At 33.7% G+C, this 57,671-nt stretch carries 53 protein-coding genes, 2 tRNA genes and 1 riboswitch (1 of these 56 only partly in view); of the genes, 38 read left to right on the forward strand and 17 right to left on the reverse strand.

Annotated features, from left to right (window positions below; all coding sequences use genetic code 11):
• The first annotated feature begins 642 nt into the window (after positions 1-642).
• Complete coding sequence (locus JOOMADRAFT_RS08105; protein WP_008612495.1) at positions 643-2,262, forward strand: amidohydrolase; 1,620 nt, start codon at positions 643-645, stop codon at positions 2,260-2,262.
• Positions 2,263-2,296: 34 nt separating this feature from the next.
• Positions 2,297-2,905 (forward strand): hypothetical protein, encoded by a 609-nt coding sequence (locus tag JOOMADRAFT_RS08110; RefSeq protein ID WP_008612496.1) that lies wholly within the window; start codon positions 2,297-2,299, stop codon positions 2,903-2,905.
• 278 nt (positions 2,906-3,183) lie between these two features.
• Here the strand turns inward: JOOMADRAFT_RS08110 and JOOMADRAFT_RS08115 are convergent, their stop codons facing one another.
• Complete coding sequence (locus JOOMADRAFT_RS08115; protein ID WP_008612497.1) at positions 3,184-3,729, reverse strand: DUF2911 domain-containing protein; 546 nt, start codon at positions 3,727-3,729, stop codon at positions 3,184-3,186.
• A gap of 253 nt (positions 3,730-3,982) precedes the next feature.
• On the opposite strand from JOOMADRAFT_RS08115, the gene asnB reads away from it, so the two are divergent.
• From asnB to metE, 6 genes are all read left to right on the forward strand, one after another.
• The gene (gene asnB / locus JOOMADRAFT_RS08120; RefSeq protein ID WP_008612498.1) at positions 3,983-5,653 is read left to right on the forward strand and encodes an asparagine synthase B; all 1,671 of its coding nucleotides are present in this window, start codon (positions 3,983-3,985) and stop codon (positions 5,651-5,653) included.
• 367 nt (positions 5,654-6,020) lie between these two features.
• Positions 6,021-7,961, forward strand: a complete 1,941-nt coding sequence (gyrB, locus tag JOOMADRAFT_RS08125; RefSeq protein ID WP_008612499.1) for a DNA topoisomerase (ATP-hydrolyzing) subunit B — start codon at positions 6,021-6,023, stop codon at positions 7,959-7,961.
• A gap of 213 nt (positions 7,962-8,174) precedes the next feature.
• Entirely contained in the window at positions 8,175-9,197 is a 1,023-nt protein-coding gene (locus JOOMADRAFT_RS08130) for a DUF6588 family protein (protein WP_008612500.1), read from the forward strand.
• Positions 9,198-9,297: 100 nt separating this feature from the next.
• Positions 9,298-10,224 carry a malate dehydrogenase gene (gene mdh, locus JOOMADRAFT_RS08135; protein WP_008612501.1) on the forward strand — a complete coding sequence of 309 codons (927 nt, stop codon included), beginning with the start codon at positions 9,298-9,300 and terminating at the stop codon, positions 10,222-10,224.
• Between the two features lie 152 nt (positions 10,225-10,376).
• Entirely contained in the window at positions 10,377-13,355 is a 2,979-nt protein-coding gene (secDF, locus tag JOOMADRAFT_RS08140) for a protein translocase subunit SecDF (protein ID WP_008612502.1), read from the forward strand.
• 262 nt (positions 13,356-13,617) lie between these two features.
• Positions 13,618-13,806: riboswitch (cobalamin riboswitch) on the forward strand.
• 140 nt (positions 13,807-13,946) lie between these two features.
• The gene (gene metE, locus JOOMADRAFT_RS08145) at positions 13,947-16,262 is read left to right on the forward strand and encodes a 5-methyltetrahydropteroyltriglutamate--homocysteine S-methyltransferase (RefSeq protein WP_008612503.1); all 2,316 of its coding nucleotides are present in this window, start codon (positions 13,947-13,949) and stop codon (positions 16,260-16,262) included.
• A 106-nt stretch (positions 16,263-16,368) separates the two neighbouring features.
• Here the strand turns inward: metE and JOOMADRAFT_RS08150 are convergent, their stop codons facing one another.
• From JOOMADRAFT_RS08150 to folE, 6 genes are all read right to left on the reverse strand, one after another.
• A complete protein-coding gene (locus tag JOOMADRAFT_RS08150) occupies positions 16,369-16,863 on the reverse strand; it encodes a DUF192 domain-containing protein (RefSeq protein WP_008612504.1) in 495 nt (164 codons plus the stop codon).
• A complete protein-coding gene (gene lgt / locus JOOMADRAFT_RS08155) occupies positions 16,860-17,690 on the reverse strand; it encodes a prolipoprotein diacylglyceryl transferase (protein WP_008612506.1) in 831 nt (276 codons plus the stop codon). The genes JOOMADRAFT_RS08150 and lgt overlap by 4 nt, the downstream gene beginning before the upstream one ends.
• Positions 17,691-17,786: 96 nt before the next feature.
• Positions 17,787-18,011, reverse strand: a complete 225-nt coding sequence (gene yidD, locus JOOMADRAFT_RS19850; RefSeq protein ID WP_083833455.1) for a membrane protein insertion efficiency factor YidD — start codon at positions 18,009-18,011, stop codon at positions 17,787-17,789.
• A 70-nt stretch (positions 18,012-18,081) separates the two neighbouring features.
• Positions 18,082-19,566, reverse strand: a complete 1,485-nt coding sequence (cysS, locus tag JOOMADRAFT_RS08160; protein ID WP_008612508.1) for a cysteine--tRNA ligase — start codon at positions 19,564-19,566, stop codon at positions 18,082-18,084.
• Between the two features lie 194 nt (positions 19,567-19,760).
• On the reverse strand, positions 19,761-19,967 hold the full coding sequence (locus JOOMADRAFT_RS20505; protein ID WP_050989672.1) for a four helix bundle protein: 207 nt from the start codon (positions 19,965-19,967) through the stop codon (positions 19,761-19,763).
• Positions 19,968-20,114: 147 nt separating this feature from the next.
• Positions 20,115-20,795, reverse strand: coding sequence for a GTP cyclohydrolase I FolE (gene folE / locus JOOMADRAFT_RS08170; protein WP_008612510.1), 681 nt, complete (start codon positions 20,793-20,795; stop codon positions 20,115-20,117).
• 622 nt (positions 20,796-21,417) lie between these two features.
• On the opposite strand from folE, the gene JOOMADRAFT_RS08175 reads away from it, so the two are divergent.
• The 3 genes from JOOMADRAFT_RS08175 to JOOMADRAFT_RS08185 are packed head-to-tail and all read left to right on the forward strand — an operon-like array spanning position 21,418 to position 23,496.
• Positions 21,418-21,849, forward strand: a complete 432-nt coding sequence (locus JOOMADRAFT_RS08175; RefSeq protein WP_008612511.1) for an SRPBCC family protein — start codon at positions 21,418-21,420, stop codon at positions 21,847-21,849.
• A 50-nt stretch (positions 21,850-21,899) separates the two neighbouring features.
• Positions 21,900-22,823 carry a bestrophin family protein gene (locus JOOMADRAFT_RS08180; RefSeq protein WP_008612512.1) on the forward strand — a complete coding sequence of 308 codons (924 nt, stop codon included), beginning with the start codon at positions 21,900-21,902 and terminating at the stop codon, positions 22,821-22,823.
• A gap of 7 nt (positions 22,824-22,830) precedes the next feature.
• Positions 22,831-23,496: a class I SAM-dependent methyltransferase gene (locus tag JOOMADRAFT_RS08185; RefSeq protein WP_008612513.1), complete on the forward strand. Its 666-nt coding sequence runs from the start codon at positions 22,831-22,833 to the stop codon at positions 23,494-23,496.
• Between the two features lie 325 nt (positions 23,497-23,821).
• Here the strand turns inward: JOOMADRAFT_RS08185 and JOOMADRAFT_RS08190 are convergent, their stop codons facing one another.
• Both JOOMADRAFT_RS08190 and JOOMADRAFT_RS08195 read right to left on the reverse strand, forming a co-directional pair.
• The gene (locus JOOMADRAFT_RS08190; protein WP_008612515.1) at positions 23,822-25,354 is read right to left on the reverse strand and encodes an OmpP1/FadL family transporter; all 1,533 of its coding nucleotides are present in this window, start codon (positions 25,352-25,354) and stop codon (positions 23,822-23,824) included.
• A 93-nt stretch (positions 25,355-25,447) separates the two neighbouring features.
• The gene (locus tag JOOMADRAFT_RS08195) at positions 25,448-26,662 is read right to left on the reverse strand and encodes a hypothetical protein (protein ID WP_157136667.1); all 1,215 of its coding nucleotides are present in this window, start codon (positions 26,660-26,662) and stop codon (positions 25,448-25,450) included.
• A gap of 98 nt (positions 26,663-26,760) precedes the next feature.
• Here JOOMADRAFT_RS08195 and proS point away from each other — a divergent pair, with 98 nt between their 5' ends.
• From proS to JOOMADRAFT_RS08225, 6 genes are all read left to right on the forward strand, one after another.
• Complete coding sequence (proS, locus tag JOOMADRAFT_RS08200) at positions 26,761-28,236, forward strand: proline--tRNA ligase (protein ID WP_008612517.1); 1,476 nt, start codon at positions 26,761-26,763, stop codon at positions 28,234-28,236.
• An 85-nt stretch (positions 28,237-28,321) separates the two neighbouring features.
• Positions 28,322-28,393: transfer RNA gene (locus JOOMADRAFT_RS08205), tRNA-Glu, on the forward strand.
• A gap of 57 nt (positions 28,394-28,450) precedes the next feature.
• Positions 28,451-28,522 (forward strand) — tRNA-Glu (locus JOOMADRAFT_RS08210).
• Between the two features lie 59 nt (positions 28,523-28,581).
• The gene (rpsT, locus tag JOOMADRAFT_RS08215; protein WP_008612518.1) at positions 28,582-28,833 is read left to right on the forward strand and encodes a 30S ribosomal protein S20; all 252 of its coding nucleotides are present in this window, start codon (positions 28,582-28,584) and stop codon (positions 28,831-28,833) included.
• Positions 28,834-28,993: 160 nt separating this feature from the next.
• Entirely contained in the window at positions 28,994-29,926 is a 933-nt protein-coding gene (locus JOOMADRAFT_RS08220) for a peptidylprolyl isomerase (protein ID WP_008612519.1), read from the forward strand.
• A gap of 156 nt (positions 29,927-30,082) precedes the next feature.
• Complete coding sequence (locus JOOMADRAFT_RS08225; protein WP_008612521.1) at positions 30,083-30,628, forward strand: YfiT family bacillithiol transferase; 546 nt, start codon at positions 30,083-30,085, stop codon at positions 30,626-30,628.
• Between the two features lie 425 nt (positions 30,629-31,053).
• On the opposite strand, the gene JOOMADRAFT_RS08230 is transcribed toward JOOMADRAFT_RS08225, so the two are convergent.
• From JOOMADRAFT_RS08230 to JOOMADRAFT_RS08240, 3 genes are all read right to left on the reverse strand, one after another.
• Positions 31,054-31,410 (reverse strand): hypothetical protein, encoded by a 357-nt coding sequence (locus tag JOOMADRAFT_RS08230; protein ID WP_008612522.1) that lies wholly within the window; start codon positions 31,408-31,410, stop codon positions 31,054-31,056.
• An 84-nt stretch (positions 31,411-31,494) separates the two neighbouring features.
• A complete protein-coding gene (locus JOOMADRAFT_RS08235) occupies positions 31,495-32,136 on the reverse strand; it encodes a peroxiredoxin (protein ID WP_008612523.1) in 642 nt (213 codons plus the stop codon).
• Between the two features lie 168 nt (positions 32,137-32,304).
• A complete protein-coding gene (locus JOOMADRAFT_RS08240; protein ID WP_008612524.1) occupies positions 32,305-32,859 on the reverse strand; it encodes a thioredoxin family protein in 555 nt (184 codons plus the stop codon).
• A 162-nt stretch (positions 32,860-33,021) separates the two neighbouring features.
• On the opposite strand from JOOMADRAFT_RS08240, the gene JOOMADRAFT_RS08250 reads away from it, so the two are divergent.
• Positions 33,022-33,327, forward strand: a complete 306-nt coding sequence (locus JOOMADRAFT_RS08250) for a hypothetical protein (protein WP_008612525.1) — start codon at positions 33,022-33,024, stop codon at positions 33,325-33,327.
• Positions 33,328-33,343: 16 nt separating this feature from the next.
• Complete coding sequence (locus tag JOOMADRAFT_RS08255; protein ID WP_008612526.1) at positions 33,344-33,682, forward strand: tRNA-binding protein; 339 nt, start codon at positions 33,344-33,346, stop codon at positions 33,680-33,682.
• A 108-nt stretch (positions 33,683-33,790) separates the two neighbouring features.
• On the opposite strand, the gene JOOMADRAFT_RS08260 is transcribed toward JOOMADRAFT_RS08255, so the two are convergent.
• Positions 33,791-34,177: a PUR family DNA/RNA-binding protein gene (locus tag JOOMADRAFT_RS08260; RefSeq protein ID WP_008612527.1), complete on the reverse strand. Its 387-nt coding sequence runs from the start codon at positions 34,175-34,177 to the stop codon at positions 33,791-33,793.
• A 76-nt stretch (positions 34,178-34,253) separates the two neighbouring features.
• The gene (locus JOOMADRAFT_RS08265) at positions 34,254-36,011 is read right to left on the reverse strand and encodes an ABC transporter ATP-binding protein (protein WP_008612528.1); all 1,758 of its coding nucleotides are present in this window, start codon (positions 36,009-36,011) and stop codon (positions 34,254-34,256) included.
• 139 nt (positions 36,012-36,150) lie between these two features.
• On the opposite strand from JOOMADRAFT_RS08265, the gene JOOMADRAFT_RS08270 reads away from it, so the two are divergent.
• The 4 genes from JOOMADRAFT_RS08270 to yajC all read left to right on the forward strand — a co-directional run bounded on the left by JOOMADRAFT_RS08270 (position 36,151) and on the right by yajC (position 39,256).
• Positions 36,151-37,254 carry a Glu/Leu/Phe/Val family dehydrogenase gene (locus JOOMADRAFT_RS08270; protein WP_008612529.1) on the forward strand — a complete coding sequence of 368 codons (1,104 nt, stop codon included), beginning with the start codon at positions 36,151-36,153 and terminating at the stop codon, positions 37,252-37,254.
• Positions 37,255-37,433: 179 nt separating this feature from the next.
• A complete protein-coding gene (nusB, locus tag JOOMADRAFT_RS08275) occupies positions 37,434-38,375 on the forward strand; it encodes a transcription antitermination factor NusB (RefSeq protein ID WP_040879620.1) in 942 nt (313 codons plus the stop codon).
• A 93-nt stretch (positions 38,376-38,468) separates the two neighbouring features.
• On the forward strand, positions 38,469-38,936 hold the full coding sequence (locus JOOMADRAFT_RS08280) for a DUF1573 domain-containing protein (RefSeq protein WP_008612531.1): 468 nt from the start codon (positions 38,469-38,471) through the stop codon (positions 38,934-38,936).
• Positions 38,937-38,956: 20 nt separating this feature from the next.
• Positions 38,957-39,256, forward strand: a complete 300-nt coding sequence (gene yajC, locus JOOMADRAFT_RS08285) for a preprotein translocase subunit YajC (RefSeq protein ID WP_008612532.1) — start codon at positions 38,957-38,959, stop codon at positions 39,254-39,256.
• Positions 39,257-39,338: 82 nt separating this feature from the next.
• Here the strand turns inward: yajC and JOOMADRAFT_RS08290 are convergent, their stop codons facing one another.
• Positions 39,339-39,932, reverse strand: a complete 594-nt coding sequence (locus tag JOOMADRAFT_RS08290; protein WP_008612534.1) for a YdeI/OmpD-associated family protein — start codon at positions 39,930-39,932, stop codon at positions 39,339-39,341.
• Positions 39,919-41,157 (reverse strand): peptidase T, encoded by a 1,239-nt coding sequence (gene pepT / locus JOOMADRAFT_RS08295; protein ID WP_008612536.1) that lies wholly within the window; start codon positions 41,155-41,157, stop codon positions 39,919-39,921. Before pepT ends, JOOMADRAFT_RS08290 begins: the two co-directional genes overlap by 14 nt.
• Before the next feature lie 361 nt (positions 41,158-41,518).
• Here pepT and JOOMADRAFT_RS08300 point away from each other — a divergent pair, with 361 nt between their 5' ends.
• From JOOMADRAFT_RS08300 to guaB, 11 genes are all read left to right on the forward strand, one after another.
• The gene (locus tag JOOMADRAFT_RS08300) at positions 41,519-42,535 is read left to right on the forward strand and encodes a quinone-dependent dihydroorotate dehydrogenase (protein WP_008612537.1); all 1,017 of its coding nucleotides are present in this window, start codon (positions 41,519-41,521) and stop codon (positions 42,533-42,535) included.
• Between the two features lie 5 nt (positions 42,536-42,540).
• Complete coding sequence (locus JOOMADRAFT_RS08305) at positions 42,541-43,158, forward strand: LysE family translocator (RefSeq protein WP_008612538.1); 618 nt, start codon at positions 42,541-42,543, stop codon at positions 43,156-43,158.
• 344 nt (positions 43,159-43,502) lie between these two features.
• Positions 43,503-44,141 carry a hypothetical protein gene (locus JOOMADRAFT_RS08310; protein ID WP_169313485.1) on the forward strand — a complete coding sequence of 213 codons (639 nt, stop codon included), beginning with the start codon at positions 43,503-43,505 and terminating at the stop codon, positions 44,139-44,141.
• A gap of 74 nt (positions 44,142-44,215) precedes the next feature.
• Entirely contained in the window at positions 44,216-44,719 is a 504-nt protein-coding gene (locus JOOMADRAFT_RS08315; RefSeq protein WP_008612540.1) for a hypothetical protein, read from the forward strand.
• Between the two features lie 10 nt (positions 44,720-44,729).
• Positions 44,730-45,467, forward strand: coding sequence for a curli assembly protein CsgE (locus tag JOOMADRAFT_RS08320; protein WP_008612541.1), 738 nt, complete (start codon positions 44,730-44,732; stop codon positions 45,465-45,467).
• Between the two features lie 9 nt (positions 45,468-45,476).
• Entirely contained in the window at positions 45,477-45,881 is a 405-nt protein-coding gene (locus tag JOOMADRAFT_RS08325) for a curli production assembly/transport component CsgF (protein WP_008612542.1), read from the forward strand.
• Positions 45,882-45,890: 9 nt separating this feature from the next.
• On the forward strand, positions 45,891-47,279 hold the full coding sequence (locus JOOMADRAFT_RS08330; protein WP_008612543.1) for a CsgG/HfaB family protein: 1,389 nt from the start codon (positions 45,891-45,893) through the stop codon (positions 47,277-47,279).
• A gap of 11 nt (positions 47,280-47,290) precedes the next feature.
• Positions 47,291-48,781 carry a carboxypeptidase regulatory-like domain-containing protein gene (locus JOOMADRAFT_RS08335; protein ID WP_008612544.1) on the forward strand — a complete coding sequence of 497 codons (1,491 nt, stop codon included), beginning with the start codon at positions 47,291-47,293 and terminating at the stop codon, positions 48,779-48,781.
• Positions 48,782-48,879: 98 nt separating this feature from the next.
• Complete coding sequence (locus JOOMADRAFT_RS08340; RefSeq protein WP_008612545.1) at positions 48,880-49,539, forward strand: HAD family hydrolase; 660 nt, start codon at positions 48,880-48,882, stop codon at positions 49,537-49,539.
• On the forward strand, positions 49,539-50,402 hold the full coding sequence (locus JOOMADRAFT_RS08345) for a hydroxymethylglutaryl-CoA lyase (protein ID WP_008612546.1): 864 nt from the start codon (positions 49,539-49,541) through the stop codon (positions 50,400-50,402). Before JOOMADRAFT_RS08340 ends, JOOMADRAFT_RS08345 begins: the two co-directional genes overlap by 1 nt.
• A gap of 168 nt (positions 50,403-50,570) precedes the next feature.
• Positions 50,571-52,043 (forward strand): IMP dehydrogenase, encoded by a 1,473-nt coding sequence (gene guaB, locus JOOMADRAFT_RS08350; protein WP_008612548.1) that lies wholly within the window; start codon positions 50,571-50,573, stop codon positions 52,041-52,043.
• Between the two features lie 326 nt (positions 52,044-52,369).
• Here the strand turns inward: guaB and JOOMADRAFT_RS08355 are convergent, their stop codons facing one another.
• On the reverse strand, positions 52,370-52,615 hold the full coding sequence (locus tag JOOMADRAFT_RS08355) for a hypothetical protein (RefSeq protein ID WP_008612549.1): 246 nt from the start codon (positions 52,613-52,615) through the stop codon (positions 52,370-52,372).
• A 309-nt stretch (positions 52,616-52,924) separates the two neighbouring features.
• On the opposite strand from JOOMADRAFT_RS08355, the gene JOOMADRAFT_RS08360 reads away from it, so the two are divergent.
• The 4 genes from JOOMADRAFT_RS08360 to JOOMADRAFT_RS08375 all read left to right on the forward strand — a co-directional run.
• Complete coding sequence (locus JOOMADRAFT_RS08360; protein WP_008612550.1) at positions 52,925-53,800, forward strand: hypothetical protein; 876 nt, start codon at positions 52,925-52,927, stop codon at positions 53,798-53,800.
• A 6-nt stretch (positions 53,801-53,806) separates the two neighbouring features.
• Complete coding sequence (locus JOOMADRAFT_RS08365; RefSeq protein ID WP_008612551.1) at positions 53,807-55,267, forward strand: peptidylprolyl isomerase; 1,461 nt, start codon at positions 53,807-53,809, stop codon at positions 55,265-55,267.
• A gap of 6 nt (positions 55,268-55,273) precedes the next feature.
• Positions 55,274-56,227, forward strand: coding sequence for an AAA family ATPase (locus JOOMADRAFT_RS08370; RefSeq protein ID WP_008612552.1), 954 nt, complete (start codon positions 55,274-55,276; stop codon positions 56,225-56,227).
• A 507-nt stretch (positions 56,228-56,734) separates the two neighbouring features.
• On the forward strand, positions 56,735-57,671 hold the 5' portion of the coding sequence (locus tag JOOMADRAFT_RS08375) for an aconitate hydratase (RefSeq protein ID WP_008612553.1). The gene runs 1,328 nt beyond the window's last position; only the first 937 of its 2,265 coding nucleotides appear in the window; its start codon is at positions 56,735-56,737; its stop codon lies off the right edge, out of view.

The raw sequence follows: 57,671 nt of genomic DNA on the forward strand, positions 1-57,671 counted from the left end.
TCTTGATTGAAAATGTACGCCTACTGAGCACTTTTCTTTTTATTGAAGGATTGAAGGATTGAAAAAGTCGGGAGTCGGGAGTCCGAAGTAGGAAGTAAAAAAGTTAATGAGTTAAAGAGAAGAATATAGAATATAGAGAAAAGAATATAGATTTTTTGACTCTTGATTCTTGATTCCTGACTCTTGATTCCTGACTCTTTATTGAAAATGTACGCCTACTGAGCACTTTTCTTTTTATTGAAGGATTGAAGGATTGAAAAAGTCGGGAGTCGGAAGTCCGAAGTAGGAAGTAAAAAAGTAGGAAGTAAAAACGTTAATGAGTTAAAGAGAAGAATATAGAGAAAAGAATATAGATTTTTTCTTGACTCTTGATTGAAAATGTACGCCTACTGAGCACTTTTCTTTTTATTGAAGGATTGAAAAAGCCCGAAGTCCGAAGTAGGAAGTAAAAAAGTAGGAAGTAAAAAAGTTAATGAGTTAAAAGAGAAGAATATAGAATATAGAGAAAAGAATATAGATTTTTCTTGACTCTTGATTCTTGACTCTTGATTCCTGACTTCTGTCTTCCGACTTCAAACTTTAAATACTATGTTTATGAAATCGGTGTATATTTGAAATTCAATAAACTTAATCAATCTAAATATGAGAAATATCTTCTTTGTAGGAATTATTTTAATGCTTGTTTCCTGCGGTCAAAAGGAAAAAGTAGCTTTAGTAGTTATCAATGCAAATGTATATACTGTAGATAGTTTAATGTCGAATGTAGAAGCTTTTGCAGTAAAAGACGAAAAGTTTGTTGCGGTAGGAACATCCGATGAGATAACAAAAAAATATACTTCAGAAAAAATAATAGACTTAAAAGGAAAACCTGTTTATCCAGGATTTATAGATGCACATTGCCATTTTTATGGATTAGGACTTCAAGAGCAAAATGTAGATTTAGTAGGAACCCAAAGTTATGAAGAGGTTATTCAGCGGGTGGTCGATTTTCAGAAAAAAAGAAATACCGATTTTATAGTAGGTAGAGGTTGGGATCAGAATGATTGGGAGGAAAAGGAGTTTCCTACAAAAGAAGCTTTAGATTCTTTGTATCCTAACACGCCTGTGGTTTTATCTAGAATTGATGGACATGCTTATTTAGTGAATCAAAAAGCCTTGGATTTGGCAGGAATTACTCCAGAAACAAAAGTTGACGGTGGAGAAATAGTTCTTCAAGATGGAGAGCTTACAGGAGTTCTAGTTGATAATCCAATGGGATTAATAGATGCGGTTTTTCCTGAAACAACACCTGAAGTTGCAACAAAAGCTTTAGAAGATGCTCAGAAAATTTGCTTTGATTACGGACTCACAACTGTAAATGATGCTGGTTTAAGTAAAGAAACTATTTTATTGATAGATAGTTTGCAAAAAGCAGGAGTACTAGATATGCGCATTTATGCAATGGTTAGTAATACTCCAGAAAACTTAGATTACTTCCTTGATCGTGGGGTTTTAAAAACGGATAAATTGGATGTGCGTTCGGTAAAAGCGTATGCAGATGGAGCTTTAGGATCGCGCGGTGCAGCTTTAAAGGCGCCATATTCCGATAAACATAATCATTTTGGAGCGATGGTAACGCCTGTAGATCAGATTTATAGTTTGGCAGAAAGGTTGGCAGAAACCGATTATCAATTAAATACACATGCTATTGGAGATTCTGCAAATGTGGTGGTGCTTCGTGCTTATGAAAAAGCGTTACAAGGTAAAAAAGATAAACGTTGGAAGGTTGAACATGCTCAAATTGTAGCTGTTAACGATTTTGATTATTTCTCCAATAACATTATTCCTTCTGTTCAGCCAACACATGCAACTAGCGATATGTATTGGGCAGAAGATAGAGTAGGGGCGCAACGTATTAAAGGTGCTTATGCTTATAAAACCTTATTGGAAAAGGCTGGAGTTATAGCCTTGGGTACAGATTTTCCTGTAGAGCATGTAAGTCCTTTTTTAACTTTTTATGCAGCGGTAGCTAGAAAAGATATTAAAGGTTATCCAGAAAATGGTTTTCAAACAAAAGATGCTTTAAGTAGAGAAGAAACTTTAAGGGGAATGACTATTTGGGCAGCCTATTCTAATTTTGAGGAAAATGAAAAGGGAAGTATTGAAGCTGGAAAGTGGGCAGATTTTATAGTATTGGATAAAGATATAATGAGGGTGCCAGAGAGTGAAATTCCAAACTTAAAAGTGGAGGCTACTTATGTTGGTGGGAAGCAAGTAAAATAAAATAGTATATTTACTGCACTTATAGAATGTGCGCATGTGTAGAAAACTAATTGTTTTAGTTGTTATTGCTTCTTTTTTATCCTGTCATCATGCTAGATATACAACTAGCACTGGGGCAAATGGGGCTCTTGATTTTACGGAGGGAAGATGGGTTTTGAATGACGCTACTTGCGTGAATTGTGATGGGGTTAGATTAGAAAATAAATTAATGGAATTTTTAAAAGAATGTATTAAAGATTCTATTGTTAATCTGCATCAAGAGCGGCAACACAAGCTTATAATGTCTAAAATTTCTTTTGAGCCTTCCAAAACTGAATTAAGGGAAATAAGTAAAGGAACAGATGCGTCTTATCTAATAACGCTAGAAGGGAAAATTGTGAAAAACGAATTTGGAGGGATGGGGTACCAACGAGATGAACCCTATGTTGATGTTGAAAATATTGCTGAGGTTTCTATTGCTTTTTACGATTTAAAAACTCAAACACAAATACATTATATAAATACTAGAGGAGCTGTTTCTGTATCAAAAGATGAAGATGACGATGATGGAGATTTTGTTTTTGCGCCTTCTGCTTATAATATATTGTCAAAAGCAATAAGAAAGGATGTAAAAAAGATTAAGAAAAATTGTAAGTGCAAATAACGCTCAATTTAGAGATGAGGGAGTTAAAATAATAAAGGGGATTATCTTAAAAATAACGAAACCTAAAATACAATTTCTTTTAGTTGTTGGATTGTAGTCCTGAGTCCGTTGAAGGATTGTTAAGTTTTCGCCACGAATTCACAAATATATAATTCCATTTTCCTTTCAATGGCATGCCAGTAGGACAAGACAGGAATAATAAATGTATTTGTGAATTCGTGGTAAAAAAACTTTTCAGTAGTATGCTAGAAATATTAGCATTTATATATGAAGTGGGTTTATTTCTGAACAGTAATAGGTACTTCTACCCGAACTTTATCCCATCCCATAATCATTTTTGCGCCGTTTTCCATTGGAGCAAACATGATAGAGAATACTTCAAGAGATTCTTTTTCACTTGATGCTGGAACATTAATACGAGCAACATCATTAGCTTCATTATAGGAATAAGCTCCCCAAACATCGGTGTCTGTACTTAAAATAATTGTCCATTGATCCTTTCCAGGAATAGAAAACAAACTGTAAGTTCCAGCTTTGATAGGTTTTCCTCCCAAAGTAACATCGTTAAAAAACTTAATTTCTGTAGCTTCGTTTGCTCCAGTTCTCCAAACATCTCCATAAGCAGCAAGATCAATACCTACAACACGACCTTTTAATTGAGGCCTTCCGTAAATAACTTTAATTAATGGAGCAGCATTTTTCTCTGGTCTAAAGTAGGCTATATCAGCAGGACTCTTATCTAGACCGCTAAATTTTTGAGCCTCTACTTGTGTTGTGAATGATAATAAAGCTATGAAAATCATAGCAACAATAGTTCTTTTCATTAAGGATTATTTAATTGTTATTAGCTACAAAGTTATTTATAAACTTCTTTAGTTGTAGTAGTAATAAAACTTTAGAACTTACAAATCTTTAAAAAAAAGCAGTTATTTTTTTAATAAGAGTTTATTTCTATTATATTATTTCTATTTTTAGTTTATATATGTAAGCTATAATACACTTTTTGTTTTTAATATAAAACTAAGATTGCATATTTGCCTTATAAATAATCAGAAATAAAAAATTAAATATATAGTTATGTGTGGAATTGTTTGTGCATTTGATTTAAAAGAAAAGGCAGAAGATTTAAGGCCTCAGTTGTTAGAGATGTCTAAAAGAGTACGACATAGAGGTCCAGATTGGAGTGGTATTTATAGTGATGATAAGGCCATTTTAACACATGAGCGTTTAGCTATTGTTGATCCAGCTTCTGGGAAACAACCTTTATTAAGTGAGGATGGCAAATTAGTTCTAGCTGCCAATGGAGAAATCTATAACCACAGAGAGCTCCGTAAGCAATTTGAAGGAAAGTATAGCTTTAAAACGGAATCCGACTGTGAAGTTATCTTAGCATTATATAAAGAAAAAGGAGTTGACTTTATAGATGAAATGAACGGGATTTTTGGTTTTGCTATTTATGATACTGAAAAGGATGAGTATTTTGTAGCACGAGATCATATGGGAATTATTCCGCTTTACATTGGATGGGATATTAACGGAACCTTTTATGTAGCTTCAGAATTAAAAGCTTTAGAAGGGGTGTGTAGTAAAATTCAGTTATTTCCTCCAGGACACTATATGCACAGTTCGGATGGAGAGTTTAAAAAATGGTATGTTAGAGACTGGACAGAATATGATGCTGTAAAAGATAACGAAACCAGTATTCAGAAAGTAAAAGATGCTTTAGAAGCTGCTGTACATCGTCAGTTAATGTCGGATGTGCCTTATGGAGTATTGCTTTCAGGAGGTTTAGACTCTTCAGTAACTTCAGCAATAGCTAAAAAATATGCAGAAAAAAGAATTGAATCTGATGATACTTCAGAAGCATGGTGGCCACGTTTACACTCTTTTTCAGTAGGACTAGAAGGATCGCCAGATTTAGCAGCAGCACAAAAGGTAGCCGATCATATTGGAACTGTACACCACGAAATTAAATTTACAATTCAAGAAGGATTAGATGCTATAAAAGATGTAATCTATAACTTAGAAACTTATGATATTACCACCATTAGAGCTTCCACGCCTATGTACTTAATGGCTAGAGTAATTAAATCTATGGGGATAAAAATGGTTTTATCTGGAGAGGGAGCCGATGAGTTGTTTGGAGGGTATTTATATTTCCACAAAGCGCCAAATGCAAAAGAATTCCATGAAGAAACAGTTCGAAAATTAAGTAAACTTCATATGTACGATTGTTTAAGAGCAAACAAGTCGTTAGCAGCATGGGGAATTGAAGGGCGTGTTCCATTTTTGGATAAAGAATTTATGGATGTAGCCATGAGTATCAACCCTCAGGATAAAATGATTAACGGGGAGCGTATGGAGAAATGGGTGGTTCGTAAGGCTTTTGAAGATTATTTACCAGAAAGTGTTGCATGGAGACAAAAAGAGCAATTTTCTGACGGAGTAGGGTATAGTTGGATTGATACTTTAAAAGAAATGGTAAACGCAGAAGTAAGCGATGAGCAATTGGCAAATGCTAAATTCCGTTTCCCAATACAAACGCCAACTTCTAAAGAAGAATTTTATTACCGTTCTATTTTTGCAGAACACTTCCCATCGGATGCAGCAGCGCTTTGCGTGCCACAAGAAGCTTCGGTAGCATGTAGTACACAAATAGCTTTAGAATGGGATGAGGCGTTTAAAAACATGAACGATCCTTCTGGTAGGGCAGTTGCAAAAGTACATACAGATGCTTATCAAAAGTAATTTTTAAGCAGAAAATCTAGTTATTTTGATTTATAAAAGCTACAAAATCTCGCATTTGCGGGATTTTGTAGCTTTTGCTGATTTTTACAAATGTTAAAATTGTTTAGAATTAATTTTAAGGCTGTTTTAAGGCTATTTAAGAGCGTTTTAAAGTAATCAACAATTGTTGATAATTTTAGGTGGTTTGACTTCAAAAGCTTTAAAATAAGGCGATATTTTCGTATATTTGTAAGTATTCAAAAGGATGCACTCAGTGCATTTTTTTATGTTTAATTGGTTCAAAAATAGATAATCATAAAGACTCATTTGAAACAAGCTTCTTTGTTTGTTTTTTAGAGTTTTCAATTAATTTAGAAAGGATAAATTTATGAGCGAAGAAGTTAAAAAGCATGATTATTCGGCGGATAGTATTCAGGCGCTGGAAGGAATGGAGCACGTGCGTATGCGTCCATCCATGTATATTGGAGATGTAGGTGTACGTGGGTTGCATCACTTGGTTTATGAGGTGGTAGATAACTCTATTGATGAGGCTTTAGCTGGTCATTGTGATACAATTCGTGTTGTAATAAACGAAGATAATTCGGTTACTGTTGAAGATAATGGTCGTGGTATTCCTGTAGACCTTCATAAAAAAGAAGGGGTTTCTGCATTAGAGGTTGTAATGACTAAAATTGGTGCCGGAGGTAAATTTGATAAAGATTCTTATAAAGTTTCTGGGGGACTTCACGGAGTTGGGGTTTCATGTGTAAATGCACTTTCAGAAAGCTTAAAAGCAACAGTGTATCGTAATGGTACTATTTGGGAGCAAGAATATGAGCGTGGTAAATCTTTGTATCCTGTAAAATCTGTTGGAGAAACAGATCTAAGAGGTACGCTGGTTACTTTTAAGCCAGACCCAACTATTTTTCAGCAAACGCTAGAATATAGTTATGATACGTTGGCGAGTCGTATGCGTGAATTGGCTTTTTTGAATAAAGGAATTACCATAACACTTACAGATAAGCGTCATAAAGATGAAAAAGGAGAGTTTGTTTTTGAAAAATTTCATTCAGAAGAAGGACTTAAAGAATTTATAAAATTCTTAGATGGAAATCGTGAGTCTTTAATTAAGGACGTTATTTCTATGGAAGGGGAGAAAAATGATATCCCTGTTGAGGTGGCAATGGTCTATAATACTTCTTTTACTGAAAATTTACACTCTTATGTAAATAATATTAATACACATGAAGGAGGGACGCATTTATCTGGTTTTAGACGTGGTTTAACAACAACGCTTAAAAAATATGCAGATGCTTCTGGATTATTAGATAAATTAAAGTTTGAAATTGCTGGGGATGATTTCCGTGAAGGATTAACAGCAATTGTTTCTGTAAAAGTGGCAGAACCACAGTTTGAAGGACAAACTAAAACAAAATTAGGGAATAGAGAGGTTACTTCTGCAGTATCTCAAGCTGTTTCTGAAATGCTAGAAAATTACTTGGAGGAAAATCCAGACGATGCTAAAACCATAGTTCAAAAAGTAATTTTAGCAGCGCAGGCTAGACATGCAGCTCGTAAGGCTCGTGAGATGGTGCAGCGTAAAACAGTAATGAGCGGAGGTGGACTTCCAGGGAAACTATCCGATTGTTCTGAGCAAGACCCAGAAAAATGTGAAGTATTTCTTGTCGAGGGAGATTCGGCAGGTGGAACGGCTAAGCAAGGACGTGATCGTAATTTCCAAGCAATCCTTCCACTGCGTGGTAAAATCTTGAACGTAGAGAAAGCAATGCAACACAAGGTTTTTGAAAATGAAGAGATTAGAAATATTTTTACTGCATTAGGAGTGACTATTGGAACAGAAGAAGATAGTAAAGCTTTAAATCTTTCCAAATTACGTTATCATAAAGTGGTAATTATGTGTGATGCGGACGTCGATGGTTCTCACATTGCTACACTAATTCTTACTTTCTTTTTTAGATATATGCGTGAGTTGGTAGAAAATGGTTATATCTATATTGCTACTCCGCCTTTGTATTTAATTAAGAAAGGTAATAAGAAAGAATATGCTTGGAATGATAAAGAGCGAGATAGATTAGCTGAAGAATTTGGAGGAAGTGTAAACGTACAACGTTACAAAGGTCTTGGAGAGATGAATGCAGAACAATTGTGGGATACTACTATGAATCCAGATTTTAGAACGCTACGTCAAGTAACCATAGATAGTGGTAGCGAGGCCGATAGAATTTTCTCTATGTTAATGGGAGATGAGGTGCCGCCTCGTAGAGAGTTTATCGAGAAAAACGCAGTATATGCAAATATTGATGCTTAAATCCCTTCCTGAGGGTTTTATTTCCCGAGAGCCTGTCCTGAGGTTACCAAAGCGGCTCAACGTTGAAATAGATTAAATTATTTTTCTTTACAATACCTCGTAGGTTTGCCTCGAGGTAGTTAATTAATATAACATATTTTATGTTGAAAAACTCATGGGAAACCATGAGTTTTTTTATTTTGCAGCCAGTTTAAAATCATATAATCAACTTAAATGAAAAAAATATTTTTACTTTTTATCGTTTTACTTTCTACCTCTTTTTTAAGAGCGCAAGATAGTTTTGATGCGCTTTTAGCCGCTGGAGTAGACGATGCACAACAATTTACTAACGATTACCTTGCTCCCGGAACCGATGCGTTGATGTATGGAATTAACAATGGCTGGTATAATACGGCCAAAGTAAAGCCTTTGTTAGGGTTTGAGATTTCTGTAATGGCAAATGCTGGAATTATTAGCGATAGTAAGAAATCTTTTTTAATGAATACTGCCGACTATGACAATGTTTCCTTTGTAAATGGTGAACAGAGTCAAAATGTGGGCACGGTTTTAGGAGAAAATGATCCTTCTGTTTTAGTTGAAGTTACGTATGAAGATCCTATTTTTGGAAATCAAACAGTAGCATTAGAATTACCAAACGGATTGGCGGCAGAGAACATTAGTTTTCTGCCTACTGCTTTTTTGCAAGGAAGTATAGGACTTTCTTTTGGGACTGAGTTTAAAGCTAGATTTGTACCTAAAATAAATGCCGATGATACGGAAATTGGAATGTATGGTTTTGGGTTGCAACACGATTTTACCCATTGGTTGCCAGCAGATAAATTGCTACCAGTTGCTATTTCGGGGATGGTGGCTTATACTCATTTAGATGGGAAATACGACTTTACAGATACTTCAGGGATTGATGGTGAAAACCAACGCTTGGAAAATAGTACCAATACTTGGTTGTTTCAACTTATAGGTTCTACTCGATTGCCAGTTATTAACTTTTATGGAGGTTTAGGGTATTTAAGTGGGAAATCGGAATCCGATGTTTTGGGAACTTATATTGTAACTAATGATGCCTTGGGGATTTCTTCAGAAGCAATTGTAGATCCATATTCGGTTTCTAGTAGCGTTTCTGGGGTAAGAGCAACCTTAGGTACTAGATTAAAGTTAGGATTCTTTCGTATAAATGCCGATTATACCTTTGCAGAATACGATAGTTTTTCTCTAGGGTTGAATTTTGGCATCCGATAGTATTTTTATAACATATTTAATAATTTTCAAAGCTACTGATTGTGTTAAAATTAGTAGCTTTGTGTTTTATAAATATTCATTTAAATAAAATAACATATATATGAAAGTTACAGTTGTAGGAGCAGGAGCAGTAGGTGCTAGCTGCGCAGAGTACATCGCTATTAAAGATTTTGCATCTGAAGTAGTAATATTGGATATTAAAGAAGGTTTTGCTGAAGGGAAAGCAATGGATTTAATGCAGACAGCTTCTTTAAATGGTTTTGATACTAAAATTACAGGAACTACAGGAGATTATTCTAAAACAGCAGATTCTGATATTGCAGTAATTACAAGTGGAATTCCTCGTAAACCAGGGATGACTCGTGAGGAACTTATTGGAATAAATGCTGGAATTGTAAAAGATGTTTCTAGTAATTTAATAAAGCACTCTCCAAATGTAACTATTATTGTTGTTAGTAATCCAATGGATACAATGACATATTTAGTACATAAAACAACTGGACTTCCTAAAAATAGAATTATTGGAATGGGAGGAGCTCTAGATAGTGCTCGTTTTAAATATCGTTTAGCAGAAGCTTTAGAAGCGCCTATTTCTGATGTTGACGGAATGGTAATTGGTGGACATAGCGATACTGGAATGCTTCCATTAACACGTTTGGCAACTAGAAACAGTGTTCCTGTAACAGAATTTTTGTCAGAAGATCGTTTAGAACAAGTAAAAGAAGATACTAAAGTAGGAGGAGCTACCTTAACTAAATTATTAGGAACTAGTGCTTGGTATGCGCCAGGAGCTGCTGTATCTGGATTAGTGCAGGCTATTGCTTGCGACCAGAAAAAAATGTTTCCATGCTCAACTTTATTAGATGGAGAATACGGACTTTCAGATATTTGTATCGGAGCGCCTGTAATTCTTGGTAAAGATGGAATTGAAAAGATTGTAGAGATCGAACTGTCTGATGCTGAGAAAGCTAAGCTGCAAGAAAGTGCTGAAGGAGTTAGAAAAACAAACGGACTTTTAGAGTTGTAAAAAGCAATTCTCTACATAAGAATATTAAAAATCCCGCAAAATTATATTTTGTGGGATTTTTTGTGTTTAAAACTTCAAAAAAATAATTGTCAGTTCATAACGTAAACGCTATATTTGTCCGTTTTAAAAATTGACCATTAAATAAATTTAGAATGCAGAATAAAGGACTTATTAGGCTGTTTGCTATTTTGTTTGGAATTGTAAGTATCTATCAACTTTCATTTACATTCGTTGCGAATAAAGTGGATGCTGAAGCAGAAACTTATGCTTTAAACAAAATTTCAGATGCAGAAGAGAACTACGTAGCGAAGCGAGAAGCCGAAGAATCTAGGTATTTAGACTCTCTTAATAATGAAGAGGTTTTTAACCTTGGATTTGCTCAATTTACCTACGCAGAGGTAAAAGAAAAAGAATTAAACAAAGGACTTGACCTTAAAGGAGGTATCAATGTTATTCTTCAAATATCTGTAAAAGATATTTTAAAAGGATTGGCAAACAATACCAAAGATCCTGTTTTTAATAAAGCGCTAGCGCAAGCAGATGAGGCTTCTAAAAGCAGTCAAGACGATTATGTTGATATCTTTTTCCAAGAATTTGAGAAGGCTAGTGCTGGAGCTACAAAATTAGCTTCTCCAGATATTTTTGCTAATAAATCCTTGAGCGAAGAAATCAATTTTCAAATGACAGATGATGAGGTAAAACCTATTATCCGTAGAAAAATTGATGAGTCTATCGTTTCAGCATTCGAAGTATTACGTAAGCGTATCGATAAATTTGGGGTTACACAACCAAATATTCAGCGTTTAGGAACTTCTGGACGTATTTTGGTAGAATTGCCAGGAGCCAAAGATGTAGCTCGTGTACAAAACTTATTACAGAGTACAGCACAATTAGAGTTTTGGGAAACTTATAAAGCAGACCAAGTAGCTCCATTTTTAATTGCTGCAAATAATACTTTAAAAGATATTGTAAAAACAGAAACAAAAGAGGAAGTAAAAGAAGAAACTACTTCTGAAATAGATTCTCTTTTATCTGATGCTGCCGAAGATTCTTTAGATGTTGCTAACCAAGTAAATCCGCTTTTCGATTTAATTGCTAGTGGTGGAGCACAGGGTTCTCCAGTAATTGCAATGGTTGCAACTAAAGATACTGCTAAATTCAATGAGTATTTAAAGATGCCTCAAGTAAGACAGCAGCTTCCTAATAATCTTCAGTATGTAAAATTTGCATGGGGAATTCCACCAAAAGATACTCAGGTAGTTGAGTTGTATGCGTTAAAAGCTAATCGTGAGAACATTCCAGATATGAGTGGAGATGTAATTACAGATGCAGCTCAAGCATATGATATGGCTGGAAGACCTGCAGTTTCTATGCAAATGAATTCTAGAGGAGCAAAAATATGGGAAGAACTTACAGGAAAAGCATTTAGAGAGCAAGGTAATATTGCTATTGTTTTAGATAATATTGTTTATTCTGCACCTGGAGTTTCTAAAGGAGCTATCTCTGGTGGTAATTCTGAAATTTCTGGAAACTTTACCTTAGAAGAAGCAGACGATTTAGCAAATGTACTTAGAGCTGGTAAATTACCAGCATCTGCAGATATTATCCAATCGGAAGTTGTTGGACCATCATTAGGGCAAGAAGCTATAGATAGTGGAATGTTCTCTTTTATGGTTGCAATGGTATTGGTTTTAGTATGGATGCTTGTTTATTACGGTAGAGCAGGGATATTTGCAGATATTGCACTAGTATTTAATATTGTATTAATATTTGGAGTATTGGCTGGTTTAGGTGCGGTACTTACATTACCAGGTATTGCCGGTATCGTTTTAACAATTGGTATGTCGGTGGATGCTAACGTAATTATATTTGAGCGTATTAAGGAAGAATTAAGAGCTGGAAAAGGACAAATGCAAGCAATTGCAGATGGATTTAGCAATGCACTTTCTTCAATTCTTGATGCAAACATTACAACAGGTTTAACAGCAATTATTTTATTGTTATTCGGAACAGGACCAATTCAAGGTTTTGCTACCACTTTAATAATAGGTATTGCTACGTCATTATTTACAGCAATTTTTGTAACTAGATTATTAATTGAGTGGAATGTAAGAGGAGGTAAAAATCCGTTAACATTTACTACAGCAGTTACAAGTGCATTGCCTAAAAATCCTAATTTCGATTTCTTATCGAAACGTAAGATGGCTTATATTATCTCAGGTATTTTAATCTTAATTAGTTTAACATCTTTATTTACTAAAGGTTTAGAAGGTGGGGTAGATTTTGTTGGAGGACGTTCGTACCAAGTACGTTTTGTAAACCCAGTGAATCCATCTGAGATTGCGGCAGATTTAAATGATGTATTTGGAAATACAGAGGTAAAAACTTTTGGAGATGCTAATCAGGTTAAAATCACCACTAAATATAAGGTTGATGAAGAAGGAACTGCTGTAGATCAAGAAATCCAAAATAGTCTTTATGAAGCCGTTAAAAAGCATCTTCCAGAAGGAATAACTTATGAAGACTTTTCTAAAGGAAGTGGAATTGATAAAATCGGAATCTTACAATCTTTAAAAGTAGGACCTACAATTGCAGATGATATTAAGAAAAATGCTATTTGGGCAATTATCGGATCGTTAGCAGTAGTGTTCTTATACATCTTATTGCGTTTCCGTAGATGGCAATTCTCATTAGGAGCTGTAGCTGCAGTATTCCATGATGTATTGATAGTATTAGGAATTTTCTCAATTACATCTAGTATTATGCCATTTAATATGGAGGTAGATCAAGCATTTATTGCGGCAATCCTTACTGTAATTGGATATTCGTTAAATGATACCGTTATTGTATTTGACCGTATTAGAGAAGTGGTTAGAGAGAAAGGATGGAGAGGCGGAGATAATGCTAACGAAGCCTTGAATAGTACGTTGAGTAGAACATTAAATACTTCGTTAACTACTTTAGTGGTATTATTAGCAATCTTTATTTTTGGAGGTGAATCTTTAAGAGGATTTATGTTTGCAATGATTGTTGGTATTGCGGTAGGTACATATTCTTCATTGTTTATTGCAACTCCTGTTATGTTTGATACATTAAAGGATAAAGGAAATAAGAAGAAAGAAGTTCAATAGAACAAAAAAATCTATATAATATTTTAAAAGACTGTCTGAAAAGGCAGTCTTTTTTTTGTAATAGCGATTGTAGTGAATAGCTTTTGGCAAACTTTAGTTTGTGGTTTGCCAAATACTAGCAGCGGAAAGCGCGGTGGACACCTTTTTTTGGTGGCCAATTACCCTAATTATTTTTATAACATTTATAGCTAGTGGTGTTTTTAAAGTTTGTGTTTTCTAGAAATATATTACGTAGCTTTGTGCTTTAATTGGTTCTTTACATATTGATCAATCTAATTGCGGTTCTGCTTAAGGTAGAATAATAGGGAATTGTGTGAAAATCACAAGCTGTCGCGCAACTGTAAGTAACGAAAAAGTTTTTATCAATTAATCCACTGTTTTGAAAAGTTCAAAATGGGAAGGAGGTAAAAATGTTACAAGCCAGGAGACCTGCCGAAATTAAAATGATGATGCTTTCGCGACCTAAAGCAATAATCAAGAATTGATAGTTTAACACGCATTTTAATGGGTGAAATTTGCTATTGATTGTTGTTTTTAGTCGGAAAGTGCTTTGTGAAAATCCAAAGTGTTTAACAGATTAAAAACAAAAAAATGATCACACAAAATTTGGGCTACCCGCGTATAGGTGCCAAAAGAGAGCTTAAAAAAGCTTGTGAACAATATTGGTCTGGAAAGATTGATATTTCTGCCTTATTACAAGAAGGAAAACGAATCCGAGAAGAAAATTGGAAGTTGCAAAAGCAAACAGGGATTGACTTAATTCCTGTTAACGATTTTTCGTTTTACGACCAAGTCTTGGATATGACGCAAACTGTTGGAGCCATTCCAAAACGTTATTCTGATGTCTTTTTAGAAGAAGAAAATCCACTAGATCTTTATTTTGCCATGGCGCGTGGCTACCAGCATAATGGATTTGATATTACGGCTATGGAAATGACAAAATGGTTTGATACAAATTACCATTATATAGTTCCAGAATTTTACCAAGACCAAAAGTTTTCATTAACATCTACTAAGTTTTTAGATGAGTTTTTAGAAGCAAAATCGTTAGGAATTAATGCAAAGCCTGTGTTTGTTGGGCCTGTTTCTTATTTATTGTTAGGAAAAGAAAAAGATAAAGGCTTTAATCGTTTGCAATTAATAGATAAATTGTTGCCTGTTTATCTTGAAATCTTGTCTAAACTGACTGAAAACGGTGCTGAATGGGTTCAGTTTGATGAACCTTTTTTAGTGATGGATCTTACGGAGGCGGAAAAAGAAGTATATCAATCTGTTTATAAAACCATAGCAGCTCGTTTTCCTGAATTAAAAATTGTTTTAGCAACTTATTTTGGCGCACTAGAGGATAATACGGAGTGGGTGGTTAAGCTTCCGGTAAATGTATTGCACTTGGATTTGGTAAGAGGAGAAAATCAATTAGACTCTGTGTTAAAAAGCATTCCAGATTCTTTAAAATTGTCTTTAGGAGTTGTTGATGGAAGGAATATTTGGAAGAATAATTTTGAGAATTCCCTCTCTTTAATTAAGAAAGCAGTATTGGCAATAGGGGAAGATAGGTTGATGCTTGCTCCATCTTGTTCGCTATTGCATTCGCCTTTTGATTTGGAGAATGAAACAGACGAAACTACACTTTCTTTGGAGGTTAAAAATTGGATGGCATTTGCAAAACAGAAAATTAAGGAAGTTGTTGTGTTAGCAGATTTAGGAGCTAACACTCCTTCTGATGAGACAAAAATTGCTTTTGAAGCTAATAAAAAAGCAATGCTTTCTAAGCAGGAGTCAAAACTTATTCATAAAGCAGCTGTTCAAAAAGCAGTACATAATATAACGGAAGATTTAAGTAAGCGTACAAGTAAATTTGAAGCAAGGCAAGTATTGCAGCAAAACAGTTTAAGGCTTCCATTATTTCCAACTACGACTATTGGTTCTTTTCCGCAAACAAAAGATGTAAGGTTGTTGCGTTCTCAATTAAAAAGGAATGTTCTTTCTGAGGAGGCGTATGAAAAAGCAATTAAAGCTGAAATTGAAAACGCTATAAAATGGCAAGAAGAGATTGGATTAGATGTGCTTGTTCATGGGGAGTTTGAAAGAAATGATATGGTAGAATATTTTGGGGAGCAGCTTGAAGGTTTTGCATTCACTAAATTTGGATGGGTACAGAGTTATGGTTCTAGAGCTGTAAAACCTCCAATTATTTATGGAGATGTAGATAGAGTAAACCCGATGACGGTGGCTTGGACAGCTTACGCTCAAGAGCAAACAGATTTACCTGTAAAAGGGATGCTAACGGGGCCAGTCACCATTTTACAATGGTCATTTGTAAGGAACGATCAGTCGAGAGAAAAGACAACAAACCAGATTGCATTGGCTATCCGGAAGGAAGTTCAGGATTTAGAAAAAGCTGGAATAAAAATTATTCAAATTGATGAACCTGCTATTCGAGAAGGACTGCCTTTAAGAAGAGATGCTTGGCAAGCCTATTTAGATTGGGCTATAAAAGCTTTTAGGATAAGTGCGTCTGGCGTTGAAGATGAAACGCAAATCCATACACATATGTGTTATTCTGAATTTAATGATATTATAGAGAGCATTGCAGCGATGGATGCGGATGTTATTACCATAGAAACGTCTCGTTCTCAAATGGAGTTGCTCGATGCTTTTGTAGATTTTAAATATCCAAATGAGATAGGTCCAGGGGTGTATGATATCCATTCGCCAAGAGTTCCAAACAAAGAGGAAATGGAAGATCTAATTAAGAAAGCTGCAGCTTTAATTCCTGTAAGAAACTTATGGGTTAATCCAGATTGCGGACTTAAAACGCGTGGTTGGCAGGAAACAAATGATGCTTTAGTGGAAATGGTAGGTGCTGCAAAAGCACTTAGAGAAAAGTATCAGGTAGAAGTTTAGTTTTTGCTTTCCAAACTTCGAGTATTTGCTTCGAGGTTATTTATATTTAACTGGTCTTTTTTATGCTTGTCGGAATGTAAAACCACTTCCGACAGGCAAGACTGGTTTACATTTCAGAATAATGTATACTGTCGCCTACTTTAAGACTCCATGTATCTGCCATTCTTCCGTTTAATTCTAAAACATATTGTGCAGGAGCATTAGAAGGAAGGGAAGACTCATTCATTGGGTGTGCATTTTTAACCATGCTAACAATCTTCATTTTATTGCTGATATAAATGATATCCAAAGGGATTTCAGTATTTTTCATATAAAAATAACGAGGTTGCTCATCTTTAAAAATAAAAAGCATTCCTTGTTTTTTTTCCATTGAAGAACGATACATTAGTCCAGTTTGACGTTCGTATTCATTATCGGCAATTTCAATATCTATTTTGGAAACTATAATAGAATCTTTACGAGAAATGGATAATTCCCCTTCTTTAGTAAAAGAAACTTCTTCTGTTTTTACCTCTTTTTGTGAGGAATTAGTGTTGCAACTTACTAACGATAAACAAAGTACAACAAAAGCTAGAATAATACGAACTAAAACGTTTATCATGATACCTTTTTTGATGATTTGTAGAAAAACATAAGGTATAATCCAAAAAGAACAAAAGGAATACTTAACCACTGTCCAGTAGAGAATACGCCAAGAGCCGATTCAAACCCGCCTTGAGATTTTTTATAGAATTCTGCAATAAAACGCACTGTCCAAGTAAGTACTAGCCAAAGACCGAACATATAACCAAGGTTGTCTTTTTTGTCGGTTTTCCAATACGTATATAATAAAGCAATAAATACAAATACATAGCCAAAAGCCTCATAGAGTTGTGCTGGATGTCTAGGGAAGGTTTCTCCTAATTGCTTAAAAATTACTCCGTAATCTGAGCCTGTTGGTTTTCCTACAATTTCAGAATTAAAAAAGTTTCCAAGTCTAACAAAAACTCCACCTATGGCTACGGGAATTGTAATTCTATCTAGAATCCATAGCATTGGTTTTTTAATAACTTTTTTGCTGTACAAGTACATAGCTATAATAACTCCAATAGCTGCACCATGACTAGCAAGGCCTCTAAAACCTGTAAATTCAAATGAGGGGCTAAATTTAACAGGGAGGATAATGCTAAGAGGGTCTTCTAAAAACATGCTTGGTTCGTAGAAAATAAAATGCCCTAATCGAGCACCAATAAGCACAGAAAGCACCATGTAAATAAACAGAGAATCTAGCGCTTCTTCAGACTGATTTTCATTTTTATATACTTTCTTCATTAAGAACCAGCCTAATGAAAAAGCAATAACAAACATTAAACTGTAATAACGTAATTGGAAAAAACCAAGGTCTAAGAGAACCCCGTTAGGATCCCAAGTGATACTTAAAAAGTGCATTCTCGTTTATTTTGAGGTAAATATAACTAATTGATGGTTTATGAAGAAGTGTTTTTTCTTATATAAAGTTAAAACTATCTAAACAAATAAATTGAATTAAGGAACAGGATCATAGCCAGAACCTCCCCATGGGCCGCAGCTTAATATTCTTTTAATAGAGAGCCAACCGCCTTTAAAAAGGCCATGCTTTTTAAGTGCTTCCAAGGTGTATTGAGAGCAAGTAGGAGAATAGCGACAAGTGGCAGGGGTAAAAGGCGATATAGCCGCCTGATAAAAGCGAACTAAAAAAATAAAAGGCGCTATAAGAATTTTCTTTAAAATAATTTTAAGCTTAATAGTTTATAAAATGAAGGTTTTGGTTGTAATGTAATTTTTGACCAAAACCTAAAGCTTAGTTTAAACTAAACGTAGTACCGTCTTTACCATCTTTTAGTTCAACTCCTAAAGCTGCTAATTGATCTCTAATTTTATCTGAAGTAGCAAAGTCTTTATTAGCTCTTGCTTCTGCACGAAGCTGAATTAATAGCTCTACAGTTCCAGTTAATTTATCAGAAGAATTATCTTGAGCGCTTCTTTCGTCTTGCAAGCCAAGAACTTCAAAAATAAAAGCTTGCATGGTTTCCTTTATAATTGCTAAATCTTCTTGTGTAATAGTAGCTTTCTCTTCTTTTATAAGGTTGATTTGCTTTACAGCTTCAAAAAGATTTGCTATTAGAATCGGACTATTAAAGTCATCATTCATAGCATCATAGCAACTTTGTTTCCATAGTTTACTATCAAAACTAGAAGAACTTCCTGTTTTTAAATTGTCAATTGTGTGGAAGGCATCCATAAGGCGGTTAAACCCTTTTTCGGATGCTATAAGAGCTTCATTACTAAAATCTAAAATACTACGATAATTGGCTTGAAGCATAAAAAAACGAGTAACAGATGGGGTAAAAGCCTTGTCTAAAATGTCGTTGTTGCCTGTAAAAATTTCATTTGGTAAGATATTATTGCCAGTAGATTTAGCCATTTTCTTTCCATTTAAAGTAAGAAGATTGGCGTGCATCCAATAGTTTACGGGACTAATACCTGTGGAGGCTTCCGCTTGTGCTATTTCACATTCGTGGTGTGGGAATTTTAGATCCATTCCCCCTCCGTGGATATCAAAATGATCTCCTAGGTATTTGGTACTCATAGTAGTACATTCTAAATGCCATCCAGGGAAACCATCACTCCAAGGAGAAGGCCAACGCATTATGTGTTGCGGTTCTGCTTTTTTCCAAAGCGCAAAATCCTGCGGGTTTTTCTTTTCAGATTGTCCAGCGGTTTCGCGGGTGTTATGTATAAGGTCTTCTACTTTACGTTTGCTCAGTTTTCCGTATTCATTAGTTTCGTTAAACTTTAAAACGTCAAAATAAACAGAGCCATTTACAACATATGCAAAGCCATTATCTATAATTTCATTGATTACCTCTATTTGTTCAATAATATGTCCTGTAGCTGTTGGCTCAATACTAGGAGGTAAATTATTGAATTTATTGAGGGTATTGTGGAAGTCAACAGTATAGCGTTGCACTACTTCCATAGGTTCAATCTGTTCTAAACGTGCTTTTTTTGCAATCCTATCTTCCCCTACATCGGCATCGTTTTCTAAATGGCCTGCATCGGTGATATTTCTTACATAGCGAACTTTGTATCCTAAGTGTTTAAGGTATCTAAAAACTAAATCAAAAGACATAAAAGTCCTAACATTGCCTAAATGAACATTGCTGTAAACAGTCGGGCCGCAAACATACATTCCTACATAACCTTCCGTAATTGGTTTAAAAACTTCTTTCTCTCCAGTAATCGAATTGTAAATTTTTAATTCGTTAGTTTGATATAGTTGCATTTTATTGTTTAGTCGTTAAGTAGTTATTTAATTGACGTTTGTTTATTTTTTACTAAGATAATAGTTTCTTAATGAATTTATTTTATTGGTTATCTTTTCAATAACTTTTCTAATACGGTCATAATCTTCTTCGGAAACATAGTTTAGTTCTTTAGCAATAATAATCAAATTTAAGGTTTTGGATCTATATGCTATTACCATAATCGAGTTCGGTTTTTGTGCGTATGTTTGCTTGAACCTTCAGCAATATTTGAGGTAATAGATAAAGAGCTACGTTGAAGTTGAGATGTGAAATTAAAACTTTCAAAACTTGGAAAACTTTTGGCCAATAAGTAGATTTCTTTAATCAATTCTTTGGATTCAACCCAAACCTTTAATTTTTCGAAAGCATATTGATGCATAGCGACCTTTTTATAAATTATTCCTTTATAGGTTTAATTCTTCAACATCTGCTTTTTAGTCTATCTAAGGGCTCTGCGTCGAAATGAGTTAATTTGATTCAAAGTACATTTTAACACTTTACCGTTTTATCAGCTGAACACCTTATCTTAAAACTCCGTATCTAATTTAATGTAATCTAAAAACTCTCTTCTAACAGCTGGATCTTTAAACTTTCCACCAAATTCTGCAGTTACCGTGCTGCTTTCAATATCTCTAATTCCTCGAGAGTTTACACATAGGTGTTTAGCATCAATCACACAGGCAACATCTTTAGTACCAAGCGCTCTTTGAAGTTCTTGAACAACTTGCATAGTCATACGTTCTTGTACTTGTGGACGTTTTGCGTAATAATCAACAATTCTATTCATTTTTGAAAGTCCAACAACACTTCCGTTAGAGATATAAGCAATGTGTGCTCTACCAACAATTGGTAATAAATGGTGCTCACATGTAGAGTATACAGTAATGTTTTTTTCCACAAGCATTTCCCCATATTTGTATTTATTGGAGAATGTAGAAGCTTTTGGTTTTCTATCTGGGTGTAATCCAGCAAAAATTTCTTTTACAAACATTTTAGCAACTCTCCTAGGAGTTCCTCGTAAACTATCGTCTGTTAAATCCAAACCTAAAGTCTCCATAATATTATAGACTTGAGATTCTATTTGTTCTATTTTTTCATCATCAGATATGTCAAAAGCATCTTTTCTCATAGGAGTTTCCGCTGCAGATGATACATGGTCGTTACCCAATTCTTCAAAATGATCTTCTAAAGCTTTATCTATTTTCATATGTTTATTTTTATTGCTTTTTAAACCCTCATTGAGGGTTTTATTCCCCGACGTTCTACGTCGAAATGGATTAAAATATTTTTCCTTTGAATACCTCGTAGGCTTGCCTCGAGGTAGTTGATTGGTTATATAACATCCAAATAATCATTTTGCTGTGTGTCTAACAAATTAGACAAGGATGCTTTTATACCATTTTTTAATATGTTTTATTACTAACCAACTATATAAAGAGCTTAATCGTATAACTATAAAAGCGTAAAAGTTGGCAATAAAAAAAATTGACAGCAAAGATACATATTTATAGCCTATTAACGTTAATATTGTGGTAAGTTGCATTCATTTTATTTTTTATCAACCTACCTAACATAACTAATAAAGAGATTAGCTCCTTTTTTGTTAGTTGTATTTTTATTTGAAACCTTTCAAATATGTAAAAGACATTTTACTTGATAATCGAGATTTAAGTGCTCTAAAGCTTGCCTTGAGTTTGCAGAAAGGCTTGCGTCGAAATATTTTTTAGGATTTTCTTTTAACGCCTCGGAAGCTTGCTCTGAGGTAGTTTATTATAAAACGATAATTTACCTAAACTGATGCTTTTAATTTTTAAATATTAAGATTTTAAATGAAGGATCAAACAATTATTGAAGAAATAGCTGTAAATGCAAAAATAGAGAAGGTATGGGAAGCTATAACAATGCCTGAAAAAATGAAACAATGGTATTTTGAGGTGCATAACTTTAAACTAGAACGAGGAAATGAGTTTTATTTTTACGAACCAAATGGTACAAATTTTAAGCATGTTTGTAAAGTAATAGATGTAGTGCCGGGTAAGAGAATTCGCCATTCTTGGAGTTATCCAGAATATTCAAAAGGGATTTCTATAGTAACGTGGAAATTAACAGCTAAAGAAAATGTTACCTATATAAGATTAAGTCATAGTGGAATTGAAAATTTTTCGGATGCAGGCTCCGATTTGGCTTATGATAATTTTAAAGCAGGATGGGGAGAGATAGTACAAAAATGTTTCCCAGAATTTTTAAAAGATAATAGGTAATTCGTTTGCAATGGAATAAGTATCTTTATAGATATAAATTATACATTCCAATGCTCATATCCAAAAAAGTTAACATCTATAGAATTTTAAGCGGAACGTGGCGACATTTTTTTTATGAAATTGTTGCCTGTGTTTCTGCTTATTTTGTGTACAGATATGTAGAGTCTATTCATGTTTTTGACTCCATAATTGTTTCGAGTATTATTCCTACAATTTTAGGTACCGCACTAGCATTTTTTATAGGTTTTAATAATAATCAGGCATACGACCGTTGGTGGGAAGCTAGAAAAATTTGGGGAGCATTAGTAAATGATTCCAGAAGCTGGGCAAGACAAGTTTTCTATTATATTGAAGATTTGGGGAGTTCTTCGGATCTAATTAATCCCATAAAAGTAAAATTGATTTACCGACATATAGCATTCCTTTATGCTTTAAAAGATAACCTTCGAAACGATGCGGAAGAGCAATACCGAATTTATTTGTCGGCGGAAGATTATGAAGCTATCAGTAAAGAATCGAATAAGGCAAATGCCCTATTGAATTTACAAACCAAAGATATTGAAGCGCTCAGTAAAAATAAATCTATTGATGGATTTAAGTTTTTGGAGCTTAATAAAATGCTTGTGAATTTTTGTGATGAAATGGGAATGTCTGAACGTATTAAAAATACAGTTTTTCCAACAACTTATAATTTTTACACGCGTGTATTTGTGTGGATTTTTATAATTAGTGTAACATGGTCGGCTGTAGACGATATGGGAGCATGGTCAATTATTGTAGGGATACTTGTAGGTTATATTTTCTTGACTACACATAAAATTGGAATGGCGCTTTTAAATCCGTTTGATAATATTCCAACGGGAATTCCTTTAAATCAGATTACGCGAACCATCGAAATAAATTTATTAGAATTATTGAAAGAACAAAATATTCCTGAACCTGTTCAAAGTGTAAACGGAGAATATATAATGTAGTTTTTAAATGAAGAAGTCTGATTTAGATATAATTGCATCTCAATTAGAAAACCCTAAAGGAGCTAAAGGTCTAGAAATGGGAGATATGATGCATGCTACAAATATAGAAATGACTAAAAGTGCAATTGCTGCACTTTCTATAGAAAATAAGGATGAAGTTTTAGAAATAGGACATGGTAATGCAAAGCATCTAAAAGAAATTTATTCTCAAGCCAATAATTTGCAGTATTCTGGAATAGATATTTCTGATGTAATGCATAAAGAGGCTATAAAAAATGCTGAAGCTATAAATGCAGAGGCTAAATTTTATTTATATAATGGAGGGGAATTTCCTTTTCAAGAGGAAGTTTTTAATAAAATATTTACGGTAAATACAATTTATTTTTGGAAAGAACCTTCTAATTTTTTAGATGAAATATATAGGGTAATGCGTCCAAAAGGGATTTTTACAATTTGTTATGCTCAAAAAGATTTTATGAAGCGCTTGCCTTTTGTAAATGAAAAATTCAAGTTGTATAATAATGAAGATATAAAAGATTTAATTTTAAAGTCGAAGTTTTTATTGGAGGATATTATAAATAAAAGTGAAGAAGTTAAATCTAAAACAGGAGAAGTTGTAACTCGCAACTACTCTGTAGCGATTTTGAAAAAAGAGATGTTTTCTAAAGAATAAATAAAGAGTATGATGTTTAACGTGAGTTCGACATAAAAATTATGAATATATAAGAAAGCTGACCTATTCTATTTAAAAGGTATTTAGTTGAATCTATTCTATATTTAGATTTATATCAAACGCACGTTATTTAATAAAAAAAACTCATTTAAGTTAGGCTAAAACTTAAATGAGTTTGAAATATGTTGTATAGATACTTTAATCCCTTATTGAGGGTTGTTTTGTCCCCCCAAAAGCCTGTCCAGAGTTTACCGAAGGGCTCTAGGTTAAAATGGATTAGAATATTTTTCTTTGAATACCTCGTAGGCTTGTCTCGAGTTTATTTTTATAAATTAAAAGTAAGCGATAAAGTTACGTTTGTATTTTTATTATCAATTGCAGCAACAGAGGTAAGTCCTGTGTTGTATAATTGAACGTTATAATCTCTATATGCTTGACTAAATCCTAAGTCTAATTTTGTAGCACCAAAACTATAACCAGCACCTAAAGAATATCCGTTAAGATTTCCCATGGTAAATTCATCTTTATATGGGCTACCTTCGAAGCGGTATCCGCCTCTAAAACTAAATCTTTTAACTCTAAATTCTCCACCAACTCTAACCGTAGAAACAGCTTGAAATTCATTCTCAATAACACGATTTTCTTCAGCAAAAAAAGAATCGAAAGTTGGTTTTAATTTAGCGTTAGACATGTCTTGATAGGTATAATCTAAACTTAATAGTCCATAAGGGCCAAAAATAAAAGCCATACTTCCAGTTAATTTACCGGGAATGTAGATGTCGTAATCCGGAAAAATAATAGAACTATTTGGAGTGGCTTCAGAATATGTAGCCTCAGTATCTCCTGGATTTGCTAAAAAGTCGGTATTTATGTTTTGAAATAATTCATCGGTCATTCCATACCATGTAGGAGATTGGTAACTTGCTCCAACACGTACCATATTACTTAGTTTAGCAATTCCTCCAATATTAAAAGAGAATCCATTTCCGTAGGTATATAAATCGTTATCAAATTGGACATATTGTAATTTAGAATCAGAATCGTATCCATACTCATCAAACTGAGAGATTCTTCTGCGTTCTAAGCTGTGGAAATTCAAACCAAAACCTAAATAAATGTTATCTGTGTATTGAGAAGCAAAGTTTAAAGTATATTTACTGTCATAACCAGAAGTTATTACTAATTGTTCTTGACCTATACCATTTGCGTAGCTTGCGTTTGAAACATAATTTGTTTCATCAGGATTATCGGTGGTAGCAGGGTCAATAATATAATTTTGATATCCTAAAAAACCTTGTTGTGCATTGTAGCCTAAATCGCGACCTATATTGATATATGCTTGTGTTATGTTCTCATTATCTAAAGGCTCTAAATTCCCTACTTTGTAGCCGTCTGCATTATTTAAAAAATAGTTGGCTATAGAAGTGTTTCCAGTTCCAATAGCTAAAAACTCATTTTCAAAATTATTATTTAACTCGTAATTAAAAGCCATGGTAAATTTTTTCCATGGAGAAGAAGTGTTTCCGTTATTAAAAACTAAAACACCTCCAATTTGATTAAGTTTTAACTGAGAAAAATCTGTGTTACTTTCACCGTCAAAATAGCGAGTGTTGTTATTAATATTATAATTCGCCATAGAAATAGTGAATGCAGTATTTGTAAAAACGGCCGACCCTGCAGGGTTGATGTTTATGGCAGACATGTCGCCACCTAATGCCCCAAAGGCTCCACTCATACTTTGGTAGCGGGCAGTACCATTTAGATTGTCACTACCATATAGAGCTACGTCATTTCGATTTTGTGCAAAAGCACCTACAGCGAATATGAAAGTCGCCAAAAATAAAATTTGATTTCTCATTTGATTCCTATGTATTCGGTAATTTAATTCTATTAAGTTGTAGTGTAGTTTGAAAAAGGCTTGCAAACTTTAAGAAGGCAAGCCTTTGTGTTTTTATCTACCTCTTCCACCGCTTCTAGAGCCACCACCTCTAGAGCCACCACCGCTAGAAGATCTGGAGCTACCTCCGCTAGATCTTGAGAAAGAACCGCTACTTCTGCTGGAAGACGATCTAGAATAGCTAGAGTTGCTTCTGTTAGAAGAAGATGATCTAGAATAACTAGAGTTACTTCTGCTAGAGGATGTAGGTCTTGAATAGCTAGAATTGCTTCTGCTAGAAGAAGAAGATCTAGAATATCCATTAGTACTTCTATTTGTTGTTGTACTTCTTGAAGAAGAATTTGCACTTCTAGAATATCCAGAAGTTCTATTGTATCTTCCTCCATCTACACCAACTCTTGCGCTATTAGAGTATCCGCTTCTGTTAACGCTACTTCTGCTTCTTGTATTACCAGTTTGTGAAGATCTAGAATACCCTCTAGAAGATCTTGTTGCGGTGTTAGAACGTCTTGCGTTCTCGTTATGACGTGCAATTGCAGCTGTATTTCTTCCGTAGTAACCTCTTCTAGAATTGGTGTAAGCATATCTATGGTTTCCGTAATATGGTCTGTAGTATCCACCACCATACCAGCCACCGCCGTAACCCCATCCTGGTCTATATGGGTAACCCCATCCCCAGCTTAGAGCCCAGCCACCGCCGTAAAAGCCACCATACCAGCCGCCACCATAACCCCATGGGCCATAATATCCGCCGTAATAAGGTCCCCAAAATGGGTCGTACCAACCGCCGTAACCATATCCGTAACCTCCATATCCATAACCTCCATATCCATAACCCCAATTGTTGGAGTAGACATTTACAACTGTACTCTCAGGATTTTCTCCCCATCCAGGATTTCCTTCGTTATAGTCTAAAACATAATCTTGAGAGACATCTGTACTGTCTACATCGGTACTAGAATATCCATTAACGTCTGTGAATATTTCATTTTGTTCTTGGTACTCTATGGCCTGACCTAACATTTCAGCTCTATTATTGAAATAACTTTCATAATCAGTTATAACAACATTAGGTGTGGTAGTCTGCTTCTGTTGGTTATCATTGGTGTTTTTAGTGTCGTCATAATATGCAATATCATTATCATATATTCCATCATTATCATAGTATGATGCTTGTTCGTAAGAACCGCATGAACCTACAAGAACTCCAATGACCAAAACAGTCAAACTGACTTTAAAATTTCTAGGAATGTATAGTGTTTTCATCATTGCAAATATTTATTGTTGAACATAACAAAAATAGTTAGTTTTGTCAAACTATTTATTACATTTAACTAAGGTGCAAGTTTTGTGCCAAACTACATATAATGGGCAAGAATTTAACAAAGAGAAGTGAAGATTATTCAAAATGGTATAACGAGCTGGTTTCCAAGGCAGATCTAGCAGAGAATTCTGCAGTTAGAGGTTGTATGGTTATTAAGCCTTATGGGTATGCTATTTGGGAGAAAATGCAAGCGCAATTAGATAAGATGTTTAAAGAAACTGGACATGAAAATGCTTATTTTCCATTATTCATTCCAAAATCATATTTAAGTAAAGAGGCAGCTCATGTTGATGGTTTTGCTAAAGAATGTGCTGTTGTTACTCATTATAGATTAAAGAATGCAGAAGATGGAAGCGGAGTTATTGTAGATCCAGAGGCTAAATTAGAAGAGGAACTTATTGTGCGTCCAACTTCAGAAACTATTATTTGGGATACTTATAGAAAGTGGATTCAATCTTATAGAGATTTACCTATTTTGGTTAATCAATGGGCAAATGTAGTTCGTTGGGAATTGAGAACTCGTATGTTTTTAAGAACATCAGAGTTTTTATGGCAAGAAGGGCATACTGCACATGAAACTAAAGAAGAAGCTATTAAGGAGGCAGAACAAATGATGCATGTTTATGCAGAATTTGCTGAAACTTTTATGGGAGTTCCAGTAATAAAAGGTGTTAAAACAGATAGCGAACGTTTTGCTGGTGCTGTAGAAACGTATTGTATTGAAGCGTTAATGCAAGACGGAAAAGCATTGCAAGCTGGGACATCTCACTTTTTAGGTCAGAATTTTGCAAAAGCTTTTGATGTTAAGTATACCACTAGAGAAGGTAAACAAGAGCATGTATGGGCTACCTCATGGGGAGTTTCTACAAGATTAATGGGAGCTTTAATTATGATGCATAGTGATGATAACGGATTAGTATTGCCTCCAAAATTGGCACCTATTCAGGTTGTTATTGTTCCAATACATAAAGGAGAAGAGCAATTGGATGCTATTTCTGAGCGTGTAAATCCATTAGTTAAAGAATTAAGGTCAAAAGGAATTTCTGTAAAATTTGATGATAGAGATACTTACAAGCCAGGTTGGAAATTTAATGAGTATGAGTTAAAAGGTGTGCCATTGAGATTGGCTATTGGAATGCGAGACATGGAAAATAACACCTATGAATTGGCTCGTAGAGATACGCTTTCTAAGGAAGTGGTTTCTGCAGATGGAGTTGTAGAAAGAATAGAAGGCTTGCTTGATGAGATTCAAGAAACAATTTATAAAAAAGCTGTAGATTATAGAGATAGTCATATTACAGAGGTGAATAATTTTGATGAGTTTAAAGAACTTTTAGAAACTAAAGGAGGATTTTTATCGGCACATTGGGATGGTACAACAGCTACAGAAGACAAGATAAAAGAGCTTACAAAAGCAACCATTCGTTGTATTCCTCTGAATTTCAAGGAAGAAAATGGCGTTTGTGTGTATTCTGGAAAGCCTTCCAAACAACGAGTTTTATTTGCAAAAGCGTACTAACTAAAAAAAAATAAAAAAAATCATTTCTAAGTATTGCATGATTTAAAAATAGTTGTATTTTTGCATCCGCAATTAAGGAAATAATGGTCCGTTCGTCTAGGGGTTAGGACGCCAGGTTTTCATCCTGGTAACAGGGGTTCGATTCCCCTACGGACTACAAAAGATTGAGTTCATTAAAATATACGGAGAATATCCGTAGCTCGAAAGAGCAATTGGTCCGTTCGTCTAGGGGTTAGGACGCCAGGTTTTCATCCTGGTAACAGGGGTTCGATTCCCCTACGGACTACTATAAAGTATAACATGGCGCAGGAGAAAATTTCTACTGTTTGTAAAAATTAAGAAAAGATGGCAAATCACAAGTCGGCATTAAAGAGAATTAGAAGAAACGAAGCAGTTCGTTTAAGAAATAAATATCAGCATAAAACTGTACGTAACGCAATCAAAAAATTACGTTCTACAGAGGATAAAAAAGATGCAGAAACTTTATTACCATCTGTTATCAGTATGATTGATAGATTAGCAAAGAAAAATATTATTCACGCTAACAAAGCTGGAAACTTAAAATCAGGATTGACTAGAAGAGTTACTGCCCTTTAAACATTAATTCTTAGTTATACAATATTATAAACGCTCCGCTACTTTGTGGAGCGTTTTTTTTAGTTTTTACACCCTGCTCGGGATTTAAACAATTGCTTCAGGAGAAGCTTTCTGTGAGGAATAATAAAAATAATTTACGCTTTAATATAAAAACAATACTATGGAAAACGGTATCTACGCAAAATTCAATACTTCAAAAGGAGAGATTCTTGTTAAATTAACATATGATAAAACACCTGGAACAGTAGGGAATTTTGTTGCTTTAGCAGAAGGAAATATGGAAAATAGTGTAAAGCCTCAAGGGCAGCCATATTACGATGGAATTACTTTTCATAGAGTAATTAACGATTTCATGATTCAAGGTGGGTGTCCGCTTGGAACTGGAACTGGAGATGCTGGATATAAATTTGATGACGAATTTGATAGTTCTTTAAGACATAATAGACCTGGAGTTTTATCAATGGCAAATGCGGGGCCTGGAACAAATGGTTCTCAGTTTTTTATTACCCATGTAGAAACCCCTTGGTTAGACGATAAGCATACTGTTTTTGGTTTTGTTGAAGAAGGACAAGATGTGGTTAATGCTATTGCTCAAGGAGATAAAATTGAAAGCTTAGAGATTGTTAGAGTAGGAGATGAAGCAGAAAAATGGAATGCAATAGAGGCTTTTAGAACTTTTGAAGGTTCTCGTGAAAAGCGTTTAGCGGAAGAAAAAGAAAAAGCAGAAGCTGCACTTGAAAAATTAGCTGCTGGATTTGATAAAACAGAAAGTGGCTTACGTTACAAAATGATCCAAAAAGGAAATGGTGTAAAAGCTGAAAAAGGTAAAACTGTTTCTGTGCATTATAAAGGGCAATTAGAAAATGGACAAGTATTCGATTCTTCTTACCAAAGAAATCAGCCTATCGATTTTACTTTAGGAGCTGGTCAGGTTATTTCTGGATGGGATGAAGGAATTTCTTTATTGCAAGTAGGAGATAAAGCTCGTTTTGTAATACCTGCACATTTAGGTTATGGCTCTAGAGGAGCTGGGGGTGTAATTCCGCCAAATGCTACTTTAATTTTTGATGTGGAATTGGTTAATGTAGGTTAAATAAGTGGTGTTAACTTATTAACTAGAATGGAGGTTTTTGGTTAAAACGTTGCGAATTTTTTTGGAACTTTAAGTAACCATAAATTCAATCATAATAATATAATATTTTAAAGTCCTGTTACACATTTGTGCAACAGGATTTTTTATATTTGAAACATGGCAAATCTAGAACAAACTAAACTGCAATATCCTATCGGGAAATACAAAGCCCCAGAAGTTATTACTTCTGATGATATTAAAAAATGGATTCAAACAATTGAGTTTTTTCCTGAGAAGCTAGAGGCTTTAGTGGAAGATTTTGATGATGGGCAATTAGATACTCCGTACCGCCCAGAAGGTTGGACTGCAAGGCAATTGATTCATCATTTAGCAGACAGCCATATGAATAGTTATATTCGTTTTAAATGGACTCTTACTGAAGATAAGCCTGTAATAAAAGCCTATTTTGAAGATAGATGGGCAGATTTAGAAGATGGTAAATATGATGATATTGAGATGACGTTACTACTTATTGAATCATTACATAAAAGATGGGCGTCTATGTTGAAAAAGTTAACTCCAGATCAACTAAAGCGTTCGTTTATTCATCCTGAAACTAATAAAGAAATTGCTTTGGATCAATTAATTTCTATCTACGATTGGCATTGCAGACACCATTTTGCGCATTTAAATAATCTTGCTTTACGAGAGGATTGGGTGTAAAACTAATGAGGGTGTAGGATTGCTTTGTTATTTTGTTGGAAGGTGTTTAATTCCTCATTGAGGGTTTTATTTCTCAGAGCCTGTTCTGACTGAGTATATCGAAGTGTTCTAAGTCGAAATGGATTAAATTATTTTCCTTTAAATACCTCGTAGGCTTGCCTCGAGGTAGTTGATTCAAATTCTTTTTTAGCATTGCTGTCCAATTTTTTCAAGTATCCATAATGCTTGTCCTAAATTTTATTTGAGATACTTAGACTTCCCGTTTTTTAGAAGGATAATTAATTTATGGTGCAAATACCTTTAGTGTTATTTGATGATTGCCTTGGTTTTTTGTGCTAAAATCTAAGAAAATTGTTTGTGTAGACCGAGTATAATTCATCACCTCTTACTTTCCGATTGAGAAAAGTAAGAGGTGATGATGTTTTTTATAGTGTTTTTATGTAGGAACTTTTATTTTTAATTAATTCCGATATTTCTTCTACTTTTTTAAAATCAGTGTCAACTAGCCAGATTTTTACAATTTGTTTAGTTAATTGTATGGAAAGATTAGCTTTGTTTTTATAGTTTCCACCATTACCATTTCCCGTAAAGAAACCCACTATATAACTTGTTGTAGAAATAAACCAATCAGTTTTTTCCGTATTTAGTTTCACACTTTTTATTTCAGCGTATGAGTAAGTTCCATTGTTTTTTGGTTCTGAAGCATCTATAACTTCAAACTCGTGTGTATTCAGAATAATTTTCAATTCTGGTTTATTCCTTAACTCAATAGTTTCTGTCATTCAGTGTTCAGTTTTTACTCATGCAAAAAATAAAGCGTAAAACTTTAATCGTCACATGTTGAATGAGTTTTGATTAGTCTAAGCTTAATCTAAATTAGGCTGCGGTGTTAATCTTAAATAAGGTTTAACCTCTTTAAATCCCTTTGTAAATATGTTTTTAGCATCCTCGCTAGAAATTGCTGGACTAATAACTACTTCGTCTCCATGTTTCCAATTTGCGGGAGTAGCTACTTTGTGGTATGCTGTTAATTGAAGCGAATCTATTACTCTTAAAAGCTCGTCAAAATTTCTACCTGTAGAAGCAGGATAAGTAATCATAAGCTTAACAGATTTATCTGGTGCTATAATATATACAGATCTAACGGTTAAGGTTGCATCAGCATTTGGGTGAATCATATCATATAATTCTGCTATTTTTCTATCTTCATCTGCAATAATAGGAAAATTAACTTCTGTGTTTTGTGTTTCGTTAATATCGTTAATCCATCCTTTGTGAGATTCTACTCCGTCAACACTTAATGCAATTACTTTTGTGTTTCTCTTTTCAAATTCATCTTTATATTTAGCTACGGTACCTAATTCTGTAGTACAAACGGGAGTGTAATCTGCTGGATGAGAAAAAAGGATTCCCCAGCTGTCTCCTAAATAATCATGAAAATTGATTTCTCCTACAGATGTTTGTGCAGAAAAGTTTGGTGCTTTATCTCCTAATCTTAGTGTTGCCATGTCTATTTGATTTAATTATTACTCTACAAAGTTACTAGATTAATAGTTTTGCTCAGATTTTTTATTGATAAAAGATTGTTAAAGAACTAATTTTAGTTTGCTCTATAATTTAAATGCAATGCTTAGCGCTTGTTTTTATATAAAGTTTCTTAAAATGTTACTAGGAGGTTATTTCCATTTAATATTGCATCCCATGCTTGGTTTCTGGGTTTTATAGATTCTTTTTCCCATAATAGCTGCATCTATTGCGCTTCGGATATCTCTTCCAGTAATTGGCATGCTATTTCCTGGTCTGGAATCGTCAAACTGACCACGGTAAACAAGTTCTAAATTAGCGTCAAAAACATAAAAATCTGGGGTGCATGCCGCATCATATGCTTTAGCTATTTCTTGAGTTTCATCATATAAATAAGGAAAGTCATATCCATTTTCTTCCGCAGTTATTTTCATTTTTTCAGGACTATCTTCAGGATATTTTTCAACATCATTGCTAGAAATAGCAACAAAATTAACATCACTATCAGTATAGTCGTTTACAAGTTTTGCTATTTCTTTGTTTAGATGTTGAACATATGGACAATGGTTGCAGATAAACATTACAACGGTTGCTTTTTCGCCATATACATCGCTTAATTTTAATTTCTTGCCAGAAACCGTGTCTAAAAGATTAAAATTTGGTGCTTTTGTACCAAGTGGTAACATATTGCTTTCTGTTCTTGCCATGGTTAAATTTTCTGTTTCTTGTAAATTACAAATAAGAAATTGTTTTAAAAAAGAGTTTGGCAAGTACTTTATAAAAACCTTTCTAAATCATAAAAAAAGATTAAATTTTTGGACACTCTTTTTGTTGTTTGTAACTTTTATTGAAACCAAAGAAAAAGAACAATGGAAAAGTCATATGAAAGTTTATCGGTAGCTATTGAAGCATTAAAAAAAGAGGGTTATACAGAAGATTATAACTTATGCGATGCTGGCGTGGAAAATAAATCAAGAAAGAAAATACATAAAGCTGAAGAGTTAGAAATTGTAAAACATTATCGTTTTGAAGGAATGACGAATCCAGATGACAGTTCGGTATTGTATGTTATTGAAACTTCAGAAGGGGATAAAGGTCTTTTGGTAGATGCGTATGGGGCATATTCTGGAAACGTATCTCGAGAAATGATAGAAAAATTAAAACCTAAACATTGATTAGATTAAAATTAAAATGACAGATTTAAGTTGGAGTGATTTCCAAAAAGTAGAAATGCGTGTAGGAACGGTTATAGAAGTAAAGGATTTTCCAGAAGCAAGAAATCCAGCCTACAAATTGAATATTGATTTTGGAGCAGAAATAGGTGTCCGAAAAACATCAGCTCAAATTACAAAACGGTATAAAAAAGAGGATTTAGTAAATAAGCAAGTAATTGCAGTTGTGAATTTTCCTAAAAAACAAATAGCAAATTTTATGAGTGAATGCTTGGTTATTGGAGCAGTAGGAGAGGAAGGAGATGTAGTACTCCTAAATCCAGATTTTAAAGTTGAAAATGGTTTAAGAATAGGTTAATCCTTTGTAGAAGGTATATTCTCCTGAGCTGATTATTAATTTAAAAACAATAAAAAGGCTGTCTGAAATTATTTCAGACAGCCTTTTGTGTTTTGAGATTGACGTTTTTTATATGTCGTCGAAACTAATATCTGTAAACTTTTCAGTAGTCACTTCTTCTAAATTAGAGCCATCTTCTTCATCAGAATAAGTTTCCTTTTTAAAATCTTTTTGATGACGTTCAGAAATTACTTCTTCACCTTTTTCATTAATAACAAAGTCAATCATTTCTTCTAAATTCTCTTTAAAAGCAGCAAAATCTTCTTTGTATAGATAAATCTTGTGTTTCTTGTAGTGGTAAGATCCGTCGTCATGGGTAAATTTCTTACTTTCAGTAATTGTTAAGTAATAATCTCCCGCTTTCGTTCCTCTAACATCAAAGAAGTAAGTTCTTCTTCCAGCTCTCAACACTTTAGAGAATATCTCATCTTTCTCTACAAAACCTTTATCGCTCATAATTCCTCTAAATACTTTTTATTATTGTTAACAAAATCAAAAATGTGAAAAAAAATGAAATGAAACAACAATTTTTCTAGTTTTCTTTTTCTGACAGCTGATTTAAGTATAGTTCATGGTAATACCCTTTTTTGGTTATTAGCTGATTATGAGTTCCTTGCTCTGTAATTTCACCATCTTCTAAGACAATAATTTTATCTGCATTTTTAGCTGAAGAAATACGATGACTTACAATAATTGTGGTGCTTTTCTCTGAAACTTGCTTTAAATTAGTTAAAATTTCCTCCTCTGTTTCGGTGTCAACAGCAGATAAGCAGTCGTCGAATAAATATATTTTAGGTTTTTTAATCAAAGCTCTCGCTATAGAAACACGTTGTTTCTGACCTCCACTAAGTGTTAAACCTCTTTCTCCAAGTACAGTATCGTATTTTTTAGTAAACTCAATAATATTTTTATGTACTGCTGCTTTTTTGGCAGCGGTTTCTATTTCTTCTTGTGTGGCATTTTTATAGCCGAATTTAATATTGTTTCCAATAGAGTCGGAAAATAAAAAGGCATCTTGTGGAACGGCACCTATTTCATTTCTTAAATCTGTTAGGTTTAAGGTTTCTATAGGTTTGTTATCTATTAGAATGCTTCCAGAAGTAACATCATAAAGTCTGCCGATAAGGTCTAGTATGGTAGATTTTCCAGAGCCAGTTTTTCCTATAATAGCAAATGTTTCTCCTTGATTTATGGTAAACGAAACATTTTTTAATGCGGTAATATTAGTGTCGTCATAAGTAAAAGTAACGTCCTTAAATTCAATTTTGCCATTTATTTCTGAAGGTTCTTCTGTAGGGTTTTTTATTTCAGGATCAAGATCTAAAAACTCATTAATCCTTTTTTGAGAAGCTTCTGCACGTTGTACTATTGAGGTAACCCAGCCAACAGTTGCTACGGGCCAAGTAAGCATATTTACGTAAATAATAAATTTTAGAATAACTCCAGTAGTAGCAATTTCACCATTTATATATTGCATCCCACCAACATAAATAACAAAAATATTACTGATTCCAATTAACAAAAGCATCAAAGGAAAAAACCAAGCATTTACTTTGGCTAAATCCATATTTGTATTCTTACCTTCTAGAGCTAACTCATCTACTTGAGCTCCGATTCTTTTTTCTATTCCGTAGGCTTTTATTACAGAAATTCCAGAAAAAGATTCTTGTGTAAATGTTGATAATTTAGAAAGGTATTGCTGTACTTTGGTGCTTCGTTTATGAATTATTTTACTGATATTATATATTAAGACCGATAAAATAGGAAGCGGAATAAGTGTATATGCAGCTAGTTTTGGTGCAGTATAAAACATTAAAGGAATTACACATAAAAATAAGGTAATGGTTTGAATGCTATATAGAATTGCAGGGCCAGCATACATACGTACTTGTCCTACATCTTCACTAATACGATTCATCAAATCTCCAGTTCTATTTTTCTTGTAAAAGTTTAATGAGAGTCGTTCATACTGCTCGTAAACTTCATTTTTTAAGTCAAATTCAATATATCTTGATATATTAATAATGGTTTGACGCATTAAAAAAGTAAACAAAGCAGAGAGTGCTGCCGAGCCAATAATGATGATTATATAGCGTAAAAGTTTGGCTTTAACTGTAGAAAGATCAGCGTTTTCATTTAAGATATATTCCTCTACAGCGTTCACAGATTGCTCTACATATTCTGGTAAAACTAATTTAAAGACCGTAGCAAGAATAGTAATAAAAACCCCAATGATTAATTTCCACTTATATTTCTTAAAGAATTTGTTAATATATTTTAGTTCCTTCATTACTTTACTCTAAAATCGATTTTTTTGATAAATCCTCAATATGAGGGCTATTTTTAGCTTTTATGTTGAAATATTCGTATTTTTGCGCCGTTATATTGTCGATTTAAAAATATAAAGCAAATAAAAAACGAAAATTAATATGGTGTCAGAAATTATAAATCCTACAGAACTTAAAAAAGTTGATCCAGTGTTTGGTCAACTTTCTTTTAACGATCATGAGCAGATTGTTTTCTGTCAGGACAAAGATACAGGATTAAAAGCAATAATAGGAATTCATAACACAGTTTTAGGACCTGCTTTAGGAGGTACTAGAATGTGGAATTATGAAAATGAATGGGAAGCTTTAAACGATGTTTTACGTCTTTCTCGTGGAATGACTTATAAATCAGCTATTACTGGATTAAATCTTGGTGGTGGAAAAGCCGTAATTATTGGAGATGCAAAAACGCAGAAAAATCCTGCGTTAATGAAACGTTTTGGGGAGTTTGTACATTCTTTAAGTGGGAAATATATTACTGCTGAAGATGTTGGAATGGAAACTGCCGATATGGATACTGTTAGAGAGGTTACACCTTATGTAACAGGAATCTCTGAGGAAAAAGGAGGTGCTGGAAACCCGTCGCCAATTACCGCATACGGTGTGTTTATGGGGATGAAAGCAGCTGCAAAGTACCAATTTGGAGATGATAGTTTAGAAGGAAAAAGAGTTTTAGTACAAGGGGTTGGTCACGTAGGAGAGACTTTAGTAGACCACTTATACAATGAAGGTGCACAATTGTTTATTTCTGATATAAATGAAGCAAGACTTTTAGAGTTAAGCAAAAAGTACAAAGCACAGATTATAGCAGGAAATGAAATTTTTAATCAGGATTTAGATGTATATGCTCCTTGTGCTTTAGGTGCTACTATAAATGATGCTACTGTAAATGAAATTAAAGCTAAAGTAATTGCAGGAGCAGCTAATAATCAGCTTGCAGATGAGAAAGTTCATGGAGCTATCTTAAAAGAAAGAGGAATTGCATATGCTCCAGATTTCTTAATTAATGCAGGAGGAATTATAAATGTATATGCAGAATTAGAAGGATATGATAAAAAAGAAATCCTTAGAAAAACTGAAAATATTTATAAAACTACCCTAGATATTTTTAGTCATGCAGATAAAAATGAGTGTACTACACATCAATCTGCGCTAAGCATTGCACAAAGCAGAATAGATAACCGAAAATTAGCATTGAAAAAATAAGAAGGTTTCTAAAATAATATTATTTTTGCAGGGCGAAAGGATAATTCCTTTTCGCCCTTTTTATTGGATGTCTTCAACTTTTTTTTGAGGTATTCAAAATAAATAAAACTAATTTCGACATTTATGTCGTGTAATCGTGCCCTTAAAAAGGGTTAATTTAGGTAAGAAAGTTCTTAAGCATGTTAACAAGAAGACACATCAGAGTTAAAGTAATGCAATCTGTTTATGCATTCATTCAATCAAAAAACACTGATTTAGGTAAAGAAGAAAAATTTTTATCATCCAGTATGGAGAATATGTACAATTTGTACTTAACGCTCGTAAGTTTACTGGTTGAAGTACAAAAAACGGCTGAAGAGCAACTTACCCTATCCCAAAAAAAATACCTCGCTACAAATGAGGAGAAAAATCCGAAACGCAAATTTATTGATAACCCAATTTTACAGCAATTAGTAAACGATACTGTTTTAGCTGAAAAATTGGAAAATAGACATATAAGTTGGGAGTTAGATGAAGAGTATGTAAAAATTATTTACAGAGCTATTCTTGAAAGCGATCTATATAAGGAGTATATGGCTAAAGAAGCTACCGATTTTAAAGATGATAAAAAACTAATATTAGATTTATATCAAAAGGTTATTGCGCCCAATGAAAAGTTATACGAATATATAGAAGACAAAAAACTTACTTGGGTTGACGACCTTCCGTTAGTAAACACGCTTTTAGTGAAGATGATTAAGAAGCTCAAGAAAGATGCTCCTGAAGATTATTTCCATCCTTCATTATTTAAAGATCAAGATGATAAGATTTTTGCAAGTGAATTGTTTAAGAAGACTATTTTAAATGATGAAAGAATTCAGCAAGAAATAGAAGGAAAAACTCCAAATTGGGATACCGATAGAATTGCAGAATTGGATGCTATTTTATTGAAAATGGCAATATGCGAGTTTTTGAAATTCCCTTCCATTCCTGTTAAGGTTACTATTAATGAATATTTAGAAATAGCCAAAGAATACAGTACTCCAAAGAGTAGTATTTTTATAAATGGAATTTTAGATAAATTGGTAAAAGAGTACGAAGCTAACAATACGTTAAATAAGTCCGGTAGAGGTTTGATGTAATTAAAATATTACTACTTTTGTTGATTAATGCTAGGGGTTTTTAATATAATCCTCAAAAATTAACCACTTATTAAAAATTAAAATCTTTTAAAAATGAAAAAAGTCTTTTTAATATTAACGATTGCAGCAGCAGTTAGTTTTACATCTTGTAAAGACAATGCAACTAATAAAGTAAATTCTGACAATGTTGCCAAAGCAGAGCAACGTGACGAAGCAGCTAAAAAAATGCCAGTAATGACATTTGAAGAAACAGAATTTGATTTTGGAAACATTCCTCAAGGACAAACAGTGGAAAAAGTTTTCAAATTTAAAAATACTGGAGACGCTCCTTTAGTAGTTACCGATGCAAAAAGTAGTTGTGGATGTACAATCCCACAAAAACCAGAAGCACCAGTTGCTCCAGGAGAGACAGGAGAAATTTTAGTAAAATACAATGGTAGTGGAAGAAATGCAGTAACTAAAACAGTTACTATTACTGCTAATACCGAAAAAGGAACAGAACAATTAAGAATAAAAGCGTTTGTAGAAGCTAAAGATGCTGCAGCGCTACCAAAAGCATAAGCATAAATAAATAAATTTTAATGGAAGCAATAAATCAGTTTGCACCTTTTCTTTTAATTTTTGCTGTGATGTATTTTTTTATGATACGTCCACAGATGAAAAAACAAAAACAAGAAAAGAAGTTTGCACAAGAATTAAAGAAAGGAGATCGTGTAGTTACTAAAAGTGGTCTTCATGGTAAAATAGTAGATTTAAACAACGATAATACGTGCATTATCGAATCGATGGCAGGTAAAATGAAGTTTGAACGTTCAGCACTTTCTTTAGAGCTTTCTCAAAAATTAAATGCACCAGCAACGCCTGTTAAAGAAAAGAAATAAGCGTTAAGAGAAATAAAATAAAAAGCACCAATTTTAAAAAATTGGTGCTTTTGCTTTTTAAGGAATTCAGATTCTGCTAGGATTAGCTTTTCTTGTATTTAACATAAAGTCCTTTGCCTTGTTCTATTAAAGGAATTATTTTGTTGATTCTGTTTTGTTGGGTAGTTTCTTTTTTTGCTTCAGCAATGTACTCATGATATTCTCTTTGCTTTCCTTTGGTAAGCTCCATAAAGCACTTTTTTAGTTCTAAATTCTCTTCAAGTGCAAGCATCAATGCATGAGATTGGATTTCCTTTTTCTTCGGAATTACTACAGATTTTCCTTCTTTATGATTAAAAATAGCTTCGTTGAGATATGTTTTAATCAGATTTATATTTATTTCTTCAACCGATTTGAAGCGCCATTGTCTTAACGCAACTGTTTTTCCTTCCTGAGCATTTATTAAAACTTTAGCTTTATCTTTTAGCAAGGCGCCGTTATGAAACCACAATCCAACATAGGATTTAAAAGCTGCAATTCCCACTATATTTTTATTTGATAGCGTATAGGTAGGAACTCCCCATTTTATAGTTTCTTCCATTTCTGTTGTATTTATAACAGAACGAAGCATGGAGAGTTCTTCTTTCCATGGTACGTTTGAAGCAATATATTCTTCTACATTATTAGGCTTCGTCATTATAATATTTAGCAGTTAGCTCAATAATTTTTACAATTACATCGGTGGCTCTTTTCATGCTTTCTACGGGGACATATTCGTACCTTCCGTGGAAATTATGTCCGCCAGCAAATATATTAGGGCATGGAAGTCCCATATAAGAAAGTTGAGAACCATCTGTTCCGCCACGAATAGGTTTTATAAGAGGTTCAATTTCTAAATCCTTCATGGCTTGTTCTGCAATGTCAACAATATGCATAACAGGCTCGATCTTTTCTTTCATATTATAGTATTGGTCTTTTATTTCAATAGAAATAATATCTCCAAAACGTTCTGTTAAGTCAAAAACTACACGTTGTAATAGTTCTTTTCTGGCATCAAACTTATCTCGGTCATGGTCTCTTATAATCCCGTTTATTTCGGCATATTCCACATCTCCTTTAAAATCGTAAAAGTGAAAAAAGCCTTCTCGGTAACTAGTAAATTGTGGCATTTCTTTTTTAGGCATTAATGATAAAAATTCGTTTGCTATGATTACTGCGTTTATCATTTTACCTTTTGCATAGCCAGGATGTACGCTTTTGCCTTGTACTTTTATTTTGACAGAAGCGGCATTAAAATTTTCATATTCAAGTTCTCCAATTTGAGACCCGTCCATGGTGTATGCCCATTGTGCTCCAAATTTTTTGACATCAAATTTATGAGCGCCCCTACCAATCTCTTCATCTGGAGTGAAGGCAACTCTTACAGGGCCGTGGTGAATATGAGCATTATTAATTAAGTATTCCATAGCAGTAACAATTTCTGTTATTCCTGCTTTATCATCGGCACCTAATAAGGTATTCCCATCGGTGGTTATGAGGGTTTGTCCTTTATATTGTTTTAAATCGCTGAAATAATTAGGAGAAAGGATAATGTTTTTTTCTTCGTTTAAAATAATGTCATTTCCATCATAATTCTCTATAATTTGCGGATTTACATTGGTTCCAGAAAAATCTGGAGAGGTGTCAAAATGCGAAATAAATCCAATAGTAGGCACTTCTCTGTCGAGATTTGAGGGAAGCGTAGCCATAACATAAGCGTTTTCATCAATAGAAACATCTTCCATGCCAATAGCTTTTAATTCTTCGGCTAGTTTATTGGCAAGATTCCATTGCTTTTCTGTGCTTGGTGTAGTGTTACTATTAGGATCGGACTGAGTGTCTATTTTTACATAGCTTATAAAACGGTCAATTATATTTTGCATAGAATTCTTTTTTATCAAAAATAATATATTAGTTGGAATGTGGATTATTTGTAGGGCGGAATATTAAATCCCTCATTGAGGGTTTTGTTCCCCAGAGCCTGTCCTGAGTATCTTGAAGGGTTCTACGTCGAAATGGATTAAAATATTTTTTCTTTGAATACCTCGTAGGTTTGCCTCGAGGTAGTTGCTAGTTAATAACTGGCACTAGTACCTAGCCCCGATTGAGCGTACTACCGTGTAGTAGTGAAAGCGGGCAACAGCTTACCCTAAAAAAACAAAGACATAATGCTTCATAAATTAATTATTAAAAAGAAAGCATTAATTTTTAAGTTTAAGTATTTTTGCGCAAACAAGCATATCCATGTATAAATTACTGATAAGACCTATATTTTTTCTTTTTGACCCAGAAGCGGTACATCATTTTACATTTTCGGTTGTTAAATTTATAAATAGAATTCCTGGAGTTTCGGCTTTACTGCGAGCTATTTATTTAATTGATGACAAACGATTAGAGCGTGAAGTATTTGGATTGAAGTTTAAAAATCCAGTTGGATTGGCGGCTGGATTTGATAAAGATGCAAAATTATATAAGGAATTTTCAAATTTTGGATTCGGATTTATAGAAATTGGAACATTAACACCTAAACCGCAACCTGGAAACCCTAAAAAACGATTGTTTAGATTAATAAGCGATAAGGCAATTGTAAATAGAATGGGGTTTAATAATGGAGGTGTTGAGGAGGCTGTTGCCCGTTTGAAGTCTAATAAAAATGTTTTAATTGGTGGGAATATTGGAAAAAATAAAGTTACCCCCAATGAAGATGCTGTTGAAGATTATAAAATTTGTTTTGAAGCATTGTATCCTTATGTTGACTATTTTGTAGTAAATGTAAGTTCTCCAAACACTCCTAATTTACGTGCATTACAAGATAAAGAACCTTTAACGGCCTTATTAAACACGTTGCAGCAATTAAATGAGAAGAAGGAAAAAGCAAAACCTATTTTATTGAAAATAGCTCCAGACCTAACCGATAGTCAGTTACTAGATATTGTAGACATTGTTATTACTACCAAAATTGCTGGCGTTATTGCAACCAATACTACTATTAGTAGGAAAGGGTTAATTTCCGAGAATAAAAATGAAATGGGAGGGATGAGTGGAATGCCGCTTAGAGAACGTTCTACTGCGGTGATAAAATTTCTTGCTGAAAAAAGTAATGGGGCGTTTCCTATTGTTGGTGTTGGCGGGATTCATTCTCCTGAGGATGCTATTGAAAAATTAAATGCTGGAGCCTCTTTGGTTCAGCTGTATACTGGTTTTATTTATGAGGGGCCAGCTATTATCAAAAAAATAAATAAAGCCATTCTTAAAAAGTAACTATTTTGGATATAGAAGTGTTAACTGCATTTGTTTTGGCATCGGCTGCTTTGGCTGTTGCACCAGGTCCAGATAACATTTATGTACTCATGCAAAGTATGGTGCATGGACGTAAAAGCGGAATTGCTACGGTATTGGGATTAATGTCGGGCTGTTTGGTACATACAACTTTAGTGGCTTTTGGAGTTTCTGTTATTATTAAGCAAAACGAAATTTTGTTTACTATTCTTAAAGTATTTGGTGCATTATACCTATTGTATTTGGCTTATAGTGTTTATAGAAGTAGTGATGTAATTGATTTGTCTAATAATAAGGTTTCAAAAAAATCTTTTAAATCTCTCTTTGTACAAGGTTTTTTTATGAATGTTCTCAATCCTAAAGTTTCTATTTTCTTTTTGGCTTTCTTTCCAGGGTTTTTATTTAGTAATTCTATAAATTCAATTTATCAGTTATATATATTAGGAGGAATCTTTATAATTGTTTCGTTTTTTGTGTTCTTATTTATTGTTTTATTGGCAAGTAAAGTTGCTTCTTATATTATGACTCATAAAAATATTGGGCTGTTGTTTAAATGGCTTCAAATAATAGTTTTTATTACAATAGCATTTTTTATTTTCGTTTAGGGTTAATTTTCTTTCATTTTCTTTACATATAATATAGTTTTTTTTCTATTCTAAGTAATTTTTTTACTTCATGAAAGATAAAGATTACACGAAAAGTTGAATAATTTATTCACTTTAGCAAGTAATTTTGTTTTTCATCGAGATTTAGTTGGAAAATTTTAAAGCATTAATACTTTTACACTGTTGTTAAGAAATTCTTAATGAACACTGCCCCAGAATGAGAGTATGCTATTAGTTCTTCCCCCGAACGCTCTAGATTATTAATATTTTAACCATTTAAATATCTATCTATTATGAAAAAAGTAATTTTTTGCGCTGGGGCGCTATTGTGTGGAGCTACAATGATGGCTCAAAGTAACTTCGGTTTATCAACTCAGGTTGGAACTGAAAATGAAGTAACTGTTAGTCAGACTGGTACATTAAATGCCTCTCTTGTTGGACAAGATGGTGTTAAGAACGAAACTACTGTAACTCAAGTAGGTTTTGCGAGTGCAGCTTTAGTTACTCAAGACGGTCGCCGTAACTCTGCGGATGTTAACCAAGCTATGGGGCCATTAAACCTTGCTATTGTTGATCAAGACGGAAGAAGAAATGAGGCCGATGTTGATCAAATTGGGGTATTAAACGTTGCTTCAGTTAGTCAAGACGGTAGAAGAAACTCTTCTACTCAATTCCAATTAGGTGCTGGTAACTTAGCTGTTGATAGCCAAACAGGAAGAAGAAATGATGCAGACACGTATCAATTAGGTTTTCTTAACCAGAGTTATGTAACTCAAGATGGTCGTAGAAACTCTGCATTAGCTGTTCAAACTGGTATTGGTAACATGAGTAATGTAAATCAATCAGGAATGGATCACCGTGCTTTAACAGTTCAGACTGGTACTGGGAACATGAGTGGAATTACTCAAACTGGTGATGCTCACTTAGCTGTTTCTCTTCAAGCAGGTTCTGGTAATATGGCTACTTACACTCAGTCAAACTAAGAACAATTTTAGTTAATTAACACACTAATAAAGCTAGTAAGGGGTTTTCCCTTACTAGTTTTTATATAGCCAAAATGAAAGCAATAAATAAAATATTTATAGTTATTGGATTGATGTGTTCCTTGAGTACTTTTTCGCAATCTCCTAACGAAAAAGATTTTAAAAAAAATAGAATGCTAAATCAGCATTTAATTTCTTCTCAACAGAATAATTCATCCTCTTCTGTAGCATTAGCATACAATGTAAATAGTGTTAATATACAGCAAGTTGGTCATTATAATTCCATAAAAGTGAATTATGTATCTAAAAATTCTTCCTCTGAGTTAACTCAATATGGGAACTCAAATAAAATTACTCAATACAAAAACTCCCAAACACTTAACGAAAAAATTTATCAGAAAGGTACTAACAATGAAGTATTTGAAATTTCAAATAGGCCAATGGAGTCCTCCAATTCTCAGGTAGTACAAAAGGGTACTAATTTACGTGTAGAAAAATATGGCACCAATAGTATTGGCGCTAATATGAAAATTAATATGGACGGTACTAACAGGACAGTTATTATTAGAAATTTTTAGGAAATAAAATGTGGTAACAATAGTAAGACTTATAGTTTGTGTTGCCATTTATTTAATGGGAACTCTAGTTAACGGTCAGAACTTTAATAAAGAAGTTGATGCTCAAATAGTAGTGGGTGGCCCTAAAGAAGCTATGTTTTTATTATCTGGATATGCAGAGAATAAAACAAATACAAGCTATAGTTTGTCTTATAAATTCTCTAGTATAACAAAGGTGAATGATAGTTCTATACTAAAAGAAACTAAAGAAAATAGATTTACACTACAGCCTTTTGAGACTAAAAAAATAGACGAATTTCTTATAGAAAAGAATGACTCAGTACAATCTATAGCCTTATTGTTATTGTATAATGAAGGGGAACTGATAAGTACAAAAAGGGTTTTAGTTAATCCAAAAGAAGAGGAGCAGTCTAAGCAGTCTTATAATAAAATGAATGAAGGGATTAAATTGAGAGGTTTTGTAAATGATAATACCAAAACAAAGGCAGGGAGAGACTTTTATAATTTTTTCTATCAAAACTATAATATGAGTCCAATTCAGTCTGATAAAATTGTAAAGATTGAAGAAATTGTAAGTTTTGGAAGAACTACAAGGTTAACGGTTAAAGTGGGAGACGATTTAGTATATCAGTTTTTTGCGCAACCCAAATTAGACTTTTTAAAGGAGCAAGCTAAAAATGCTTTAATGAGAGTAAACCAGTACATATACCAACAAAAGCAACGTAACGAATATCAAGTAAAATATTAAACTCTAACAATGAAAACACTAGTAATATTAACGCTATTATTTACCTTCTCAGGGCTGTCTGCACAAGCATTAGTGTATACGCCTAAGAATCCAAATTTTGGTGGAAACAGCTATAATTATCAATGGTTGTTGAGTTCTGCAGATGCACAAAATTCTTTTGAGGACCCAGATGGAGATGATGCATTCGATCAAAAAACACAATTAGAATCTTTTAAAGAAAATCTAAATGCCCAAATTTTAAGTCAGCTAAGTAGGAAATTATTTGAAGATGAGTTTGGAGATGGCCCTATAGAGGCTGGGCGTTATAATTTCGGAGGGTTGGCTGTAGATGTATATCCTTCAAATGGAGGATTAATTGTAGATATTTTAGATACCGAAACAGGAGAGCAAACCCAGGTCGTAGTACCAAATTAATGATGAATTATGTTTTATCGAATCTTAACCATTATTACTTTATTATTCTTAACAAGCTGTGGTTCTTATTTTAATCAGCCAGTAGATTTTACAGAGGCTAGAATAGGAGAAAATACAGACGTTACAAAACGCCTCAATAATTTGCCAGAGCCTAAAGAAAAGGTTGTTGTAGGGGTTTATAATTTTAGAGACCTTACTGGGCAATACAAACCAACAGAATTAGGAAGCACTTTTAGTACAGCTGTAACTCAAGGAGGTACAGCTATTCTAATAAATGCCATGGAAGATTCTGGATGGTTTACTCCAATAGAACGAGAAAATATTGGAAACCTATTAAATGAGCGTAATATTATTCGTTCTACCAGAGAGGAGTACCAAGGAAATCAAGGGCAACCCAATGTGCCTCCATTGTTATTTGCGGGAGTGCTCTTTGAAGGGGGAATTGTTTCTTACGATTCTAATATTATTACTGGGGGAATGGGAGCTCGTTATTTTGGTGTTGGCGGGAGTACGCAATACCGTCAAGATCGAGTTACAGTATATTTAAGAGCAATTTCTACGTCCAGTGGTAAAATCCTTAAAAATATTTATGTTTCTAAAACCATACTTTCTCAGGCGTTAGATGCAAGTTTGTTTAAATATGTAAAGTTTCAGCGACTTTTAGAGGCCGAAGTAGGTTTTACTAGAAATGAGCCTGTGCAATTGGCAGTAACGGAAGCTATAGAAAAAGCAGTGGAAGGTATGATTGTAGAGGGGATTGAATCGGATCTCTGGCATGCTAAAGATGGGGGAGAAGTTGAGGAAATATTGGTAAATCAATATAAAGAGGAAAAAGAGGAGGCAGAACTAACTAAATTATACGATAGAAAATATATAAACAGACTGTACAATAGTACCATAGGGATAAGTGTTGGGGGAGCTCTAATTTCTGGAGATTACAATGCCGCAGAATTAAGACCTTCATTTAAGTTTGATTATAATTATAGGATTTCTCCTTATTTCTCCTACAATATTAGTAGTAGTTTTTTTGAGCTTAATAATAAAGTTAGATACAGCAGGAAATTTGCTTCTATAGATTCAAATCTGGGAATTACTTTTTTACCAAACGACGACTTAACTCCTTATGTATACGGAGGAGGGGGAATTCTTTTTGGTTTTGATAATGATGATACCCCAGCAGATAGCGAAAGCACCTTTTTTAAAATGCAATATGGAGTAGGTTTAGAATACTTTGTTAATCAGAAGTTCTCTGTTAAGTTATTTGCAGATCAAAATATAACTTTTTCAGACGACTTAGATTATTTGGTGAATGGAACTAGAGATGATTATTATTTCAATTTCGGAATTGGGGTCAATTTTACTCTAGGTGTTAAAAATAAATTTCAATCGAAAAAATAAAAAATCATAGTATGAACCTATTTAGACAATTCATATTCATAGTACTAATAGTAAGTGTGATTGCATGTAGCGAAGATACTGTAGATAATTATGGAACTGGTGTTATTACAGGCAAGGTGGTGCTGGAAGGAGATAATAGTCCTCTTGAAAACGTAAAAGTATCAACAAGTCCAAGTTCTACAACCGTTTTTTCTGATGAAAATGGAGATTTTATATTAAATGAAATAGTAGAGGGAGATTATTCTGTTCAAGCGCAAAAAACGGGTTATATAACTGGAGTAGAGGGTGCTACCTTAAAGGCTGGACAAACAATTAATGTTATTTTTGAACTTCAGACAGAAACAGCCAACAATAAACAACCTTCAGCTCCAGAGTTATTATTTCCTGAAGATGAAGCTACAAACCAAGAATTAGAAATACAATTTGCTTGGAATTCTGTAGATAAAGAGGGCGATGAACTAACTTATAAGTTAGAGTTAAAAAATAGTGTAAATAGTGATGTTATTACCATTGAAGATATAAAAGATACCTTATATACTATTTCTGAATTAAATTATGGATATAAATATTTTTGGCAAGTCTCAGCTTCAGACAGTATTAACGGACCAGTTTTAAGTAAAGTGCAAACCTTTAAAACAAAGCCCTTACCAGCTTACGGTTATGTGTTTGTAAGAGAAATAGATGGAAATAATGTGATCTTTTCTATAGATGAAGAAGGAAATGAGAATCAGCTTACAAGTAGTGCTTTAAATAGCTTTAGGCCAAAGCTAAATGCTAGAGGGAATAAAGTAGCTTTTTATAGAACAGTTTCTGGGATGACTCAGCTATTTACTATGGATTTAGATGGGAGTAATTTAAAACAACTTACAAAATCTATCCCAGCAAATTCTATAAATAATGAAGAGATTGGATTTTGTTGGGCAGATAGAGATGCTGCAATTATATACCCTAATTTCGAAAATCTCTTTAAAATTAATATAAACGGCGGTGATAGTCAGCTTATATACACCGCACAAAGTGGGCGTTATATTATGGATGCTGCTCAAAGTTTGGATCGGTCAAAAATAGCTGTATTGGAAACTAATATTTCTGGATATGAAGGCTCTGTGTATGTTGTAGACGCTTCTGGAGCTCTTTTAACTACTGTTATTAGCGGGGTAAAAGGAGCCGTTGGGGGAGTAGATATTTCAATAGATGGAAATAAAGTTTTGTATACGCATGATATTTCTGAGTTTGAAAATGAAAATCAAAGAATGCTAAATTCAAAAGTATTCTTATATGATATTGCCTTGGGAACGGCAACAAATATTAGCGATAATAAGCCAAATGGAACTAATGATACAGATCCTAGCTTTTCTGCTAATGAGGCAGCTATACTTTTGGTAAATGCTCCTAATAACAACACAAATGCTACTACAGCAACCACGGTGGAAATAGAAGAAGACAATACGCCAGGAGGTAGAGAGGCTTTAGTTGAAAATTCTAAAATGCCAAGTCAATAGTCAGAAATAAACTGTGTCTAAATAAAGATAACGCAGCCATAGAAAATACTTGTGTAAGCTAAGTAGGTTGTTTACCTTTGATTTAAACCTGATAGATTTTGATAAAAGACCATTTTATTTTTGATATGGACGGAGTTATTGTAGATAGCGAACCGGCTCATAAAGAAATATTGAAGAAAGTTTTTGAGGAATTGAGTTTAGATTTTTCCGATGCTTACCATCAAACATTAGTTGGGATGGCAGCCATTCCTATGTGGGAAAAAATTAAGTTGGATTTTGATATAGAAACTAATGCCAGAGAATTGATGAATTTTCATAAAGAGTTTCTTTTTATCGAAATGGACGCTCAAAGTGTTGAAGCTGTTCCTGGAGTTTTAGATTTTCTTCAGCAATTAAAAACTTTAGATTTTAGAATTTCATTAGCATCGTCTTCTTCCATTAAGCTTATTGAGCAATTTATAAACAACCTTGAAATAACTTCTTATTTTGATTATTTGGTGAGTGGGGAAAATGTGGTAAGAAGCAAGCCCAATCCTGATATTTTTTTAAAAGTAGCCGATAATTATAAGGTGGATCCAGCTCGATTTTTGGTAATTGAAGATAGTCGAAATGGAGTGAAAGCAGCTAAAGCAGCTGGAATGACTTGTATTGGGTTTAGGAATGTAAATTCTGGAAACCAAGATTTGTCATCTGCAGATATTATTGTTGATTCTTTTGCTGAATTAACTTCAGAAAAAATAAAACAATTGGCTTCTTAATGGAATCTGTAAAAATCATAGAATGCCCTCGGGATGCTATGCAAGGAATAAAAGATTTTATTCCTACAGAAAAAAAGGTGCAATACATCCAATCACTGCTACGTTGTGGTTTTGATACCATAGATTTTGGGAGTTTTGTTTCTCCTAAAGCAATTCCGCAAATGGTAGATACTGCGGAAGTTTTGTCGCGTTTGGATCTTACAGAAACCAGAAGTAAGTTATTAGCAATTGTAGCGAATGTTCGTGGAGCAGAAGATGCTTGTAAACATCCTGAAATTGATTATTTAGGTTATCCTTTCTCTATTTCAGAAAATTTTCAAATGCGTAACACACACAAAACTATTAAGGAAAGTGTGGCTGTTCTTTCAGAAATTTTAGAGCATGCTTATAAAAGTAATAAGAAAGTGGTGGCGTATTTGTCTATGGGTTTTGGAAATCCATATGGCGATCCATGGAATGTAGAAATTGTAGGGGAGTGGACCGAAAAGTTGTCCAGTATGGGTGTGGAAATTCTCTCATTGTCGGATACTGTAGGAACTTCTAATCCAGAAACAATTAATTATCTGTTTTCTAATCTAATTCCTAAATATCCTAAAATAGAATTTGGAGCACATTTACACACAACCCCAAATAGTTGGCATGAAAAAGTGGATGCTGCATACAAAGCAGGATGCAGACGTTTTGACGGAGCCATTCAAGGGTTTGGAGGTTGCCCAATGGCCGCCGATGAACTTACTGGGAATATGCCAACCGAAAAATTATTCTCCTATTCAAATTCAGTAAAAGCAAACTCAAATATAAAAGCAATGAGTTTTGAAAGCGCTTATAATGAAGCTTTGAAAGTTTTTAAATTTTATCATTAATTGAGTTAAGTATATTATTAATACTATTATTTCTGTTTTACTGTTTATTTTTAATAGAATGAAACGATATTTTATGAATAAAGTTAAGATATTCATAAAATAAAAAACAGGTAGTTTGTTACTGAAAAAAGCAGTATATTTGCGTGCAACTAAATGATAAGTTGCAATATGGATGCTCACAAAAACAAGTTTGTTGGCGAAGGATTAACTTACGACGATGTCCTACTCGTTCCTAACTATTCTGAGGTTTTACCCCGCGAAGTTAGTATACAAACAAAATTCACAAAAAACATAAAAATTAATGTGCCAATTGTCTCTGCGGCAATGGATACAGTTACCGAAAGTAGAATGGCAATTGCCATGGCTAGAGAAGGTGGTATTGGTGTTTTGCATAAAAACATGAGTATTGAACAGCAGGCACTTAAGGTTAGGAAAGTAAAGCGTGCAGAAAGTGGTATGATTATCGATCCTGTTACTTTGCCTCTAACTGCCACTGTGGAAGATGCTAAAAATAGCATGCGTGAGCATAGTATTGGAGGAATCCCAGTAGTAGATGAGGATGGTTTTTTAAAAGGAATTGTTACTAACCGAGATCTTCGTTTTGAGAAAATAAACAAGCGTCCTATTGTTGAGGTAATGACCAGCAAGAATTTAGTAACAGCAGCCGAAGGAACTTCTTTGGATGATGCTGAAGGGATTTTACAACAACATAAAATAGAAAAACTTCCTGTAGTAGCCGATGATAATAAGCTTATTGGGCTCATTACTTTTAGAGATATTACAAAACTTACACAAAAACCTATTGCTAATAAAGATATCTTTGGGCGTTTGAGAGTAGCCGCAGCTATTGGGGTTACAGGAGATGCGCTGGATAGAGCAAAAGCATTGGTTTACGCTGGTGTTGATGCGGTAGTTATAGATACTGCACATGGGCATACTAGAGGGGTAGTTACAATTTTAAAAGAAGTTAAAAAGGAATTTCCAGATTTAGAAGTAGTAGTAGGGAATATTGCAACTCCAGAAGCTGCTAAATATCTTGTAAAAAATGGAGCAGATGCCGTAAAGGTTGGGATTGGTCCAGGTTCTATCTGTACTACAAGAGTGGTTGCAGGTGTTGGTTTTCCTCAGTTTTCTGCGGTTTTAGAAGTAGCTGCAGCGCTTAAAGGAACTGGAGTGCCAGTAATTGCAGATGGAGGAATTCGTTATACAGGAGATATTCCAAAGGCAATTGCAGCTGGTGCAGATTGCGTAATGTTAGGGTCTCTTTTAGCAGGAACAAAAGAATCTCCAGGAGAAACTATTATATACGACGGTAGAAAATATAAATCGTATCGTGGAATGGGTTCTGTTGAAGCGATGCAACACGGAAGTAAAGATCGTTATTTTCAAGATGTAGAAGATGATCTTAAAAAGCTAGTTCCTGAAGGAATTGTAGGACGTGTTCCATATAAAGGAGAGTTGTACGAAAGTATGCATCAATTTATTGGAGGTCTTCGTGCTGGAATGGGGTATTGCGGAGCTGATAGTATTGAAGCTTTAAAAGAGAATGGACGTTTTGTAAAAATTACTTCTAGCGGTATCCATGAGAGTCACCCACACGATGTAACTATTACAAATGAAGCACCTAATTATAGTAGGTAATTAGTTGTGTTAATATATAATGAAAGGGCAAGGTTTATTTCAACTTTGCCCTTTTTTATTATTAATCATTATTGTCTGATAAAAATAAAGGATCATTCCCAAAAGTTGTGTTTATGCAAAGTTGCACACAAAAAAACCTTCTTCTTAATAATCTCCTATACTTTTATATTTTCAACCCTTTGTGCTAAAATTTTTTAGCCATAGATACACGAATGGGTGTTTAAATTTTTTTTACCTTTTTTCTGTCTTCTGTCTTCTGTCTTCTGTCTTCTTGTCTCTTGTCTCCTGTCTCTTTGTTCTTACAGCGAAGTGGTCTTGTATGTTTACTATGCTTCTTCTTTATAATATTCTCCTCTTTGGGGTTTTAAAGCATCTCGAACTTGGATCATATGTTCCTTAGCAACAACAATAAAGGCAATAGCATGTTCATCTGGAATAATAACTTCATACCCAGATTTTACGTATGGAACCTTATCAATGGCCATAAATTCTTTTAAATGAATCTCATAATGCTTAGCAGTTTCAAGAGCAGTAGGACTTCTAAAATCCCATATTAGTTTTAATAATTGCATTTATAGTAATTTTTACAAAGATAAACATCGCTCTTAAATATCTTTCAAATAATAAATTTTAAGAGGATTACTTTTCCTGAAAATGAATAAATAAAGGAGCAACTGCAAACAACAAACTATCTTATAGCGTTGTTAAAATCCTTGGTTTATATACCCTAATTGTTATTTTTGTCCGAATTAAAGCTTTTGCTTTAATCCCTCATAGCGGGTTTAACTTCTTTGAAGCTTGTCCTGAGTTGAAATAAGTAAATTTATTTCGTTTATATTTTTTTGGACTTGTTTTTGAGGAAGTTGATTAATAAATTAATAATGCAAAGAAATTTAATAGCAATTTTATTGGTACTCCTCCTAACCTCGTGCGATTATTTTAAATCTGAGCCCGTGGAGAATCCTATAGCTCGTGTAGGAGAAAATTATTTAGTAAAATCTGATTTGAAAAAGATTTTAAATTCCAATATTACTAAAGAGGATAGTTTGATTGTAGTGAATAACTATATTCAAAATTGGGCGCAGCAACAAATATTTTTGGAGCGTGCAAAAATAAATCTTTCTGAGAATAAACAAATTCAGTTTGAAGAGTTAGTAAGGAAATATCGAGCAGACCTTTATATAAATGCATACAAAGAAGGTTTGGTAGACAAATCTATGGATACTACTGTAAGTAAGAAGGAGTTGGAAGCATTTTATGAAAGTCATAAAATTAATTTCAAGCTGAATGAAGATTTGGTAAAATTAAGGTACATTAGTTTACCAGTAGATTATGGAGAATTGTCTAGTATTAGAAAAGCTTTTAAAAGGTATAATGATGATGATAAGAGTTACCTTCAAAGTGAAGCTATAAAATTTAAAGCATATACTTTTAACGATTCTATTTGGGTAAAATCGTCTTCAGTAGTAAAAAAGATACCAAAAATAACCTCAGAAAATAAAGAGTCTTACTTAAAAAAATCACATTTTTTTGAGCTTTCCGATTCTTTAGGAGTATATTTGGTCACTGTAAATGAAGTGCTTAATCGTACAGAAACGGCTCCTTTGGAATATGTAGAGCCAACAGTAAAAAAAATTATTTTGAACAAGCGGAAGCTTACTTTTATAAAAAATCTTGAAAAAGATTTAATGGATGAAGCAACTAGAAAAAAAGAGTTTGAAATATTTGAAAATAATATACAATTCAATAAAAAATAATCAGAAATGAGTAAAGTTTTATATGTTGCAGGATTGATGTTGATGTTTGTAACAACTATGGTTGCACAAGAAAAGTCGGTAGATTCTTTAACAGTAACTTCTAATAAAATTTTAGCAGAAAATCCAGTTGCTACAAGTGGTACAGAAGCTACTGCGGTTGCAGATACAACAGCTGTAGATACCAAAAGAGAAAAAGTGGATGGTGTTACAGCAGTAGTTGGAGATTATGTAATATTAGAATCTGATATTGATAAAAGTTTTATCGATATGCAAACGCAAGGAGTTTCTACAAAAGGGATTACTCGTTGTCAAGTGTTAGGAAGATTAATGGAAGATAAGCTTTATGCGCATCAAGCAATTCAAGATAGTATTGTGGTTTCTGATGCTGAAATTAACAGCACCGTAGATCGTCAATTAAACTTTTTAGTGGGTCAAGTAGGTTCTATAGATAAACTTTTAGAGTTTTATAGAAAAGAAGATGAACAAAGTTTTAGAGAAGAGCTATTTGAAATTGTAAAAGCGCAGCAATTATCGCAGCGTATGCAGGCTAAAGTAGTGGAAGAAATTGAAATTACTCCAGAGGAAGTGCGTCAATGGTATAATGGTTTAGCTGAAGATGAAAAACCAGTTTTTGGAGATGAAGTAGAAATTGCTCAGATTGTAAAAGTACCAGAGCCTTCAGATAAAGAAGTGCAAGAGGTTATAGATAAGTTGAATGAATATAAACGAGATGTTGAGGAGAACGGTTCTAGTTTTGCTATAAAACAGACGCTATATTCTGACGATCCTGGGAAAAAAGAGAATGGAGGAGTCTATAAAATAAGTAAAAGTACTGGCTTTGTACAAGAATTTAAAGATGTTGCTTTTTCTTTAAAAGAAGGAGAAATATCAGATCCTTTTAAAACTATTTTTGGGTATCATATAATTTATGTTGAAAAAATAAGAGGTCAGGAAAGAGATATCCGTCATATATTATTGCGTCCAAAAATTTCAGAAGAAGCTATTCAAGAAACTAAAACAGAGTTAGATAGTATTCGTGCAAAAATATTAGAAGGAGAATTTACTTTTTCTGAAGCTGCGCGTAATTTTTCAGATGAAAAAGAAACCCGTTTTGATGGGGGAGTTTTAAGAAACCCTGAAACTTTTGATACTAAATTCGAGCTTACCAAAATGGATCCTACTTTGTACAGTCAGATTAGTCCATTACAGGGAGACGAAATTTCTCAGCCTTTAATGGAAGAAACTAGAACAGGAGTTCAGTTTAAACTTTTAAAAGTTATTACTAGATTTAAATCTCATAAAGCAGATTATTCTCAAGATTATGTAAAAATTAAAGAATTAGCTTTGAAGGAAAAGCAATTTGATGAGATAGCTAAATGGATGGACGAGAAAATAAAAGATACTTACATAAATGTAGCTGCAGATAGTAGAGACTGTGATTTTGCTAATAACTGGTTGAAAAAATAATAATAGATGTCCGACGTTACTGCTGTTGAAAATCTAGTTAAAAAACATAGGGAGCTAAAGCAAGAAATTGCAAAGATAATTATTGGTCAGGAACAAGTAATAGACGAAATTTTATTGTCTATTTATTCCGGAGGTCATGCATTATTAATAGGTGTTCCAGGGTTAGCAAAAACCCTTATGGTAAATACTATAGCAACAGCTTTGGGGTTAGATTTTAAACGGATACAGTTTACGCCAGACCTAATGCCAAGTGATATTTTAGGAAGTGAAATCTTGGATAATAACAGAGAATTCAAATTCTTAAAAGGACCGATTTTTGCAAATATCATCTTAGCAGACGAAATTAACCGAACCCCACCAAAAACGCAAGCAGCTTTATTGGAAGCTATGCAGGAGAGATCGGTAACGGTAGCTGGAAATCAGTATCCATTAAATTTACCTTACTTTGTATTGGCAACCCAAAATCCTATTGAACAGGAAGGTACATATCCGCTACCAGAAGCGCAGTTGGACAGATTTATGTTTGCTATAGAACTTAATTACCCTTCTTTTGAAGAAGAAGTAGCAGTTGTAAAAGCAACCACTTCTGATGAGGCTAATAAAATAAAATCTTTGTTTACTGCTGAGGAGATTGTTGCAATTCAGCATTTAATTCGCAGAGTTCCAGTGGCAGATAATGTTATTGAATACGCAGTTAAAGTGGTGGGGAAAACAAGACCCAATAGTAATTTAGCTACCGATTTAGTGAATGAATATGTTGCCTGGGGTGCAGGGCCTAGAGCGTCTCAGAATTTAATATTAGCAGCAAAAGCGCATGCTGTGGTTCGTGGTAAATTCTCTCCAGATATTGAAGATGTGCAAGCGGTATCTAATGGTGTTTTAAGACACAGAATCTTAAAAAATTATAAGGCAGCTGCAGAAGGACTTTCTGTAGAACAGATTATAAAAAGCCTTCTCTAAATTGTAATTGGGCATTTGTTGGCACATTGTCCGTTAATAATGAGTATAAATACTTGAAAAAATAATAATATCAAGGGTTGAAAGAATATCCTCTTTTCTTATTTAAAATTTTAAAAGGGAAGAGAAATTTTAAAAGGGTTCTCTGTAAACTAAAGATTTAATGGGAATTATAATTTAGTCTTTGCTCATTATTCTTACAGCGAAGCGGTCTTGCATCTTTATTTTATGCTAAAAATTCCTTTATTTGTCACTACTTTTTTTAACAAATTACTACGACTTTGATATTCAATGAGCCTCTATTGTTGGAGATTCATTTTTTTTAACCTTCATTTTTGATGAATTCGTAAAAAACGATATTTTATTTTACATTAATTTACGTCAATATTATTTTTATTTGAATTATTTCTAAAATGTATGTACTATCTGAATGTTTTATTAAAAACTTTAATAACTCTTTGGTTTTTCGTATTTTCGCAGGACTTTTCAAATTAAAAATATACAAAAAATATGGCTTTTGATATTGATATGATTAAGAAGGTTTATGCTACTATGGCAGAACGAGTAGACAAGGCTCGTGAGCTAACAGGTAAGCCACTAACCTTATCGGAGAAAATACTTTATTCTCACCTTTGGGATGGTAATCCAACAAAGGCTTTTACAAGAGGTAAAGACTATGTTGATTTTGCACCAGATAGAATTGCTTGTCAAGATGCAACTGCGCAAATGGCTCTTTTACAGTTTATGCAAGCAGGAAAACCAAAAGTAGCAGTTCCAACCACTGTACATTGCGATCATTTGATTCAAGCAAAACAAGGTGCTGCAAAAGATTTGAAGCGTGCAAATGAAACTAGTAACGAAGTATTCGATTTTCTTGGTTCAGTATCAAATAAATACGGAATTGGTTTCTGGAAACCTGGAGCAGGAATTATTCACCAAGTAGTTTTAGAAAACTATGCATTCCCAGGAGGAATGATGATTGGTACCGATTCTCACACTGTAAATGCAGGTGGTTTAGGAATGGTAGCTATTGGTGTTGGTGGAGCAGATGCTGTAGATGTTATGGCAGGAATGGCTTGGGAGCTTAAATTCCCAAAACTTATTGGAGTAAAATTAACAGGAAGTCTTAACGGATGGACTTCAGCAAAGGATGTAATTCTTAAAGTTGCTGGAATTTTAACCGTTAAAGGTGGAACTGGAGCAATTATAGAGTACTTTGGAGAGGGCGCTAAAAACCTTTCTTGTACTGGTAAAGGAACAATTTGTAACATGGGAGCTGAGGTAGGAGCAACTACTTCTACTTTTGGTTATGACGATTCTATGGAGCGTTATTTACGTTCTACAGATAGAGCAGATGTTGCAGATGCTGCAAATGAAGTTCGTGAGTATTTAACTGGAGATGATGAAGTATATGCAAATCCAGCACAATATTTTGATGAGGTAATCG

The sequence above is a fragment of the Galbibacter orientalis DSM 19592 genome, from assembly GCF_000260115.1.
Taxonomy (GTDB): Bacteria; Bacteroidota; Bacteroidia; order Flavobacteriales; family Flavobacteriaceae; genus Galbibacter; species Galbibacter orientalis.

Coding starts and splice junctions, on each gene's coding strand:
- JOOMADRAFT_RS08105 (WP_008612495.1), top strand. CDS start 643: ATGAGAAATATCTTCTTTGTAGGAATTATTTTAATGCTTGTTTCCTGC.
- JOOMADRAFT_RS08110 (WP_008612496.1), top strand. CDS start 2,297: ATGTGTAGAAAACTAATTGTTTTAGTTGTTATTGCTTCTTTTTTATCC.
- JOOMADRAFT_RS08115 (WP_008612497.1), bottom strand. CDS start 3,729: ATGAAAAGAACTATTGTTGCTATGATTTTCATAGCTTTATTATCATTC.
- asnB (WP_008612498.1), top strand. CDS start 3,983: ATGTGTGGAATTGTTTGTGCATTTGATTTAAAAGAAAAGGCAGAAGAT.
- gyrB (WP_008612499.1), top strand. CDS start 6,021: ATGAGCGAAGAAGTTAAAAAGCATGATTATTCGGCGGATAGTATTCAG.
- JOOMADRAFT_RS08130 (WP_008612500.1), top strand. CDS start 8,175: ATGAAAAAAATATTTTTACTTTTTATCGTTTTACTTTCTACCTCTTTT.
- mdh (WP_008612501.1), top strand. CDS start 9,298: ATGAAAGTTACAGTTGTAGGAGCAGGAGCAGTAGGTGCTAGCTGCGCA.
- secDF (WP_008612502.1), top strand. CDS start 10,377: ATGCAGAATAAAGGACTTATTAGGCTGTTTGCTATTTTGTTTGGAATT.
- metE (WP_008612503.1), top strand. CDS start 13,947: ATGATCACACAAAATTTGGGCTACCCGCGTATAGGTGCCAAAAGAGAG.
- JOOMADRAFT_RS08150 (WP_008612504.1), bottom strand. CDS start 16,863: ATGATAAACGTTTTAGTTCGTATTATTCTAGCTTTTGTTGTACTTTGT.
- lgt (WP_008612506.1), bottom strand. CDS start 17,690: ATGCACTTTTTAAGTATCACTTGGGATCCTAACGGGGTTCTCTTAGAC.
- cysS (WP_008612508.1), bottom strand. CDS start 19,566: ATGCAACTATATCAAACTAACGAATTAAAAATTTACAATTCGATTACT.
- JOOMADRAFT_RS20505 (WP_050989672.1), bottom strand. CDS start 19,967: ATGCATCAATATGCTTTCGAAAAATTAAAGGTTTGGGTTGAATCCAAA.
- folE (WP_008612510.1), bottom strand. CDS start 20,795: ATGAAAATAGATAAAGCTTTAGAAGATCATTTTGAAGAATTGGGTAAC.
- JOOMADRAFT_RS08175 (WP_008612511.1), top strand. CDS start 21,418: ATGAAGGATCAAACAATTATTGAAGAAATAGCTGTAAATGCAAAAATA.
- JOOMADRAFT_RS08180 (WP_008612512.1), top strand. CDS start 21,900: ATGCTCATATCCAAAAAAGTTAACATCTATAGAATTTTAAGCGGAACG.
- JOOMADRAFT_RS08185 (WP_008612513.1), top strand. CDS start 22,831: ATGAAGAAGTCTGATTTAGATATAATTGCATCTCAATTAGAAAACCCT.
- JOOMADRAFT_RS08190 (WP_008612515.1), bottom strand. CDS start 25,354: ATGAGAAATCAAATTTTATTTTTGGCGACTTTCATATTCGCTGTAGGT.
- JOOMADRAFT_RS08195 (WP_157136667.1), bottom strand. CDS start 26,662: ATGATGAAAACACTATACATTCCTAGAAATTTTAAAGTCAGTTTGACT.
- proS (WP_008612517.1), top strand. CDS start 26,761: ATGGGCAAGAATTTAACAAAGAGAAGTGAAGATTATTCAAAATGGTAT.
- rpsT (WP_008612518.1), top strand. CDS start 28,582: ATGGCAAATCACAAGTCGGCATTAAAGAGAATTAGAAGAAACGAAGCA.
- JOOMADRAFT_RS08220 (WP_008612519.1), top strand. CDS start 28,994: ATGGAAAACGGTATCTACGCAAAATTCAATACTTCAAAAGGAGAGATT.
- JOOMADRAFT_RS08225 (WP_008612521.1), top strand. CDS start 30,083: ATGGCAAATCTAGAACAAACTAAACTGCAATATCCTATCGGGAAATAC.
- JOOMADRAFT_RS08230 (WP_008612522.1), bottom strand. CDS start 31,410: ATGACAGAAACTATTGAGTTAAGGAATAAACCAGAATTGAAAATTATT.
- JOOMADRAFT_RS08235 (WP_008612523.1), bottom strand. CDS start 32,136: ATGGCAACACTAAGATTAGGAGATAAAGCACCAAACTTTTCTGCACAA.
- JOOMADRAFT_RS08240 (WP_008612524.1), bottom strand. CDS start 32,859: ATGGCAAGAACAGAAAGCAATATGTTACCACTTGGTACAAAAGCACCA.
- JOOMADRAFT_RS08250 (WP_008612525.1), top strand. CDS start 33,022: ATGGAAAAGTCATATGAAAGTTTATCGGTAGCTATTGAAGCATTAAAA.
- JOOMADRAFT_RS08255 (WP_008612526.1), top strand. CDS start 33,344: ATGACAGATTTAAGTTGGAGTGATTTCCAAAAAGTAGAAATGCGTGTA.
- JOOMADRAFT_RS08260 (WP_008612527.1), bottom strand. CDS start 34,177: ATGAGCGATAAAGGTTTTGTAGAGAAAGATGAGATATTCTCTAAAGTG.
- JOOMADRAFT_RS08265 (WP_008612528.1), bottom strand. CDS start 36,011: ATGAAGGAACTAAAATATATTAACAAATTCTTTAAGAAATATAAGTGG.
- JOOMADRAFT_RS08270 (WP_008612529.1), top strand. CDS start 36,151: ATGGTGTCAGAAATTATAAATCCTACAGAACTTAAAAAAGTTGATCCA.
- nusB (WP_040879620.1), top strand. CDS start 37,434: ATGTTAACAAGAAGACACATCAGAGTTAAAGTAATGCAATCTGTTTAT.
- JOOMADRAFT_RS08280 (WP_008612531.1), top strand. CDS start 38,469: ATGAAAAAAGTCTTTTTAATATTAACGATTGCAGCAGCAGTTAGTTTT.
- yajC (WP_008612532.1), top strand. CDS start 38,957: ATGGAAGCAATAAATCAGTTTGCACCTTTTCTTTTAATTTTTGCTGTG.
- JOOMADRAFT_RS08290 (WP_008612534.1), bottom strand. CDS start 39,932: ATGACGAAGCCTAATAATGTAGAAGAATATATTGCTTCAAACGTACCA.
- pepT (WP_008612536.1), bottom strand. CDS start 41,157: ATGCAAAATATAATTGACCGTTTTATAAGCTATGTAAAAATAGACACT.
- JOOMADRAFT_RS08300 (WP_008612537.1), top strand. CDS start 41,519: ATGTATAAATTACTGATAAGACCTATATTTTTTCTTTTTGACCCAGAA.
- JOOMADRAFT_RS08310 (WP_169313485.1), top strand. CDS start 43,503: ATGGCTCAAAGTAACTTCGGTTTATCAACTCAGGTTGGAACTGAAAAT.
- JOOMADRAFT_RS08315 (WP_008612540.1), top strand. CDS start 44,216: ATGAAAGCAATAAATAAAATATTTATAGTTATTGGATTGATGTGTTCC.
- JOOMADRAFT_RS08325 (WP_008612542.1), top strand. CDS start 45,477: ATGAAAACACTAGTAATATTAACGCTATTATTTACCTTCTCAGGGCTG.
- JOOMADRAFT_RS08330 (WP_008612543.1), top strand. CDS start 45,891: ATGTTTTATCGAATCTTAACCATTATTACTTTATTATTCTTAACAAGC.
- JOOMADRAFT_RS08335 (WP_008612544.1), top strand. CDS start 47,291: ATGAACCTATTTAGACAATTCATATTCATAGTACTAATAGTAAGTGTG.
- JOOMADRAFT_RS08345 (WP_008612546.1), top strand. CDS start 49,539: ATGGAATCTGTAAAAATCATAGAATGCCCTCGGGATGCTATGCAAGGA.
- guaB (WP_008612548.1), top strand. CDS start 50,571: ATGGATGCTCACAAAAACAAGTTTGTTGGCGAAGGATTAACTTACGAC.
- JOOMADRAFT_RS08355 (WP_008612549.1), bottom strand. CDS start 52,615: ATGCAATTATTAAAACTAATATGGGATTTTAGAAGTCCTACTGCTCTT.
- JOOMADRAFT_RS08360 (WP_008612550.1), top strand. CDS start 52,925: ATGCAAAGAAATTTAATAGCAATTTTATTGGTACTCCTCCTAACCTCG.
- JOOMADRAFT_RS08365 (WP_008612551.1), top strand. CDS start 53,807: ATGAGTAAAGTTTTATATGTTGCAGGATTGATGTTGATGTTTGTAACA.
- JOOMADRAFT_RS08370 (WP_008612552.1), top strand. CDS start 55,274: ATGTCCGACGTTACTGCTGTTGAAAATCTAGTTAAAAAACATAGGGAG.